This window comes from Mucilaginibacter sp. L3T2-6, from assembly GCF_030519355.1.
GTDB lineage: Bacteria > Bacteroidota > Bacteroidia > Sphingobacteriales > Sphingobacteriaceae > Mucilaginibacter.
The window spans coordinates 1-57671 of sequence record NZ_JAUMKC010000006.1 but is presented as its reverse complement, the minus strand read 5'-3'; the positions used below and the strand labels follow the sequence as shown (position 1 = coordinate 57671).

The window sequence follows — 57671 nt, the reverse complement described above, 5'->3', positions numbered from 1 at the left end:
TGCCGGTTTCGACTGGAAGGGCAAAGATCCTACCCTGGCTGTCGATTTTCCAAATATCGAGGTAACTACAGATTATGGTAAAACTGTAGGCTGGCAATTTAAGGAAGGCCGTGATTTTTCATCCGCCTATCCGTCCGACTCAACAGGCTTTATCATCAACGAAACTGCGGCTAAATTTATGAATTTTAAAAACCCAGTTGGCGAAACCATCAGGTGGGATGGCGTACCTTTCAAGGTCTTAGGTGTGATTAAAGACATGGTGGTCGAATCGCCTTACGAACCGGTCAGACCAATGCTTTATCATATACTAAAAGGTGGCGGAGATTTTGTGATGATAAAAATCAACCCCAAAATAAGCGCCGCCGAAGCTATCGCCAAAATAGGTGATGTTTACAAACGCTATAATCCGGCTCAGCCTTTCGAGTACCATTTTGTGGATGAGGAATATGCCAAAAAGTTCGGCAACGAGGAACGTATAGGTAAACTGGCCAGCGTTTTTGCAGGCCTGGCCATATTCATCAGTTGCCTCGGGTTATTCGGCATGGCATCTTTTATGGCTGAGCAGCGTGTAAAGGAAATCGGCGTCCGCAAAGTATTAGGCGCAACCGTATTTAACCTGTGGCGCATGCTATCGACAGACTTCGTGATAATGGTTGGCATAGCGTTAATTATAGCCACACCGATAGCTTACTATTTTATGCACAACTGGCTGCAAAAGTTTACCTATCGCAGCGGCATCACCTTCTGGATTTTTGTGTTTACAGCAGCCGGAGCGCTAATAATCACCCTGCTAACGGTTAGCTACCAAAGTATAAAAGCAGCATTGATGAACCCGGTGAAGAGCTTGAGAAGCGAGTAGGCGGTTGACAGTAAGCATCCGGCAGTAAAAGCAAAAAGAGTTTACTTCAATAAAGAACTGCTCACGGATAAGTAGTTTTTTAGCCTTGCCAAGGGCGTCCTTAACTTGACTTTTAGGGACGCTTTTTGTTTATCTTTGAAAGTGCCTCACATGTCAAATCTTATATCTAAAATCTAACAACCATGTGGACTTGTCCATTGTGCCGGCAGGAATTCGTAAACAACAACCAGTTACACTCCTGCAATGATAAAGTGCTTGCTGATTTCCTGGCGGGAAAATCGCAGCACACGCTGGAGCTTTTCGATCATTTAGTGAGCGAATACATGCAGATAGGCGACATCAGGCTGCATCCGTCCAAATCTATGATCAGCTTTGCAGCCCGCACCAGGTTTGCCTATATTATCCGTTTAGGCAAAAACTTCATCGATATCGTGTTCCCGTTCAAGCAGCCATATAACGATAATCTTTGTTTTAATAAGATAAAGCCTGTTCCCGGCAGCAATGATTACAACCATCACTTCCGCATGTTCTTAAAGGAGGATATTAATGATGAGGTGCGAACTTATATGCGTATGGCTTATGAAAGCAGAAGCTAAACCCTCTCATATTCAGCCTCTTTAGCATTGGTTATCCAAACATAGCGCGTTTTGGTGCATTTGGCGCAGAAATAGGTTTTGACCGGCAAAAAGAAAAATACATTCTTCAATAACCATCCCCGGGGTATTACAAAATGAAAAACTGAGCCGCATTTATTGCATTTCAGGTATTTTTTTGCCATAACGCACTATAATTACTGTCAAAATTGCGGCTCACGCCCGTTTAAAAAAATACCACCTTATCGGTATATTTCCGGCAGGGCTTTGCCACAATATTCATACGACAATATCAAGTGCCTGGTTGTCTGGCTGCGTAAAATGATCGAAATGGCCTTTTTACCGGGCCCTGTATGATTTCAGCAGATCTTCGGCCAAAATACCATTTATGGTCATGCCCGTTATATTACATTCGCTGACTGATACTCCGCTCAAATCACAATTTGTAATAATTGAGCCATTTAAATCGCAGTTCTCAAATTTAAGCGGGCGTTGTTTGGCGCCGGGGTCGTAGGCAGGGTGCCCTTCTGGCGGCAAACCAATGTCATGAATATAGGCGCCGCCAAGCTGCGCAAATTTTATTTCAATATCGCTTAAGTTGGCATCTGTTATTTTAACACTTTTAGCGCTTACGTCGGTCATGGTAGAATTGTCCATGCAAAATGTCTCGAATGTGGAACCTATGAGCACCGAACGTTTTACGTTCAATACCGTCGTAGTGTCAATAAGGTTTAATTGATTGTTGGCGGGAGGTGATTGATCGTTCATGATTTTTTGATTTTATCAAAAATAAACACAAAAATGCCAGCGGGTTGAGTGTAAAAGAGACTTTGTAGCGGGGGATTTGTGCCATCTTTATATTAAAATCAAACAAGTAAGATCAACCGAAGTAATAACTAAAATGGACCAGCTTAATTTATTTGGAAACGCCGCTCCTGCCCCGTCATTACCGCCTGAGCTGATGGAATATCACCCTGGCATTTTTGATGCGCAGGAGAGTTTAGCATTGATGCAAATATTTATTGATACCATACCCTGGCAGCAGCAGGTGATACCTATGTACGGCCGATATGTGCTCACGCCGCGTTTAACCGCCTGGTTTGGCGACCCAGGCAGCGACTATGAATTCTCGGGTACAAAGTTTAATCCTAATCCATGGACCAGTGAGCTTTTGCATATCAAAACGATAGTGGAAAATCATACAAAAACAACATTTAACAGCGTACTGCTCAATTATTATCGCGATGGTAACGATTCGGTTGCCTGGCACAGCGATGATGAGTATGAGTTGGGTATTAAGCCCGTAATTGCTTCAGTAAGCCTTGGCCAAAAACGCCGCTTTGATGTACGACGAAAAGACGACCACCAAACCAGGTATTCCATCGAACTTGAAAATGGCTCCCTGTTGTTGATGAAAGGCGACTTGCAGCATAATTGGGAACACCGCATACCCAAGTCTGTGCACAAGCTAAAACCGCGGGTGAATTTAACTTTCCGTACTATCAGCCGATAGCGTTAAATTTATATTAAACAACCGGTTGTTAAAGCACTGCCCGGATGATAATACAATTCATGATAGTTGAATTCTGAATGCATCGTCGTAAATTATTGTTAGAAAATCCCCGGGCAATGTCCAATTCAATCAATTTGGTTTGATAAGTGGTTAATAAAATAATCTGATAACCATTAATAATAAGAAGCCATGAGAAAATTAAGCGTATTCAACCACATTTCGCTCGACGGATATTTTGTAAGCGCCAACGGCGATATGAGCTGGGCGCACCAGGGCAGCGATGATGCCGAATACCAGGCATTTGTAGCTGACAATGCCAGCGGCGATTCTGAAATGTTATTCGGCCGGGTAACTTATGAAATGATGGCCGGTTTTTGGCCGACACCTGTGGCCCATCAGCAAATGCCCGTAGTTGCCAATAAAATGAACAACGGCCGTAAAGCAGTTTTCTCGCGCACTTTATCTAAAGCCGGCTGGAATAATACTACGCTGGTAAAAGGAGATTTGGTTGAAGAAGTAAGAAAAATGAAACAAGCTGGCGGACCGGATATGGTTATTCTCGGCAGCGGCAGCATAGTAGCTCACTTAGCTGCCGCAGGCCTGATTGATACTTACCAGGTAGTAGTCAACCCGGTAGCGCTTGGCGCGGGCCGTACGTTGTTTGAAGGCTTGCCGGAGATAATGCGGTTGAAACTAACCGGCAGCCGGGCCTTTAAAAATGGTAAAACGTTTTTAACATTTAAGGCGTAAGAGATTATAACCTATTGAAAGCATTTTCAACTTATTGCCACCGGTTAATTCAAAAGTTTGTATGCTATCTTCGTGTATGAGTAATTCCGCAGAAAATGGCGAAAAATTAATAGCTGTGCAGGCCTTTACATCTACCTGTTCTTACAGATGCTTACCTGGTCAGCGTGATAAATAGCGTGATTGCTCCTTCGAGAGAAGCAGGTAATGGCGAGTTGGCACCTTGTAGCAAGGTACGGGATATGTTAGGTCTTAATTAAGCGTAATTAAGCTGCTTTGTTGTATTCATCACACTCGCATTGCGCAAGTGGGCATTTACCGGCGATACCAATTTATACGGGCGATTAAATGCCTCTTGCCTTACTTTAAAATGGTCTGCCAGTTTCCGGATAACGTCTTTTGACAATCCTTTTTTGTAATTCAGAATATCGGATATGTAGCCTTTGCTTATTCCTAATATTGCAGTCATGTCCTGGGCCTTCAACCGATGATCCTGCATTAGTAATTTTAACAAGGTAATGGGATCCGACTCTTTTAAAGTGCTATGTTCATCGTCGTACTTTTCAATAAGCAGGGTTAACAAGTCGATTTCATCCTGTAAATTATCGTCGCCTTGCATAACAATATTTTCAAGCTGGTCGCAATATTTGTCATATTGGTCCCGGCTTTTGATAAGGGTGTATTTCAGAGAAGTTTGTTCCATGTCTAATATAAGTTAATAGTATACTGCTCGCCCCGGTTGCAAATTTTATCGTACTCGGCATGCGTTCCGAGCCAGCAAACAAATAAGTGCACTTGTTTTGCGCCGAAAAAATATTTACAAATCATCCTGTAATTATTTCCGGCAATATCAAATATCACCCTATTGCTGTTGCCGCCTAATAAGTCGGCAGAATTGTAAGTTCTTTTTATATCTGCCGGTCCTTCCCAATCAGCAAGCTTTAGTTTTTCAATCCAGTCGTCTAATGAAGTCTTGCTTCTAGCATTACGGTTCGAAAAATCATCTAATGTTTGCCTTTTAACCAGGTGAACTCTCATTCTTTACAAACAAATATAAGCATAGTTTACAATTTGTGAACTATGCTATTGTTTAATTCTTCCAAACCAATCTCTATTTTCATTAGTTTTACAATCAAATAAACATCTGCTGCCATGCCCGAACTACCCGACCTGCAAGTTTTCAGCCATAATCTTACCAAACTGTTTAAAGGTAAAATACTGGAAAAAATCGATATAAAAGTCGCCCAAAAACTTAATGTCGCCGAAGCCAAATTGAAAGAAGCCCTGGAAGGCAGCAGGCTTGATAAGGTTATACGTGTGGGTAAAGAACTGCAGTTTGAGTTTGACAATGGTCATGTGCTGGCCACCCATCTGATGCTGCACGGGCAGTTGCACATGTTCGACAAGGACAACGCGCACAAGTTCACCATTGTTGAGATGTTTTTTGAGGGAGGCAAAGGCCTCGCGCTCGCGGATTTTCAAAAAGCTGCTGCGCCAACTCTCGACCCGCAAAAGCTGGATACGCCCGATGCATTAGACTTTGATGAAAAATACCTTGAAGAAAAACTGAACAAAACCAAATCACCGGTAAAAACTGTACTGATGGACCAAAAGGTATTGCGCGGCATTGGCAACGCCTATGCTGACGAGATTTTGTATGATGCCAGGCTATCGCCGTTTTCCGCGTCCAATAAAATACCGGCGGATAAAGTAAAGCAGCTGGCAAAATCGATAAAAAAGGTGTTGGAAGATTCCGAAAAGCAGATATTAAAGAATAACCCGGATATCATCAGTGGCGAGTTTCGCGATTTTATGCTGGTTCATCAGCCTAAAAAGAAACAAACGCCGGCCGGGGAAACCATTCATCAAAAGCCTGTCGGCTCACGAAAAACCTATTATACAGATTCTCAGGAATTGTTCTCGTAATCTGAAATAGCCATGGCTCCAAATCAATCCGTACCGTAGCATCCTGAATTTCGGTCATTGCCTTTTACTATCTCTCAGTCCCCACTCAGCCATAGCATTTAATACAGGGGTCAGATCCTTGCCCGATTCGCTTAAATAATAGGTTACAAAAGGCGGCACCACATGTTCGGCTTTGCGGATAACCAGGTTATCGTCCTGTAGTTGTTTTAAATGCTGTATGAGCATTTTCTCGGTAATAGCAGGGATAGCTCTTTTCAGTTCGCTGTAGCGTTTAGGGCCGCTCATCAATTGGTAAAGAATAATCGGCTTCCAGTGGCCGCCTATTTTGTTGATGGCATAAGTAACCGGGCAAATATCCGCCGATATAATCTTATTCGCATTTCGCGTCGAGCTTTCTTTAATCTGCGTCATACATACTTTGGGGTAAGTACTTGTAAAAAAGTAAGTGCAAATATACCTTTGTTCTCAACAAATAAAAACACAAAATGAAAATTACAATAACAGGTTCATTAGGAAATATCAGCGGCCCTTTGGCCCAAAAATTAGTTAAGGCTGGTCACCGGGTGACCGTAGTAAGCAGCAATGAAAAGAAAAAAGCCGAAATAGAAGCTTTAGGTGCGATCCCCGCTATCGGCTCAGTTGAGGACGTTGATTTTTTAACCGGCGCATTTACAGCAGCCGACGTAGTTTATACTATGGTGCCCCAACAGGCCAACGCGGATGATTACAAAGCGTTCATCCGTAAAACCGCTCAAAACCTGGCTGATGCAATTAAGGCGTCAGGCGTGACCAGGGCGGTAAATTTAAGCAGCATCGGTGCTGACATTCCTTCCGGAACAGGACCAATCGCCGGTATGCACGACGCGGAGGGTATTCTAAACAAACTCGAGGGCGTTATTATTAAGCACTTACGCCCGGCATCGTTTTATTATAATTTTTATGCCAACATCGGCATGATAAAACATGGCGGCATCATAGGCGCAAATTATCCGGCCAGTACTCCTTTAGTTCTGGTGCATCCGAAAGATATTGCCGACGCTGCGTTTGAGGAGCTTACATCACCTTTCACCGGTACAACAATCCGGTACATAGCCAGCGATGAAAAAACCGCCGCCGAAGTAGCAGCTATTATCGGCGCGGCCATAGGCAAGCCCGAATTGCCGTGGGTGGAGTTTACCGATGAGCAATCTATAGGTGGTATGCAACAGGGCGGCTTGTCAGAAGACGTTGCCAAAAACCTGACCGAAATGGGCAACGCAACCAAAAGCGGTATCATATTCGGGGACTACTATAAACATAGGCCGGTACTATCTGGAAGAAAGTTCGGGGATTTTGCGAAAGGTGAGTTTGCAGCGGCCTATAACGCATAACTGACGATTGCGATTGCATGAATAAAAGCGCCTGTTCATTGCCGGGCGCTTTTTGCTTTATACAAAAAGATGGTACGGGATGGTACTGTACACTTAAACAAATAGATTTGTGTATCCCGCTATAACCAATGTATAAACAAACTTTATGCTACCGGCTTTTTATAGCCTTGTTTTTATTGACAGGATTTGATCATATATCCATCGCCCAAACTGTCGCCGAGTTAAAACATGGCTTTTTGAATCCGCCTGCCAGCGCTAAGCCCGGCGTTTACTGGTACTTTATGGACGGCAACATGACCGCCGCCTCCATGACCAAAGATTTGGAGGCTATGAAAAAAGCCGGTATCGGCAACGTTATTTTCCTGGAGGTAAATGTGGGCATTCCGCGCGGTAAAGTTGATTTTTTGAGCAGTGAATGGCAGAACCTGTTTAAGCATGCAGTTAAAGAATCGGAGCGCCTGGGTATTGCTATAACGTTGGGCATTGGTCCGGGGTGGACGGGAAGCGGCGGGCCATGGGTACCGGCAAAACAATCAATGCAACATTTGGTATCGAGCTCGGTGAATATTTCCGGCGGAAACAACAAGAAAATTGAACTGCCGGTACCGCAGCCGATGAAACCATATTTCGGCGAAGGCGCTTTTACTCCTGAACTGAAAAAGCGATGGAATGATTTTTATGAAGATGTAGCTGTATTGGCATACCCGACGCCAGCTATTACCAAAAAAATAGTTGACATAGATGAGAAAGCGCTTTACTACCGTGCGCCCTACTCTTCGGTAGAAGGCGTTAAACAATACCTGCCCTCGCGTGCGGCATATGACCAATTACCCGAAGATGCCATCGTCCCTAAAAATAAGATTATAGATCTTACAGGTAAGCTTAAGGCTGATGGTACACTCGATTGGGTCCCGCCGGCAGGGAACTGGACAATAATGCGATTTGGCGTACGCAATAATGGCGCAGTTACCCGCCCGGCCCCTATACCGGGCGTGGGTTTCGAATCGGACAAGTTTGATACCACCGCGTTATATGCGCACCTGGATAATTATGTAGGTAAGCTCATCCGCAAAACCGGCATGCCGCAGCTTAAAAATACCGGTGGACTAAAGCGGCTGCACATGGATAGCTGGGAAATGGGCTCACAGAACTGGACGGCACATTTCAGGCAGGAATTTATTAAAAGGCGTGGATATGACCCGCTGCCTTTCTACCCGGTTTATGCAGGCGCCATTGTTCAAAGTTTAGAGATCAGTGAACGATTTTTGTGGGATTTGCGGCAAACCTCGCAGGAGCTTATCCTGGAATACCATGCCGCTGCGGTAAAAAGATATGCACATAAGTACAACCTCAAACTTTCTATCGAGCCTTATGATATGAACCCAACGGCGGATTTGGAACTGGGCAATATTGCCGATGTGCCGATGGCTGAATTCTGGAGCAAAGGCTTTGGTTTTAATTCATCGTTCAGCTGTTTCGAAGCCACATCGGTAGCACATGTCAACGGCAAATCACTCGTGCCGACAGAGTCATTTACGGCGCAGGATAACGAAGGCTGGAAACAATACCCCGGCTCGATGAAAAACCAGGGCGACTGGGCGTTTGCCAATGGTATTAATCAGTTTGTATTTCATACTTTTCAGAACCAGGTGCTGCCCGATTCATTGCGCCCCGGCATGACGATGGGGCCGTACGGCGTTCATTGGGACCGCAATCAAACGTGGTGGCCAATGGCAGGCGCTTATCATCAATATATATCGCGATGTTCCTACCTGCTGCAGCAGGGCAATACCGTGGCTGATGTTCTGTATTTAACACCGGAAGGCTCGCCGCACGTGTTCCGGCCGCCTTTTTCGGCCATTGGCGACGATGCGGTTTTACCAGATAGAAAAGGTTATAACTTCGACGGTTGCGCACCGGGCCAATTGTATAAGGCAAGCGTTAAGAGTGGAAAAGTTATATTTCCGGGTGGGACAAGCTACCGTTTGCTGGTGCTGCCCGGTGTGCAAACTATGAGGCCGGCTTTGCTCAGTAAGATAGCGCAATTGGTTCATGACGGCGCTGCGGTTATAGGTCCGCCGCCCGTAAAATCTCCCGGATTATCCGGCTATCCCGCCTGTGATAATAAGGTAAGCGCATTGGCAACGCAGGTCTGGGGCAATATCCATCTGCCTGAAAAACAAACGGCACATGCTTATGGAAAAGGAAAAGTTATCTGGGGCGGAGACCTCAGTAAAAAAATAGATAATTTATATCCAGAATATAACCTGACTGCCGATATCCTGAAATCGATGAATGTAAAAGCTGATTTCGAGTCGGATGGGCCGATAAGATATACTCATCGTGCAGCCGCTGGATGGGATATGTATTTTGTATCAAATACCAGCGATAAAAAAATTACGGCTAATCTTAAATTCAGGACAACCAAGGCGACGCCGCAATTATGGGATCCGATTACCGGCGAAACAAAGTTCCTGCCCGATTTCAGGGTGGATGATTCGCAAACAACCGTGCCGTTACAGTTTGACAAAAACCAGAGCTACTTTATTATCTTCGATCCGCAGATAAAAGTCAGGCTTGTTCCCGGCAAAAATTTCGCAAAAACTAAAGTGCTAAGCACTTTGAATGGCCCCTGGCAAGTTTCGTTCGACCCTAAATGGGGCGGCCCCGCTAACATAACTTTTAACAAATTGCAGGACTGGACTACAAGAGCCGAGGATGGCATTAAGTTTTATTCTGGAACTGCCGTTTATAGTAAAGAGTTTGAACTGCCGGCGAATACCGATCTCAATAAAAATGCTAAAATTTATCTTAACCTTGGCGAGGTACATGACATGGCAAGGGTTAAGTTAAATGGTAAAGATTTGGGCGTAGTTTGGACTGCTCCGTGGCGGGTAGAGATCAGCAGCGCAGTAGTTGCCGGCCAAAATAAGCTGGAAATTGAAGTAATCAACCGTTGGCCGAACCGCCTGATCGGCGACTCGAAATACCCGGATGATGGCGTAGTTGATGAAAAATGGCCCGACTGGCTTTTGCAGGGCGGGCACCGCAATAGTAAAAGATTAACTTTTACCAGCTATAATTTTTACAATGACAAGTCGCCGCTGTTAAAGTCGGGCCTTGTTGGGCCGGTGACTATTGATTACAGTGGCAAATAATCGATACAGATGGAAGAAAATTTTAAACCCGTGTTAAAGGTCGGCCTGTTTGGTATCGGCCTGCAGGCATACTGGGAACAATTTGAAGGATTGGAGCAACGCCTGAAAGGTTATGTTGATGTGGTAGCCGGGCGCCTGCAAACTTACGGTGCTGAAATCGTTAATCTTGGTTTGGTGGATACTCCCGAAAAAGCCTATGCATCAGGCAGCCGTTTTCGTCGCGAGGAAGTTGATTTGATTTTTTTATATGTAACAACCTATGCTTTATCATCAACCGTTTTGCCGGTGGTAAACCGGGCAAAAGTGCCAGTGATTGTGCTTAACCTGGCGCCGGAAGCAGCTATTGACTATACGACATTTAACCGGATGGATAACCGCATTGCCATGACCGGAGAGTGGCTGGCCTATTGCTCCGCTTGCCCGGTACCCGAAATTGCAAGCGTGTTTAACCGTTCCAACATCCCGTTCTATCAGATCACCGGCATGCTGTATAATGATCCCGAGGTATGGAAAGAGGTGCAGGAATGGATTGAAGCTGCAAAAGTTGCGCATACCATGTATTACAACCGCCTTGGCGTAATGGGCAGCTACTATAACGGCATGCTGGATATCTACTCCAACCTTACACTGCATTGCGCAACCTTTGGCGGGCATATCGAAATTTTGGAGGTTGATGAATTATCCGGCTTACGGGAAAATGTTACCGATGCTGAAGTTGAGGCAAAGATAAACGCTTTTAATGAACGTTTTGATGTACAGCAAGATTGTCCGGAATATGAGCTTAAACGGGCTGCCATAACTGCCGTAGCCCTTGATAAATTGGTTGAAAGGCACCGGCTTGGATCGATAGCCTATTTCCATAAAGGCACAGGTAACGCGGAAAATTTGGATACCATGACTTCGGTTATCCTGGGAAATTCTTTATTAACGGCCAGCGGAATCCCTGTAGCCGGAGAATATGAAGTAAAGAATGCGCAGGCCATGAAAATAATGGACAGCTTTGGCGCTGGCGGCTCGTTTACGGAATATTATGCCATGGATTTTAATGAGAATGTAGTACTGATGGGACACGACGGGCCCTGCCACCCTGCTATCGCAGAAGGCAAAATAAAAGTTAAACCCTTACAGGTTTACCATGGCAAGGTAGGCAGCGGATTATCCGTGGAGATGTCGGTAAAACATGGGCCTGTAACTTTACTTTCAGTTGTAGAGACGGTTGATGGTAAATTGCAATTATTGACCGCCGAGGCTGAGTCGGTACCAGGCCCGATATTGGAAATCGGCAATACTAACAGCAGATATAAGTTCCCGATAGGAGCAAAAGGATTTGTTGAGAACTGGAATTCGTACGGACCAGCGCATCATTGTGCGGTAGGCAAAGGACATATCGCATCTAAAATTGAAAAACTGGCCAAATTGTTGGGCATACAATTTATTAAAGTTTGTTAGCTAACCGTTAAGCCTGACCTTAACGGCGAAGCCCTCATGAAATAATCCTCGCCAAAGGAGAGGTCATCATGGTGTTTTTAAATATATTACATGAAAACCATTGCATTTAAAATGAAGCTATACCCCGGCTTTAAGGAAGAATACCGCCGCCGGCATGCTGAAATATGGCCAGACTTAAAACAATTACTAAAGGAGTACGGCATCAGTGAATACAGCATTTTTTTGGACGAAGAAACAGACACCTTGTTCGCTGTTCACAAACTGGAGGAAAAAGATGCCCGAATAGATTTACGCAATCATCCCGTGATGAAACAGTGGTGGGATTACATGGCTGATATTATGGATGTGAATTTGGATAATTCCCCGGCAGTAACGCCGCTGGAACAGATTTTTTATATGGAATAAATTGAGGCGCTAAACTCGCGGCCGCGGATATTAATGCATTCGTCATCCAATCGTAAAACTGAAATTTTATTTTGAAACAATCGTTTCAAAATATCTACATTTGGCGTATCAAATCGAAAAATAAAATAGTAAACATTTTTGAAACGATTATTTCAATAAAATCAAACAATAAAAAAATGATAAACTTAACAAACAAAATCGCAGTAGTTACAGGTGGTAACAGCGGCATAGGTTATGCATCAGCGCAAGAACTGATTGCACAGGGGGCGAAGGTGATCATCACAGGTCGTAATAAAGAGTCGGTTGAGAAAGCCGCAATTGAATTGGGCGCAACGGGCATTGTGGCCGACCAAAATAAACCGGAAGACATTGATAGCCTGGTAGCAGAAGTAAAAAGTAAATTCGGCGGGGTTGATGTATTATTCCTGAATGCAGGCGTGGCTAAATTTTCGCCGGTTGAAACTGCCACCGAATCACATCTCGACAGTATTATCGATTCAAACGTAAAAGGCGTTTATTTCACTGTTCAAAAATTTATCCCGGTATTGAATGAAGGGGCCTCTATCATCTTTAATACCTCGGTAAATGCCGTTTTAGGTATGCCAAACAGCGGTGTGTATTCAGCCAGTAAGGCAGCCATCATATCACTGAACCGGGTATTAGCCGTTGAACTTGCTCCCCGGAAAATACGTGTTAACGCCGTTTCTCCCGGTCCGGTTGCTACGCCATTGTATGGAAAAATCGGCCTGACCGAAGAAGAAGTTAACGGTTTTGGCGCCATACTTGGCGAACGTATTTTATTGAAACGTTTCGGCCAGCCTGAAGAAATTGCAAACGTGGTGAGGTTCCTCGCTTCAGATGATGCTTCATTTATCACCGGCTCAGAAATTACTGTTGATGGTGGCTTAACGGTTAACGCAGTGGTTTATTGATAAAAAAATTTATACCGAATTGAAACGATTGTTTCAATTCGGTATATTTGTATAACATTACGTTACCGTGGGCAGAAATAAAGAATTTGACGAAGATGAATTGCTGGAAAAAGCAGTAAACCTTTTTTGGCAGAAGGGATACAACGCTACCTCTGCGCAGGATCTGGTGGATGCACTGGGCATCAACCGCTCAAGTTTGTACAATACCTATACCGATAAAAAAACGCTTTTTACCAAATCGTTAAAACACTATCAGTTAAAGCAGACTAACGCAATGATAGCGATGCTTGCAAAGGCAGATAATCCTAAAAAGGCATTAAAGCAGGTGTTCAGCGGTTTGATACAAGAAAGTACGGAAGATACCTTGCTGAAAGGCTGTCTGATGGTGAACACCGCTGTTGAGCTGTCAGGAACCGACCCTGTAATAGGCGACATCGTCAATAAAAATAATAAGAGCGTTGAAGATGCGCTGACCAAATTGATTGAAAAGGGCCAGCACGAAGGGCAGTTCTCCAAAAAAGCGGAGGCCCGTGCCCTCGCCCGTTTTATATTTGGAAACATTACCGCTATAAAAGTAGCCGCACGAATGGGTACGCCGAAGAAAGCCCTGGAAGATATTGCGGAAGTGGCATTGGCTGCGTTGAAATAAATATTTTAAAGGATATACGGTTGATGTTTCCTGAATTTTAGAGCCTTCCAAAAAAGCATTGCGTGCCGCAGGTCAATGTCATTAAGTTAAGGGAAATAATATCGAATAATGAATTTCGAATATCCAACGCCGAAGTGTTTTTTCCTTCAGTATCCGATATTCAAAATTCGGTGTTCGATATTTTTTACCCGCAGCACGATTACCCGGGCGGCGATTAAGGACTAATTAAATATTCCCACCCCTACAGTCCATCCAATCCACCTCGTATACTTCGGATTATTAGTTGGGTAATGATTCGGCAGATCAGGTACATAAATATAGCCTGGGATAGCTTTTGGCTGTTGATTGTAATAGAAGTTAAGTGAAGGGCCCGCCATCAGCTTTAATGGGCCGACCTTAATATTTATCGATTCGTCAATCCGCCAAAGCAGGTTAAGGTACCGGCCGCTGCCCTGGTTAAGGTTCCGTGCGGTAATTTCGGTGTTAAATGCCAGGAAATTAAATACCGGCAGCTCATTGCCATAACCAAGGCCGTAGGCGTAAAGCTTTTTGTCTTTCCTTAGGTTTGTTCCGGCCAATAAGACGTTGTAGAAATATCGCGTACCGGTTTTGTAAAGCACATTTAAATCGGTGCTCTCATTGCTGTTTACGATCAATTGCTGATAACCGTGCTGCACCAGGTTGATAAAGCCGAGGCTAAAACCCGAGGAATAATCAGATGCATTGATGAGACCCAATTGAATGCCATGCAAATTTTTGGCGTAATTAAACAAGCCGCCTATCTGAATGCCCCTGAATTCCTGTTCTGCTATATTCATTAGACCGAACTGTATACCCGATGACTTTTTACTGGTGATATTTAAAGCAGCTGACTGGAACCCATTTAATCCCCCGGCATTATTAAACGCGAGCGCAGCCTGTATACCATCAACTTCGCCCTCCGCATTATTGAATGCCCCGCCTATTTGTACCGCTTTAACGTCTGACAGCACCTGGTTAAATGCACCGCCAATTTGCACACCTTTTACCGAGCCGCCGACCGTATTAAACAACACACCTAGCTGAAAGGACTTCACATCGCTTTTATCCAGGTTAAACAATCCTATCTCTGCACCATTAACACCGGCATTATAACCGCCGGCCAAATTTAAGGAGACGGTATTGACCACCTGTCCGCTCAGGGAGCCATGTGTCCCCAAACCCGGTACCAGCGAGGCCTGGAACGGCGCTTCCTTGATCAGGCCGCCAAGATTAAGCGATTGTATCTTTTGTTTTGAAGTAACAAACAGGCGGCCAAGCCGGGTATTTTCCACTTTTGACAAATCGCCGGGCAGATAACTGAAACCGCCACTGTTGCTGCTGGCGCTGCTCTGATTATCGTTGATCACTTTGAGTTCCGAGAGAAAAATCACCGACGTATCTTTATAATTCTCCTTGCTTACCGTAAGCACTACCGGCTGGCTTTCGTTCTTAACCTTCAGTTCAAAGTGCCCGTCGGCACTGGTGAGTGTTGACTCTAATGTCCGCCGGCTAAAAACGCTCGCATTTTCGAGCTTTCTGCCATTCTGTTCATCAGCAACATACCCGCTGATGATGCAAGTTTGCCCTTCAGTCGAAAATTTATCAGTAACCATTTTCAGCTGCATAGGAGCATAGCGCAGTATTACGAAATTTTCAGCTTCGCGGTACTCAAAGCGATTACTAAGCAGCTTATCGAGCGCATCTTTAACGGTCTGATTAGCAACGTGTATATCCACAACGCTATCCTGCTTAATTAGGTTGCTGTTGTAGGAGAATTGGAATTTGCCGCGTTCTTCCATCAGACGCAGAACGCTCCCCAAACGCTGCCCCGTCACGTTCATCGTGATATTGCGGTTTAACACTGATTGGGCATGACAAGGCAATAAGGCAACCACAAAAAATAATAGCAGACCCACCCTGAAGCCTGGCGACAGTTTAAAATGCATCCGTTTTATTTTAAAAGAATTTGGCCGCCCCTGGTTTCCACCTTAATCTTAAAAGTTTGGGCAATAACATTCAATATCTGCTGAAGAGATTGCCCTTTAAAGGTAGTCGTGATGGGTAAGCTGCGCAGTTTGGGTTCAGCTATGCTAATATTGCTGTTGTAAACCTGGTTCAGCTTATCAACCAGTTCAGAGAGCGGCGTGGCATCGCAAACCAGTTCTTTAGTGATATAATAATTATACAAGCTGCCCTTGTTTTTTTGCACCAACAGGCTAGCGCTGTTTTCATCAGCTGTAACCTTTTCGCCGGGGCGAAGCAGTACCTCCCTCCCATGCAAATTTACTTTTACAATTCCGGTTGCAACTATCACTTCAGTTTTACCCTTTACGTTCTTTACATTAAAAGACGTGCCCACCACGCTAACTGTGACAGCATTCACTTTAATTATGAAAGGTTTTGTTTTATCCGGCGTGATTTTGAAGAAGCCTTCACCCTTTAACTGCACCAGGCGTTGCTCTCCCCTAAAATGCGCCGGATATATGATTTCTGAGCCGCTGTTTAACGTTACGGATGAGCCGTCGGGCAGGCTCTGGGTTAATGTTTCCTGCCCGGCGCTTTTGCTGACAGAACTCGTACTCCAGAATTGATTATAGGCAAAATATCCTATAGTGCTGATCAATATTACCGATGCCGCGATTTTTAGCCAGATAAACTTGCCGGCAGGTTTCACGTTCCTGACAGGCAGCTCATCCGTCTTTCCGGTATTTATCCTTTTTTGCAGGCGATGCCATGCGCCATCCTCATCTGGGTCGTTGGTAGCAGCGATGCGCTCACTTTCCTGCCAGATCAGCTTAATGCCCTCGTAATATTTTTTGTTGGCGTCGCCGGCGTTTATCCATAGCTCCGCCTCGCGGCTTTCGGTAGCATCGGTTTCGCCAAGCAGGTATTTCACCAGCAGGTCGTCATTAATATGGTTATCTTTTTTGCTCATTTATATAACCTCGCTAACAGGACTAAAATCACCGGCATAAACTCGGCTAATTTCGTTCTCAATATTTTTAATGCTTTGCCCATCTGGTTTTCAACCGTTTTGATTGAAAGGTTAAGCTGGCCGGCAATCTCTTTGTATTTTAAATTCTCAAAACGACTTAATTGAAAAATAACCCTGCATTGCTGCGGCAGTTCGTTCAGTGCTTGCCGGATATGCCCGTCAAGCTCAGCTGCCAATATCTTTTCGGATGCTTCGGCCCCAACCGGCTCCTCAACCTTGCCCTGATGTATGGTGAAAGCAGCGCGTGTTTTCTGATGCTTTAAATAGTTGAGGCTTTCGTTATGTACTGCGCGGTACAGGTAGGCTTTTAATGAGCCCTCGGGTTTTAACTGTTCCCGCTTTTCCCAAATGCGGCAGAACACATTCTGTACAATTTCTTCGGCCTGTTCATTGTCCTTTATAAACGTATAAGCATACGCATGCAGGCTTTTAAAATACTCCCTGAATATTTTTTCGAATGCCTGCCCGCTTCCCTCCCTTATTAAATTTATAACAGTGCTATCGCTGTACTCCACTTTAAAAGGTTGTTTATACCTTTCAAAGATAATCGCTTTCATCATATTTGGCGCCTATATGCTGTTGCCGGGCGCCCGCTAAGGGCATATCAGCTTGCATTGCCCCATCGCGGACGCCCGGATTTTACATCATGCTGCTCGTCAATAACGGGTTATTTATTACTCTTCACATCTTCACGACCGGTTTCAAATTACTTTTTATGATCATATCCTTAATAAATCCCGGTAAAATGGTGTTCAGCAATACCATGAGCTTATTTACGCCGCCCGGGATAATTTCTTTTTTTCCTAAAAACATGCCATGTATGGCCTCATAGGCCACGCGGTCAGGTTCAGTAATGGTTGCTTTGGCGATTCCCTTCAGATTATGGTTCATCACCAGCAGTTCAGGCTTCGTATTTATTCCACCCGGGCTTAGCAAACTGATGCTTACGTTTTGACTATCCATCTCTAATTGCAGGCAGCGGGTAAAATAGCTGATGAATGATTTTGTAGCCCCATAGACCTGCTTTTTCGGCACTACGAACCTGCCGGCCAGGCTGCCTACGTTTAATATGTAAGCTGTACGCTCATCGTCAACTTGCGCTAAAAACAGGTGCGTTAACAGCACCGGGGCAATCACATTCAGCTCGATTTGTTTTTTATAGAATCCGGTGTTCATATCCCCGAACCAGGCCCAATTACCCAACCCCGCATTATTGATGAGTATGTTGGCTGTAACTTTACGCCGTTTTAGCACATCAAAAAGGTCAGTACAATTCTCAGCAGACGTCAGATCGGCCTCAAAAACGGTCACTTTAACACCAAGATTTTTGCGAATATATTCTGCCAGTTCGGGCAGGCCGGATGATGGCAGCGACACCAGCACCAGGTCGATCTGCCTCGACGCCAGTTCCAGCGCTATCGATTTACCTAAGCCCTCGCTGGCCCCGGTAACTATGGCAGTTAACGGCTTCATAAATTTTTAATATGATTGATGGTTTTAGCCATACCCTCGGCAAAAGGGGTGATATGATAATTTAGTTTCGCTATTGCTTTTTGACTGCTATACTTTTGGTCTCTGCGTAAACGCGCGGCAAATTCCGGTAAAAACACAGGCGGCAAACCGGTCAGGCTGGTTTTCAGCTTTTCAAAGTGGCTATAGGCTTCTATAATTCGCTGGGGAAGCCTGATCATATTGTGGCTTTTGCCGCTAATATTTTGCAGGGTGTCGAAGAAAGTATTAAAGCTGATATCCTCTCCGCCCAAAATATACCTGTTGCCCGGCTCACCTTGTTCCATAGCTGCAATGTGGCCGTTTACCACATCGTCCAGGTAAGCATAGTTGGAAACCTGCGTGCCCTTGCCGGGGATGATGCGCCATTTGCCTTTTAAATAACCATAGATCATTTTGCCGACGGTATTGCTGTCAGTAATCGGGCCTTCACCATAAACGCGCGACGGGTTCACCGTCACCACGTTTAATCCTTTATTGGCGTAAATGCGTGTTTCAATCTCTGCCAGGTATTTGGTGCGCTCATAATCAATTGCAAAACCATCAATGCGCGGGTCGTTTTCGGTCATGGGGTGTTTGATAGTTGGTCCCCAAACACCGCAGGTGGAGGTATATACAATTTTGCTGATGTATAGATCCATAGCCAACTCCAACACATTACGGGTGCCAGCTACATTAATGTTATAATAATCGTTTTTATCGCGGCGCCACATTTTGGCTAACGCCGCAGTATGATAAACCTGTTGGCAGTCTTTCATGGCAGATATCAGGCTCGGCCTGTCTAAAATATCGCCTTTTACTGCTGTAATATTTTTGTGGGGGATGAGGTATGGATGATTAACATTGCGGCATAGGGCGACTACATTATAGCCCTGCTCCGCCAGTTTGAAAGATAAATACCGGCCTATAAATCCTGTAGCGCCTGTTACCAGTATTCTCATGATTACGCCAGCTGAATTTGAATATTGTATAACGAATGATGGATATCAACCTTGCTGCAAATGCCGTTGGTGTAGGTATAAAAGTTATAGTTACCGTCAGGCAGATCAATCCGGTAGGTGTGACTGTCTACAGGCCGCACCCGTACAAACTGCTGAAAATTGTCTGAATAAACCTGAGATAAACCTACCGGTTCTTGTAGGTACATCAGCGTAAGGTTGTTATTAATCTGCTTTTGTTCTATTGACTTTATCTTACCGTCATCAGTAACCTGGTAGCATCCATTACAGGCTTTGGTAATCTTACTGGCTTTTTGTTTGCCGTTTACTATGCGCGAAACATGTGAACTGATCAGCATACCGTTCCGGTAATGTGCATCCTCGCGAATGTTTACCTGTATGCTGAAGACAAAACGGATTTTAACATCCGAAGCAACTTTTAAAAAAGTATCATCACCTTCCACTGTTTTTTGCAGTTTCATGTGGCCGACGGTTTTGTCGCCATGCATCACGTTATAATTGAGGATTTGTTCCTGCGCAAAAGCCTGCGTGCCCAGGGCAAGAAAAATGATAGTTATCGATAGTCTTTTAACCGGCGCAAATGCAAACCGGATGTGGTGTTTATTTAAAAGTGGCTTTCCGTATTTTTTGAAGATCCATATAAGTAATGCGGTTATCATATCTGCTGTATTGTATTTTGTGTCTGATACTGATAGTACATTTCAATTTTAGTTTACCCCTATGCGGATGATTGTTTTTTTTCTGACGGTGGTACAAATCAACCCTAAAAACGTTCCGATATGTCTTTATCCGACCAGCTATAAATCTGCGCTATCAAAAATTTGAAGGCCGCTTCTGGTCGTGCAACGAGGTGGTTTTGCCGGATGATTTGCCGTCAAAGCAATAGCAGGGAAATATGATTTTCCCGTCTGCCAATACGTGATTTAAGAATTAATAATCTTCGATTAGATCTCATGAAGATATCCGGCATCTTTTTGCACAGGCCTTGCGTGTTCAAAACCTGTCAACGGCTGTCGTTTCGCTGACGGTTTGGCGCTCTTTCAGGGCTTGGGACGCCTGAATACATTTCATTTTAATTTCCTGTAAGGATAAACATGTCTGCGAAGGGCATCGCCCTGCGTCTGCCATGGTAAATGCCAATCCCCATTTCATCAAGTATTCCCCGCGGTTCGCGTAAAGTTTTATAGCAGGTGAGGCGTAATGTTTTCCTTCGTACCATAAACCAAAAAATAACATTATGCATAAGCACATTGAACACGCAGAAAATAATGCCCCCGATAAAAATGGAGACGGCATCGACCGCAGGGGCTTTTTAGAATGTATGGCCTGGGCTGGCACCGGCGTACTCTGGATGATGAGCGGCGGTATATTGAAATCATACGGGATGAGCCAGATGATTGATAAAACCACCGGCGGATTGAAAAGCGGGCTGGTTGTCCCTAAATCCGACTTTAGTTTTGTACAGATAAGCGACAGCCATATTGGCTTTAACAAGGCGGCCAATCCGGATGTTGTAGGAACTTTAAAGGCAGCCATCGACAAAATAAATGCAATGCCCAAGGCGCCATCATTCGTTTTGCACACAGGCGACCTTACCCATTTGGCCCAGGCAGATGAGTTCGACACGCTGGAACAATCGCTAAAAAGTGTAAAAACTGAAAAGATATTTTACGTACCCGGCGAGCACGATGTAACCGATAATGGCAAGTTATACCTGGAACGTTTTGGGAAAGGCACACAAGGCGATGGCTGGTACAGCTATGATTATAATGGTGTGCATTTTATAGGTTTGGCCAACGTAACTAACCATGTGGACGGTGGCCTCGGCTATCTTGGCGCCGCACAATTGAAATGGCTGGAGAACGACCTGAAGCCTTTGAGCAGCAGCACACCAATTGTGGTTTTTGCACACATTCCGCTTTGGGCCATTTACCCTCAATGGGGCTGGGGAACGCAGGACAGCGAGGTAGCATTGTCTTACCTTAAGCGTTTTGGCTCGGTATCTGTGCTGAACGGGCATATCCATCAAACCATACAAAAAATTGAAGGTAATATTACTTTCCACACGGCATGTTCAACAGCTTTTCCGCAGCCTGCTCCGGGCAGTGCGCCTGCTCCGGGCCCGATGAAGGTGCCGGCTGAAAAATTGCGCAGTATGCTGGGGTTAACTTCTGTAAACTACCAGGAGCATGACCACACACTCGCCGTAACAGATAGTCCACTGACATAAAGATAAACCATGAGGAAAGTAATTATAATGCTGATGCTTGCGACGGGTTGTAACCTCGCTTTTGCTCAATATAAACCTGTTGATAAAGGTTCTACGCTGCAGTTTAATATCAAAAACCTGGGCTTCGGAGTAAGCGGAAAGTTCAGCGGATTTAAGGGTGTCATCAACTTTGATGCACAGTCGCCGGTTAGCAGCAGCTTTGACGTAACTATCGATGCAAACACGGTGAATACCGATAACTCGTTGCGAGACAGCCACCTGCGTGATGTCAGCTATTTTAATGTGCAGAAGTACCCGGTTATTCGCTTTGTGTCATCAAGAATTAGCTCAGCGGGCAAAACCGGAATCTATAACGTTTCGGGGAAACTCACTATTAAAGATGTTACCCGCAACATAGCCTTTCCGTTTACAGCAACCGCTTCGGGCGATGGTTACATTTTTAAGGGGTCGTTTAAAATAAACCGTAAGGACTTTGGTATAGGCGGAACCAGCACTATATCAAATGAATTGGAGGTGCTGCTGGATGTGATGGCAGTTAAGGGGTAATACATAGCCGGCTCCGTACCGGCGCAATGCCCCGAGTGTGTGCATTGGTCCTAATATAATTGAGAAAATGAACAAAAAAACAATCGTCATATCATCCTTAACGCTCGTGGTTACCATCTGCGCAGCGGCATCATCCAAAAAATCCAATCCGGGCTACACTAACCTGAAAGTACTCCCAAAAGATATCAGCTCGAAGGATCTGCAAGGCCTGATGGTGGATGATTTCCAGGATGGCCTGGGCGTAACTTGCGGGTTTTGCCATGCCAATGCCAAAGACGGCCACGGCCTTGATTTTGCCAGCGATGAGAAGCCGGAAAAGGAAATTGCGCGGCAGATGATGCGCATTACACTGGGCATCAACAAGAAATATTTTAAGGTTAAACACCCGGTGTTGGGTAGCCAGTCGCTGGTTGTCAATTGCGAGACGTGCCACAGGGGAGTGCCGTTTCCGGAGGGTTCGAATTTTGGGGAGAAGTGAAAAAGCAGCGGCCGGTGCAATTTCCCCTCTTGCGAGGGGTGCAGGGGTGGGTTAGCCCGTATATACAACTATCAGACAGGTTGATATTAAAGCACGACGAGACCCCCCTGCCCCTCTCCAGAAGGGAACCCTGTGCTTGTCGTCTTAAAACGTTATCTTTAACTCGTTAATTCCCTGGTTTGAAACTCACTAAAACATATTACCACATCGCATTTTGGCTGCTGGCTTATTTTTTCTGGGTGTATATCTTCAGAAATAATACGCTGGTGCTTACCCATGCCATAACCATCCAGTTTTGCTACCTGGTATTCATTGCAGGTAATTATTACTTCAATACGCTCTACACCGTTCCGCAGCTGCTGAATAAAAAAAGGTACCTGTTGTTTGGGGTGGCGCTTATTGGCGGCGTAGTGGCCGGCGCGTTGCTGCGGGTGCCGGTATCTATGCTGGTAAACAAATATTTATTTAAGGTTAACCAGGTTAGGTTCAATAGCCTTTCGGTTTTTTTTGATTCGTTTGTAAATATCCTGTTTTGGGTGGTACTTATCCTCACAGCAAAACTAATTGCCGACCGCATAAAATCGCAGCGCTATATCGAACAGATAGAAATGGAAAAAGCTGCCAACGAGCTCGATTTTCTCCGGGCCCAGTTTAATCCCCATTTCCTGTTCAATTCTATTAACTCTATTTATGCACATATCGATAAGTCCAATAAAAATGCGAGGGATATGCTGCTGGTGTTTTCCGAAATGCTGCGCTACCAGCTATATGAATGCAATGTTGAACAGATTGAGTTGGAGCGCGAGCTTAATTACATCCGCAATTACATCTCGCTGCAAAAAAGCCGCATCGATGAGCGTATACGGGTTTCTTTTTGCGGCGACGGCGTTAGCGGCAACATTAAGGTAGCCCCCCTGCTGCTGATCACTTTTATTGAAAATGCTTTTAAATACGTGGGTTTTAATGAGGGTAAAGAAAATTGTATCGAAATCAGGCTGGCTTACCGTGAGGATAGCCTGGAATTTTCCTGTTTCAACACAAAGGATTCTTACATGTCAACCGGGGTTGCAAATGCCTCCGGTCTTGGAATTGCTAATGCCAAACGGCGGCTGGAATTACTATATCCGGGCAGGCACCGGCTGGATATTGCCAATAACGACCACCATTACCACGTAACGTTAACCCTGCAAAACGTATGACTTTAAATTGCCTGATAGTTGATGATGAGCCGGCCGCACGCAAGCTGCTGCAGGAGTACATTGAGGAAATTGATTTTTTGAAACTGGCAGGTGTTGCCGAAAACCCGCTTAAGGCTGCCGGTTTGCTCAATACCGAACAAGTAGACTTGATTTTTCTGGATGTAAATATGCCCAAGATGAACGGAATTGAGTTTCTGCGTTCGTCGGCAAATTTGCCCATGGTTATCATGACGACTGCCTATGGCCAATATGCGCTTGACGGTTTCGAGATGGCGGTGGTTGATTACCTGGTTAAGCCGTTTTCGCTGGAACGCTTTTTAAAGGCTGCTCAAAAAGCCTATGACTTGAAACAACTGAAGCAAAAAGGCGGAACGACAGCCGCCGAACCCGGCTACTTCTATGTAAAAAGCAATGGACGCATAGAGCGTGTAAATTATAATGACCTGTTGTATATTGAAGCATTAAGCAATTATATTACACTGTATACTATAACTGCGAAGCTGGTTGTTTACCATACCATAAAAGGTATTCTGGAACAATTGCCTGCCGAAAAATTTATACAGGTACATAAAAGCGCCATTGTAAACCTGGATAAAATAAACGCCATAGAAGGCAACATGCTGCGCATTGGTGATGCCAAAATAACCATAGGCCAAAATTTCCACGATGAGGCCATGAGAAACATTCTGAAGGATAAGTTTTTAAAGCGATAAGTTATCCTTAAATCAAGCAGGGTTCTCCCCATAAACTGCATAGCTGCCTCATTCCGGCTTCCCAAAAGCAAAGAGTTCTGAAATGTTTGAGCGTTTAACCATAAAGCTTTTTTTGATTAATGAACTTGCTAAAAAGACTCTTTAAGTATTGGGACGGCAGTAGAAGCCACCGGCATTTCCTGACCTGAAAATAATGCTGTATATTTATTGAAAACTATCGGTGAACTTGCCGGTTATAGGTTTGCTCCGGCCTTACCGGAAATGTATTTAGAATCGCCCGTGCTATGAAGAAAAGCTTTACCCTGCTGCTGTATATTTTATCGATAACATCCCTAAGTATGGCGCAACAGGTAAAGAACGACAGCATCCGAATCGCGATTGAGCCGGAATACAATAAAGTTAGTAAAACCCACCGTTTCTTTCTTGGTGAAAATTACCGGGCCTTGTGGGCAGCGCCCGTGAAGCTGAAAGTATTCCGGTTGGAAGACGAAAAAGGCGGTCTTAAAATACTCAAAAAAGGTGGTGGCTTGCAAACCATGTCGCTGCGTTTGCAGGATTCAACCGGGCAGCAATGGGTGTTGCGCACCATACAGAAATATCCTGAGCGTGGCCTGCCACCCCGCTTGCGGCCAACCGTAGCGAAAGATATTTTGCAGGACCAGGTATCCGCCGCACATCCGTTTTCAGCTCTTACGGTTCCACCGTTGGCTGAGGCTTTAGGTATTCCTCATTCAAATCCGCAGATTGTTTACGTAAAGGATGATCCTGCTCTTGGTGAATATGCTAAGGACTTTGCCAATAAAGTTTTCCTTTTTGAGGAACGTGAGCCGCTTGATGCGGAAAAGACAGACAACACCGAAAAAACGCAGCGCAAGCTACAGGAAGACAACGATAACCGGGTAGATCAGAAAACTGTGCTGCGTGCCCGTTTGCTGGATATGCTTTTGGGCGATTGGGACAGGCACGAAGACCAGTGGCGATGGGAAAAACAAGATGACGGCAAGGGACACGTTTATGAGCCCGTTCCGCGCGACCGCGACCAGGTGTACTATAAGACCTCCGGGGTGTTCCCCTGGATTATTGCCCATCAATGGTTGAAATCAAAATTCCAGGGGTATAGCGATGAGATCAGGGATATTGACGGCTGGAACTTCAACGCCCGTTATTTTGACCGGTACTTTTTAAACCAGTTAAGCGAGGACGACTGGCGCGAACAAATCATCCTGGTGCAAAAAACGCTGACCGACAGCGTGATCACCGCCGCAGTAAAGCGGATGCCTGATACTATTTTTAAACTTTCGGGCCCGGCCATAATCGCTAATATGGAAGGTAGGCGCAATAAGCTGATGCAACAGGCGCTGGAATACTACAGGTTTATCTCTATTTATGTAGACGTGCCCGCCAGCGACAAGCGCGATAACTTTGTAATTAACGAACAGACCGGCGGTGATCTGGAAGTCACTATCAACAAAATAAAAAAGAGCGGGGAAGTTGATAAAATTACCTATCACCGGGTGTTTAAGCCTGGTGTTACCAAAGAGGTACGACTGTATGGCTTTGCCGGTAACGACGTATTTTCGGTAACAGGCAATTCGGGATCGCCTATCAAGGTAAGAATGATGGGAGGTGATGGTGCCGACAGTTTTTATGTAGATAAAAAACTGCACAACCGCGGGCATATTTATGTATACGACCGGTCAGATTCAACCAATATTATTCCGCCTTCCGCACAAGCCAGATTGCGCACCAGCACTGACACGGCTGTAAATAGCTTTAATAAAACGGCCTTTAAATATGACAGGTTTGAACCTATCATCCTGGCAAACTACAATACAGATATCGGGATTTTGCTGATTGGCGGCTTCTCAACAGAGAAACACGGTTTTCGCGGCGAGCCTTATTCATTCAGACAGGAGTTTCTGACCAATTATTCCCTGTCCCGCCAATCGTTGTTGTTTACTTATGTGGCAGATTTTAAAAATGCCATCGGTAAAAATGATATCCGGATCAACGCCTTGTCCCGCGGCCCCAACAACGTGAGCAATTTCTTCGGTATTGGCAATGGAACTCCCTTCGTGAACAGGGGTGATAAGGAAATCAGCTATTACCGCAACAGGTATGATTTTGTTACCGCTGACGTTGGGCTATATCATACCTATGGCAACTGGCGTATAAATGCAGGTGTCGGCGGGCAGTTTTATAACAGCAGGGCCGGTAATAACACTACACGCTTTTTAAGAGACTATGACGCCGCACATCCCGATGAAAACGTATTTTCAACCAAATGGTCTTTCGGATTGGTTGGCGGCGCGGCTTACGACACGCGGAATAAAGGCACGTTAACCACCAGCGGTGTTTACTGGAACACCACGGTGACTTCCATGAAAGCCGTAAATGGCTCGCACAATGCGTATACCCAACTGCTTTCTGAATTCAGCTTTTACCTGAACCCCGACAGGGATTCGGTGCTTATTATTGCTAACCGCACCGGCGGCGGTACCTATTTTGGTGATGCAGATTATTTTCAGCAGATAAAGCTGGGTGGCCCGCAAACTTTAAGGGGATACCATACCTGGCGCTTTACCGGCCGGAGTATGCTGTACAATAACCTGGAGTTGCGTTTGAAGGTGCTGGATTTTACATCCTACCTTTTGCCGGGTAGTATTGGAATCCTCGGGTTTAATGATATTGGGAGGGTTTGGTCAGCTACAGACAGCTCCAATGCATGGCATGACGGTTATGGTGGTGGCATTTATGTTATACCGGCGCAATTGGTGCTGATACAAGCGGCAGTAGGGTTTTCTAAAGAAGGGTCGCTGCCCTATATATCTGTTGGGTTTAGATTTTGAACCATGTACCGGGTGCTGTGCTGTGTTTCCGCGGCATGCCTCGGACGATCAATGTGTATGCTTATCTCTCAAAAATCTTGCAGATTTGCTATTTTGCATCGACCAATATCCCGATGAAACTTAAACTCACGCTTTTTCTCCTGCTTTTCGCCCACACAATTTTTGCGCAGGATTCGCTTTATGCCCGCCGTATTGTTGATACGTTAACCTCACCCTATTTCTGGGGGCGGGGTTATACAAAAGATGGCGTTCATAAAGCTGCGGATTATATTACGGGCCAATTTAAAACTTTTGGCCTTAAGCCGCTGGACGGAAAAGACTTCATGCAGTCTTTTGCCTATAATGTAAATACCTTTCCCGGAGCCATGAAGGTTTCTATCAACGGCGCAGAGTTGAAACCCGGCCAGGATTTTATTGTGAGTCCGGAAAGCCGCGGCGTAAAAGGCGATGGTCGCTTAATTAAAAAAGACAGCGTTACATTCATTAATCCTGAAAACCGCATCATCGTGCTTTTAGAGGATAAACTCACCTGGTCGGTTGAGCAGCAGGCGGCGGACTATGCCGCAATAATTGTCCGCAAAAAAGCGCTTAAGTCCGGGCCTGAGACTGTAAATGCTGATATAGAAAATAAGCTGATTACCGGCTTTAAAACCGGAAATATCTGCGCAATGGTAAGAGGTACGGTAAAGCCTGATTCGTTTTTGGTTTATACAGCCCATTACGACCATTTAGGCGGTATGGGAGCCGATACCTATTTTCCCGGCGCCAATGATAATGCCAGCGGGGTAAGCCAGGTGTTAAGTCTTGCCAAATATTACGCAAAACATCCGCAAAAGTATTCCATGGCTTTTATTTGCTTTTCGGGTGAGGAAGCCGGTTTATTAGGCTCGGGTTATTTCGCCGAACATCCATTAATCCCGTTAAGCAACATCAGGTTTTTGATCAACCTTGACCTTGAAGGCACCGGCGAAGAAGGTATTACCGTAGTGAACGCTACAATCCACTCCAAAGAGTTTGAAATGCTGAAAACCTGCAACGCCAACGGCCATTACCTGGTAAAAGTGTATTCCCGCGGCAAAGCCCCCAACAGCGATCATTATCCTTTCACCGAAAAGGGCGTTCCGGCGTTTTATATGTACACCATGGGTGGCATAAAAGCCTATCATGATGTTTATGACATCAGCAAAACGCTGCCGCTAAATGAATATAACCACTTGTTCAAGTTGCTGGTTGATTTTAATGGGGAGTTGATGAAGTAAGGGTTACACTCATATATTTACGCCGCATCCGCATAACCGTTTGCCGAAATATGAGAAAACCTATCTGCTTGTTCGTTCAATTTTCTAATTGGGAACAAACGAGTATTCAACGCACTGCATAGTAAACAAGCAGGGGCTGATTGCCAGGGTGGTCAATAATGCGAACGAGCTGAAGACGGCGCTAAAACCGAGGCGGCTAAATAAGGGGCGCAAGGTTATTTTTTCAAGGTATCCGTCATCTCCACCCGGTCAACCTCGCGCTTTACCGATGGAAGCTCATTAAATGCGGAGTATTGCACATACTTCTTATCCTTATCAATTCCCGGCATAACAGTGCCGATTATTTTTCTGATCTGCGCATTCTCTTTTCTTATCGCCGCCTCATCCTTTAGTTTTATGATTGATAAATAGTCCACCGTCGGGAACCAGCCCTCGTCATTGTCCTGGTTAAAAACCCTGAAGATTTTCGGTTTGGTGGGGATTTGGTCCAGGACGAATGGGAATCTATATTTTTCATTGGCCAGCGCAATTAAGCGCCCGCTAAAATCTGCTAAACTGTCGGCATCGGGATATTGCCATTCTGGCATGGGGTTCATGCAGGTACCGGCGAGCTGAGCCTTTAAAAGTGCATCGATAAGATCACCTTTATTATAAGCGTCTTTGGCCAGGTTATACAGCTCCGGGCCGGTATACCCGTTTTTAGTATAAGGCTCGGCGGAAAGCCCCGTCACACGCCAGCCGTAATCCAGTTTTGACCAGATAATGCTGATGAGATAGCTGTTTTGTTTTTTCCCGGGCAAAAAGAAGGTAATATACATTTCATGTGGAGGCTGACTAAACACCATGTTATACTTATTAATGCCTGTGACGCCAGACTTCACTGTGTCGGCATCTATGAATTTGCTTACGAGATAATACTCTTCCCAAAGCCGGTAGTTGTCGTCTTTAAACCTGTTGCTCAGGTGTTCAACCAGGGGCTCAGTGTAATTATCGCTGTTTAATTCCCGGGACAGCACCCCCTTTACCCGCTTAATCTGGTTGTATTTTATATAAGTTATAAGTTCATCTGTGCGGGCATGAAAATCCGCACGCACATTTCCGTTTATTTCTTCGTTTTTCCAGACGCCCGGGCTGCGATAGCACCCCTGCGAAGTAATGCATACTATAAGAAAAGTAAGCAACTTGAATCGTGAAAAAGTGCAGGGCGACATATTGACTACGAATATAAATATGTTGCATTGATATACAATCAAAGATTGTTTTATTGACTTTTGTCAACCGCGAAAGCGTTCAAAACGCCTTAATTTGATGAACTATGAAAAATAAAATAGCTGAATTATTTGATATTCCGCATGATGTAGTGTATTTGAACTGCGCCAGCCTTTCTCCTCAATTAAAATCTGTTACCGTGGCAGGCAGCCTGGCGGTGCATCAAAAAGTTCATCCCTGGCAAATTCAAACAGATGACTGGTTTGCAAATCCTGAAGGACTGCGCGGTCTTGCAGCTCAGGTTATTAATGCCGATACAGACGGTATGGCAATCATTCCCTCGGTAAGCTATGGCATTAGCATAGCTGCAGCAAATGTGCGGGTTGCAAAAGGACAGCAGATTTTGGTGATGGATAAAGAATATCCATCCAACTATTACTCATGGAATGAGCTGGCAAAAACCAACGGAGCGGAAATATTAACCGTAAAAAAAGAATCCACCTGGACTGAAAGTATCCTGAATGCCCTTACAGACAGGGTAGCTGTGGTTGCAGTTTCCAATTGCCACTGGACGAACGGTGCGCTGGTGGATTTGGTGAAGATAGGTGAAAAAGCAAGGTTGGTGGGAGCAGCCCTGGTTGTTGATGCCAGTCAGGCGATGGGCGCTTATCCCATCGACATTCAAGCAGTGCAGCCTGATTTTTTGGTATCGGTGGGTTATAAGTGGCTGTTAGGACCTTATGGCTTGGGTTATTTGTATGCTGCCCCAAAATACCGCGAAACAGGCAGGCCGATAGAACATTCATGGCTCACTAAAAACAACAGCGAGGATTTTGCCGGCCTTGTAAACTACCGGGACGACTTCCGGCCAGGCGCCCGGCGTTTCGATATGGGCGAATTCTCCGGGTTTATTAATGTGCCGATGGCTATTGCCGCATTAACGCAGGTGTTGGATTGGGGCGTAGGAAATATTCAGTCGCGCTTAAGTATGATTATCGCCGAAATTGACCGGCGGGCAGTTGAATTGGACTTTGGTTTTCCGGATGCAGATGAACGGGTTGGCCACATGATCGGCATCGATTTACCGGGCGGGGTAAGCGATAAATTAAAAGCAGCGTTGAAAAATGAAAATATTTTTGTGGGGTACAGGGGAGAAAGCATCCGCATCTCACCATACCTGTATACAACTACACAGGATATTGAAAGGCTGTTTAATATCCTTAAAAATCTCCGCTAAATACGCTGCCCTGTTGCAAAAATAATAGCTGCTCTCTCTTTGGGGGGCATTTGAACAATTGTCAAGCCTTTCAACACTTCAGCCGGCAACGGGTATGCCCAGTTTAGTACTGTAACGCGCGGGCTTACCTCAACCGATTAGCTTTTATCAAATATTAAAATAAAACTTCAGCCAAATAATTCTTCCGGGAATTACATAGGTACTGCTGCTGAATGTATTTGCTGCCAATAAAAGTTCGTTGTATTTCCGGGTATTAAACAGGTTGTTGGCATTTAGCTCTACATCCATTTTTGGTTTGGCAAACGTGTACTTTACTGACGCATCGGCGAAGACATATTTCTGGTAATTGCTCGCGCCGGTATGGGCATAATAATCATCCCCCGATAATTTGAACGACAAGCGCTCCAACGGGTTGTATCCAAGGGTTGCTTGTTGAAAAAAGCTTCTGACCGCTGCCGGGGACGCCGCAGCGGCCGACTTACTGCTCAATTGGCTGTACACCGCTTTATAGCTAAAATCAATTTTGCCGCTCACCTTAGTTTCCACGCTCGCATTTGCGGTTGTGATTATGGTGCTGAATGGCAGCAGGACATTGTTTTGCACTCGGTTCGTGCTGCTTGACCGCCAGCTTAACCCGCCGCTTAACGTAGTGCGCAACGGGAAAAGGTATTTGCTTATATAACCGCTCAGCAGCCATGAATTGGTGCTGTTGGCAAATGGCAACACTATGTTTTGCTCAAAGCTGTTATTGATGATGTCTGATGAAATACTATTTGCCGAAATATGATCGTACCGTGCAGACAAGCTGAAGAAAAAAAGTGTAATGGCTTTGCGATAGTTAAAACCTACGGCAGCCGATTGGTCCTTTTGCTCGGTAAGGCTGGCACTATTGGCAAATAAAGTGCGGTAATCTTTCAATATATACCCGTTGTAGACATCAGCAATGCTTCCAATCTGGTTCCTGAAGTTATAAAGCAGGGTAAAGTAGTTCTCAGCGCTTACCTGGTACTTTACATATAGCCTCGGGTTAAAATAAAGATGAGTGGTTTGTTTATCTAGGGCGAAGTTGGCATCACTGTAGCTGATTTGCTGCAAATACAGCGGCAGGGTTACGTTCACTTTTAATTTGTCGCCGGGATAATCATAAATTGCTTCTGTGTATAGCCGCTGCCTGCGCCAGCTTAAGTCGTTATGGGCGCTGTCTACAGCAGCATAATTCACGTTGTCAAGTTGTGTCGCCAGCAAATCCGACCTTAGCTTTTGCTGCTGCCAGCTAAAGCCCATGTGATACGTCTGGGTAATGCCGTTGGATGGTATTTTATACCCTAAATAGTTATTGGTGAACCAGGTGGGCAAATTCACCTTCTGGGTGAGCACGTTGTATGGGTTTCCGTTGTTAAATATCTGCGGATTTAAACCGGGTGCTATCTGCAAATTTTCCGGCTCGGCAATATGGTTGATGTATGAATACACTTCGAGGATATTATTTGTGCCGAAGGTTTGCATTAGGTTAAGTTCGTTCGAGAAATCGGCAATGTTATCCTTAAAAACCTGGTTAACAGGTGTGCCATTGGTATTAAGCGCTGAATAGCTTGTATTGTGATTGTAATCGCCAGTTAAATTATCATTCAGGTAATATTTATCCTTATTGATATTTAGGGTAAACTGCCCGTGTAATATATTGGGTCTGCGGCGGTTCTGCTGCGTTTCGTCATACTTTATTGTATCATTCGGCAGGTAAACAGTAGCGAATTTTTCATAATCCTGCAACCGGGCATCATGCAGATAATATAGATTAGTCCGCAGTAATACATCCTTTTTTAAATGCACCAGGTTATTCAGGTTGATTAATCCCGATTGGTTAAACAGATAACGGTTACGTGGCAGATCCGGGTCGTTAGCTGTCCCGGTTGAAAGAAGTGTTGTGGGCTTGTTATTATCTATACGCTGCAAATAATCCGGCAAATTGTGCGACACCAGATCATTTTCCACATCAACGCCGATGTTATTCCCTTTTATGTAATTGATAGCCTTGTAGTTATCTTTAAACATCATGGCATTGAGGTTTACATCATATTTTCCAGGGATGCCCGCGCCTATGGCTTCCTGCCCAACCATCTGTAATTTGGCGTCTTTTTTAAAAGTGAGGTTCATCGCCACATCTTCGCTTACAGTTTTATCGCGCAGCATCTTTACAGGCTGATTATTTTCCAATACCTGCACCTTGTCTACTGCGCCCTGAGGGATAGTATTTGTGGCGATGTTGTATTTGTCATCCAGCAAATTATCTCCGCCGATGTAAAGATTTGATATAGCCTTACCGTTGTAGGTTATCTTCCCGTCGGACGCCACCTGCACCCCTGGCAGCTTTTTAATCACATCACCGATGACCCGATCCTGTTTATTGGCATAATCCGATACCTTATAGCTTGTTGTATCGCCATTTACACCAATAAATGGCCTCGTATCCTTAACAATAACTTCTTTCAGCTGGTTGGCTGCGGCATTCAAGACAAAATTGTACGGCGCCGAAGCATCCCCTATTGTCTTGTTTTGTTTTAGAAAACCTATGCAGGTAACCTCTATTATTAAACCGGTTTGCGTTGTCCCGGCAGGAATTGCGAGGCTAAATTCGCCTTTAGCATTGCATACGGCATATTCCAAAATAGCAGCGGAAGGCCCTTTTAAGTTTACGTTCGCGTAAGGAACCGCCTTGCCTGAAGTATCTTTTACAGTACCTTTCAGCACCTGCGCCCAACCGGTAAGTGCAAGCAGCATCCCCAAAAGGAATGTGCCTGCATATTTCAAGAAAAAGCTCATTTCTTTTCAGGCAGCTCAATAGGATTATTGATCACCGCACCGGGAGCAACTTTTATATTCATCTTCATTTGCGGCCCATTGCCGCCGGGTCCGCCCGGAGCACCGCCGCCGGCAGCGCCTATTGCAGCCTTTGCAAATGCATTAGGGTCTTTTAGCATGGCTGCACGTAACTCAGTATATTCCTTATCGGTAGTTTTAATGGCATCGGCAGGGAGTTGTATCAGGTTTGGATCTCCAGGATCTTCCCCACCCATCATAGGCAGGGCTGGCAGTTGCGGACGGTTACTGGCGGTTGCTTCAGGCACCGGCGCCTGCCCGGCGGTAGCAGTAACCTTCTCAACGCCGTCAAACTTAAACACCACCTCATTTCTTGTATCATGGGCATCAACAATAACACCCGGCAAGCCATTTAATTTCCATGGCCCGCTATGAAAAGGCAAATCAGGGCAAAACCATGCGATGTAATCGCGCCCCCTAAAATGCGTGGTTGCTTTCTGGCAATGCAATCCGCCAAAGCTTGCCGTGTCATTTGCTATCTTCCAGTTCATAGCCGGCATTGGTTCTTCAATCAAATAGCTGTTGATCAGGCGTTCCCGTCGCACTAGTTTACCTTCAGCAGCAAACTGATAGTATTCCGTATTCGAACCTGAATTTTTACCCCTCATTACCCGTACATTACCGCCGGGATTAGCTGCCATCTGCTCCTGTATTTGCTTTCGTACCACAGCGTCAGCCATTTTTTTGTCGTAACTTTTATAGGCGCTGGAGTGACTGCCCAAAAAAAGGATCATGTTTTCTTTGTAAGGTTCCTGCCTGTTGGTTGTGTCCCTTACATGCGAGAATTTATAATGGATTATTGCCTGCGCCATTTCTGGCTTGCCCTGAGCCATCCCCCTTAACGCTCCCATAGAAAAGGTGAATATCAAAAAGATAATTGTGCGTGAACTTTTCATAATTTAAAATTTTAAGCAATGGTAATCAGGCTATATCGCTCTGTAAAAACTTAGGTGCGAACCCGTGATTTAGAAGGATGAAACAGGCATATTTGGTATTTGGGAATCCTTTAAAAGCGCCACTTAGAATGAAAATCCCATCCCTTAATTATTGACCTTGACCACAACTGTAGTTTTCCTTATGCAACATGAAGATAAGTTACAATCATCGCCTGCTACCGTCAATCTCAAAAACCTTTGATTCACCCACCTAAACACTCATTAACCACCACATATTTCCGGCCTGCCGTATTTAATACTACCTTAGTTTTAATATGAATCGAATCAAACGGAATCACCTGGTTGAAATACTGCTCCACATTTTATTTTGGGCAGCCATATTTTACACTACCGGCAATTCCAATAAAAAATTCGACGTAGTAAGGTTTAACATTAAGGGCGACATAAAACAGCGGGTGATGGTTGAAACCATCTACTCTCAATCGTTTTTAACCCTTTTTCTGCTGATGCTGCTTTTCTACAGCACCGCCTTTTGGCTGCTAAAAAAAGTAATGACATTTAAAAGCAACACCGCACGGGTTGCGGTTGTATTGAGTTGGACGGTGTGTATTTTTGAGTTGAATTCGCTTCTTGCGCCGTTGGTTACGTCGCCGCCACCGCCGCCCTTTTTAAATCCATTCGGCTTTTTCCACTTTACAAATGCCATTATATTCCTGGCTATGCTCGGTATTGCCATAGCCTACTTTTTTTCAAAGGAATGGATAAAAAGCGACCTGCTCCGCAAGCAGATAGAGGCTCACCAGCTTAGCACCGAAATAAAATTCCTTAAATCGCAAATCAACCCCCATTTCCTGTTTAATACGCTGAATAATCTTTTTTCAATGGCGCAGGCTAAAGGCAACGACGAGCTGGCCGACGGCATCTCAAAACTTTCAGGCATGATGCGTTACATGATCTACGAAAGCAATGCAGAAACCGTCCCCCTGAAAAAGGAAATTGAGTATATAAATAATTGCATCGCCTTAAATAAGCTGCGTTATGCCGACCATGAAGCTGTAGTTGATTTCCGTTATAATGAATTCATATCCGACCTTACCATAGCACCGATGATATTTATCCCTTTTGTGGAAAATGCATTTAAACATGGGGTGACCATCAACAGCACATCATTTATCGATATTTCGATTACCGTACAGGATAAGGAATTGTTGTTTACCTGCAGCAACAAGAACCATAGCCTGATAAAGAAGATGGAGGATGAAAAAAGCGGGATCGGGCTGGAAAATGTAAAACGGCGGCTTGACCTGCTTTATCCGGGAAAACATAACTTAGAAATAAAAATAGACCAGGATAAATTCCGCGTTATATTAAAGATAGAGCTTAGCTAATGAACTGTATTGCCATCGATGATGAACCCAAAGCCCTCGAGGTAATTGAGCGCTACTGCACCAAAAGCGGCATTGTAAATTTACTGACGTCTTTCCGCGAACCGGTAAAGGCCCTTGAGTTTTTAAGCCGTAACCCCGTCGACCTTGTTTTCCTGGACATCAATATGCCGGGCATAAGCGGAATAGAACTGTTCTCCGCGCTGGCGGTAAAGCCGATGGTTATTTTCACTACCGCGTACAGTGACTATGCGGTCGAAAGCTATAACCTTAACGCCACTGACTACCTGCTTAAACCCATAACTTTTGAGCGTTTCCTGGCGTCAGTAAACAAAGCTTTAAACCTGCAAACGCTTAAGGGTAACAGCAAGCCCAAAGAACTTGAATCTGAGTACGCTTTCATAAAAAGCGGCCCGCAAACCTACCAGGTAAAAATCGGCGACATATTGTACCTCGAGAAGGATGGCAATTATATATCAGTAATTTTAAAAGATAAAACCATCCTTATCCGGCAGAACATGGCCGACATATTCGAGGTGATACCGGAGCAGAATTTTGTACGGGTGCATAAATCGTTTGTAGTGGCTATCAGGCATATCAGCATGGTGGAAAATCACCAGGTAATAGTTGCCGGACATAAAATACCGATCGGCAGTACCTACAGGGATGAGATGAGGGGTAGATTAGGATTAGCATAACCCCTGTCACAGCAGCGACTCAATAATATCTGTTTCCGGCCGCACCGGATCCTCGTCACAAAACAAGCTCTTTACTGCGAATCTTGTCTTACTAAATTATATCAAAATAATTTTATAACTAAATGAATATTCATTTATATTTGTGCCGGAAAAGATAAATATGCGCACAAGAGACGTTGATAAAGAAAAGCTGGTAAAGCAAAAAGCCATCGAAAGCATTGTTAAATATGGCATGGAAGGCTTTAGCATGAACAAGCTGGCCAAGGAATGCAAAATTTCGGTTGCGACATTATATATCTATTACAAAGACCGCGACGACCTGATCCTAAAGATTGCTGAAGAAGAAGGCCTGCGGATGGCCAAAACAATGGTAGATGGGTTTGACCCTGAAATGCCCTTTGTTGATGGCCTGCGGGTGCAATGGAAAAACCGGTACCGCCACATGATGGATAATCCGTTTATTGGCGTTTTTTTTGACCAGTTGCGAACGTCGAGCTATCACGCCAAGTTTATGGAATCATTTAAAGGAAATTTTGAGCCCATCGTAACAAAGTTTATGCAAAATGCTCTAAAACGCGGCGAAATAAACGAAATGCCCTTCGAAGCGTATTGGTCGGTTGCTTTTGCGCCTTTATATTCTTTGATACGGTTTCATAACGAAGGCCATAGCGTAGGCGGGATGCCATTTACGATGTCGGATAAGATATTGTGGGCCACTTTTGATTTAGTTGTTAAAGCCCTGAAAAATTAAGTTTCGGAGATCCCCTAATCAGGAATAAATGAAAATAATTTACGCATTTAACTAAATGAACATTTATTTATTAATGAAAAACTTTAACCACATATTGCTTTTTAAAACCAATTGCTTTAAAAAACGGGACAAGACTGTTGTTGAAAAACTACTTGGACAGCTTGATGGTGTAGAGGATTGGAATATAGACATGGACGACGATGACCGCGTGCTGCGGATAATATCGCATACGCTTAAACACCAGCGTATAATTAACTTACTTAACCAACACGGCTATCATTGCTGTGAATTAACTTAGATAACAATGAATGCACAAAAAGAAATTATACCATTTACCGGTTATCAAAAGCTGGTAATACTAATTTTAACGTTAACCCAGTTTACCGTAATCCTCGATTTCATGATCATGTCGCCACTCGGTGATATGCTGATGAAATCAATGAACCTAAAGCCTTCTGCGTTTGGCGTGGCTGTTTCTGCCTACGCATTCAGCGCTGGAATTTCGGGTTTGCTCACCGCAGGCTTTGCCGATAAATTCGACCGTAAAAAGCTGCTGTTGTTCTTTTACATTGGTTTTACGGCCGGTACTGTGTTATGCGGGCTTGCTCATAATTATGTAATCCTCGTTGTCGCGCGTATCATCACCGGTCTGTTTGGCGGGGTTATCAGCTCGATAGCCATGGCCATTATAACGGACTTATTTGCCCTGCAGCAACGCGGCCGGGTTATGGGCTTTACACAAATGGGCTTTGGCGCAAGCCAGGTATTGGGCATTCCACTCGGTTTATACCTTGCCAACCACTGGGGCTGGGAAATACCTTTCTTTTTAACCGCAGGTCTTGCAGGCCTTATTGTGCTGACAATTGTGCTCAAGCTTAAACCGGTTACGGCGCACCTGGCAGTACAGCATGATAAGTCGGCATTTGTTCACTTGTGGCATACGGTTTCCAGGCAGGATTACCGTGTCGGCTTTGCAGCTACCGCCTTAATGTCTATCGGCGGGTTCATGATGATGCCTTTCGGAAGCGCTTTCGCTATTAACAACCTGGGGGTAACTAATCAGCAGTTGCCCGTGTTGTTTATGATATCGGGGGTCAGTTCGCTGGTAATCATGCCGCTGGTTGGCCGCCTCAGCGATAAGATCAGCAAGCTTAAACTATTTGCAATGGCATCAGTATGGACCATGATAATGTGCATATTGTACACAAACTTATCAGTAACTCCGTTTTACCTCGTAGTTATCCTTAACATATTGCTGATGATGGGCGTTTTAAGCCGGATGGTACCCCAGCAGGCCTTAATCAGTGCTGTGCCTGATATGGAAGACCGGGGGGCATTTATGAGCATCAACGCTTCGCTGCAGCAGATCGCCGGCGGTATTGCAGCTGCCGCAGCCGGTATGATCGTAATTCAGAAAACAAAGTTCAGTCCGCTTGAGCATTACAACACAGTAGGATATGTCATTGTCGTGATTTCCGTTTGCAGCATCCTGTTACTGGGCCAGGTAAACCGGCTTATCGGCAGAAAAATGAAAGGCAGGGCTCCTATTGCAACAAAAGATGAAGTGGTGATCAGCGAAGGAATATAACACTTGTCGCAATAGTCACAATATGGAAATACCCCCTAAAGGGGTATTTTTCGTTTATAGCCAAAAGGTACTTTTGATAGCAACTTGCGAATTAACTATTAACTGACCAAAGAGCTCGCCCGGCTGATACAGGTACACTTATCTGCAGCAGTCTATTGTGTATATTTATATCCTGATGACAGATTTAAGAGCAAGCAGACGAACAATTAGGATAACCGTCGCAGTTTTCCTCGCGGTTTTATTTTCGTCATTAGGCGTACTGTCTCAAAAGTACAATTTTCAGCATTACGATATCGATAAAGGCCTGCTTCAATCGCAGGTTACATCCATCCGAAAAGACAGGTTTAATCAAATATGGCTTACTAACCTCGGGGGCGTAAATTGTTTTGATGGGAAACAGTTTATTTCATTTACCACAGGAAACGACTCAAATAGCTACGATAACTACTCCGTTACAGCCGACAATACCGGCATGATCTGGTGTGGCAATGCTAAAGGGGTGGTATGCTTTAGTTCAACCGGCCCCAATTATTACCCATTTGCCGATAAACAATATACCAGGCCCGTAAAGCAACTGGTATGCGACAATCAAAATAATATATGGGCACTGGCCGGGGCAAATGTATTCAGGATTCAAAACGGTAAATTGGTGCTGCAAATAATTTCTGCTAACGACGAGATGATCTCTTACCTCACCCGCGATGAGTTTGGGAACGTTTACGCCGCTGTTTTCCTCGACGGGATTTACACCGCCCGCAATTTAAAATGGAAACCGTTTTTAGTAACCAAACAAACCCAAAGCCTTGGCTTTATCGGGCAGTTCGCCTTTTCACCCAATCATTCGGGCGATATATACCTAACAGCAAGGGATGGCTTATTTCAGTGCAGAAATAACAATATCACCCGAATTGATAAAAACCTGACAGACGGTATTTCCACTATTAACGATTTTGCAATAGACCACAACCTGGGCATATGGCTAGCCAGCGATAAAGGTGCATATTTGCTGGCTAACCACACGCTGAAACACTTTGACGACGGAAATGGATTTACAGGCGGCCGCGTTTTCAGTGTGTTTGTTGACAATGATAACCAGGTATGGCTGGGAACCGACGGCATGGGTTTATATAAATACCGTCCCGACGACTATTTGGTATATGACAGAACCCAGGGCTTAACCAACGACCTGGCCATGGGCCTGGCTAAAACAAACAGCGATATTTATTTCGGTACATATGGCGACGGCATTAAACGACTGGTAAATAACAAAGTGATCAGCGTGACGCCGCTTCCACCGGATATCAGGGACGACGTAAGGGTGAATTGTTTGTTTACAGATCCAAATGAAGACTTGTGGATAGGTACTGATATGCTTGGCATATGGAAAAAAACAAAAACAAAAACCTATAAAGTATCTTCAGTGCATTACTGTACGTCACTTATGGAAGCCAGCGACCATGTGATGTGGGTAACCACCGATTTCGGCTGCTATTACCTGGAGAACGAAAGGACAAGGCATATACCCGGCCTCGATTTTCAATCTTCGGCTATCATTGAGCTCGATAGTAATAAAATGCTTGCCGGCACTGCGTACGGCCTGTTCTATATAAAAGATAAAAAAAGGGCGGAGCAGCTCCCGATCCTGAAAGGGACCAACATCGTATCCCTTCTTCGGTATGGCGTAAACATCATTATTGGCACCACCGGAAAAGGGCTATTTATCTGGAACACTAAATCAAACCGGCTGCAAAACATCGGCATACCAAACGGGCTTGGTTCGAATATGATATCAGGCATGCTGATTGTCGATAAAAATCTTTGGGTAGGTACTGCACGTGGCGTAAGCCGGTTTACAATATCCGGCAACGACATTTTGGTGCTTAAAAGCCGGCCGGTAACTTCAGATATTTACGAGTGCAACCAAAACGCTATGCTATATTACAATAGCAAGGTGTGGGTAGCAACCTCGCATGGTGTATTGGCTTTTAATACAAACAATACAGCGCCATCTTTTTACTCCCTTCACCTGGCCCTTCAAAAGGTAATTATAACCCATCCGGATGTAAAGTATAATACAATATTTAAAAATGGATACAACATACCTGTAAAGCCCGAACTGCCTTCAAATAAAAGCGGCATTTCCTTGAAATTTCACACCATTGAATTTGGCAATAGCGGCAATGCCATGTACCAGTATAAGCTGGAAGGCCTCGACAGGGATTTTGGCGCACCGGTACAAAACAACGTTGTTGAATACCCGCAGTTGCCGCCGGGAACGTATACCTTTAAAGCGCGTGCCGTGCTAAACGGGGTGATGAGCAATACCATATCCTACGATTTTACGGTTACCCCTGCCATTTACCAAATGCTGTCTTTCAGACTTCTTGTATTGGCGTTGGCGCTTTTTTTAATTTATGGGCTATACCGTTATAAAATATACAGCCACAGACGGGAGCTAAACTACATTAACAGGTTAAAACAAAACGAACAGGAGCATGTGCGCAGGCAAACAGCAGAAGACTTTCACGACGATTTTGGCAATAAGCTTACGCGAATAAATATGCTGTCGGAAATACTGGCTAAAAACATACCGCAGCATAACGAAAAAGAACGTAAAATAATCCAGCAGATACAGCAAAGTGCGTCAGAAATGTATGCGGGTACAAAGGACATTTTATGGGCATTGAATCCCGATAACGACAATCTTGGCGAGGTGGTGTCGGCTATCCAATTGTTTGCAGAAAACCTTTTTATGAGTACTGGCTTCACGCTTCATTTTAACGTCAGAGATCAATTGCCCGGCTTTAGCAGCATAAAGCTACCCCTTGGCAACAGCAGGAACATCACACTGATATTTAAAGAGTTATTTAATAACATACTCCGGCATTCGCAGGGCGATACTGTAACGTTTACAGCCGAAATTACGTCTGATAAACAGATCAGTTTTAAAGTTACCGACAATGGCAACGGATTTGACACCGGGCACGTATTTGCAGGGAACGGCATCCGGAATATGAAAAACCGGGCAAAAAAGCTGAACGCAACTTTATCCATTCATTCAGAAGAAAAACACGGAACTACCAGCATATTGTTGATACCAATACCTTAAAAGCCGATGCAAAAAACAGTAAGGATAGTAATTATTGAAGACGATGAGATTTTGCAGCATGCCTATAAACAGCTGATTGAAGACGAACCCGGCTTTTATGTGGTTAACTGCTATAACTCATTTGAGGCGGCCGAAAAAAAGCTGGTTGCAGAGGACCCGTCCATCGTATTGCTTGATATCGAGCTACCGGGCATCAGCGGGGTAAACGCCATCCCACTGGTAAAAAAAATGCTGCCAAAAGCACATGTAATTGTGCTGACGGTATATGAACTGGAAGATCAGATCTTCAGCGCACTGGCTAACGGCGCTGCTGGATACCTCACCAAGGATACCTCGTCCGCAAAAATTATCGAGGCTATTTATGACGCCCGCGGTGGTGGCGGACCAATGTCGAAAAAAATCGCGTCCATCGTTATCAAATCATTTCAAAAAAATAGCGACTCCCCTCTGTCAAAGCGGGAAACGGAAATAATGCGCATGGTAAGTGAAGGCAAAAAGCGCAACGAGATTGCCGAGGAATTATTTATTGAACTGGAAACCGTTAAAACGCATATCAAAAACATCTATGCCAAGCTCAATGTAAACTCCCGCAGTGATGCGCTGAAAGTACTCAAACAACACAGGGTTATCTAACCGGTAGTTCCACACTTCGCTAATTAATGCCTGCACAACAAATACCTTTTAGCAAGGAAAATCCTGACAATTAATGCATGACTTCGCAGGCTTAAAATTTTCTAATCTTATGGGTAGCAGTGCAATTAAAACTGTGAAGACACAGCTTCCGTTTGGAAACTATAGCCACCGGGTACAGGGTCAGGCAGCCCCGGAAAACCATTAAAACGCCGCCTGTGTATGAGAGGCGGCGTTTTAAAATAGAGTACAAAGAGTTTATCTCGGCCCTTTATACGTATAGGTTTCATCAAAATGGCAGCGGTCAATACCGTCACTTTCCATTATGTATTTAACTTTAATTGTTTTTGAGCCCGGGTCGTACTCGTTCACACCGGTTGGGTCGAGCCTGGCCGATCTGTGATGACTGCCTGAGCCCTGTCCGTATGCGTTTACCACAGAAATAATTTTATTTGTGGCCGGGTCAAACGTAAACTCCGGAGAGAAGCTTCCATAAGCGCTTTGTGTGCCGTCGCCTACGTTAAACAAAAATCCATAATCGCCGAGTGTATTATTAAACACATCATTAGCGGCGGCGGAAATTGTCTCAAAATTTACGTTATAAGGATAAACGCCCGTTGCAGCCGGAAGATTAACGTCTGTATAGCTGCCGGTTACATCATAGTTGCCATCGAATTTATTTTTTATAGCGATGGTTGTCAAAATGGTATCCTGACTAACGCCCCCGGCAGTATGCTGTTTAGAGAATCCTCCAAAATTAGTGATTACATATCCCATAGCATATTGCTTCGAAAGGTCAACCTTGCTGCCGTCAATATTGAAGATGATGTTTTTTGCAAAGTCGCCTGCTGCAAAGCTTAAGGTTAAATCTCCGTTGCCTGCCAATGATACGCCCGGCTGAGGGTTGAGGGTAAATAAGGTTGCCGGCATAACTGTATAATTGGCGCCCACAAAAGCCTGGTCTTGCGCTTTTAGCGTTACTGTTACGGCTTTCTGCAGGTCAGCTTTATTCGCAGCATCGCGGCGAACGGTAAACATTAATACGGGTTTCACATCATTAAAAACATCAAAGAACTGGTTACGTTGCTGTGCCTGCTCAATATAAACAAAAGTCTTGCCCGCCCCCTTTGTTTCCTTCCCATTGAAGGCATCCTTACGGCATGCGCTGAAGAGAAACATCAGCGAACAGCCCAGGAGCATATATTGTAAAAATCTATTTTTCATTTCTGTAATTTTTTAAGTTTTCAGGAAGCGGCAGCTATGCTTTGAAACAGCCGCTGCCGCTTTAAATTTCTATTAACCAATGTCTAAATATTCAGGATTGATATACCATACGAGGGCTACCAATTCCAGAGTAAAGACTCCGGGCTGATCACGGCGTCTGACCTATTACATCCCACCAAACCGCATTGTCCTGAGAATCGGTACCAGCAGTAGGTATTTCTCTTGCAATAGCCGCATTTACATTTTTGCCATTGGTTTGTTGTTCTGATGTGGCATATATAAATCTTCTTACGATCTTTTTAGATGTGTTTGAGGCTGCCGGCGCCGGTGTAAGCACAGGGAAGCCGGTTTTACGCCAGATATCCCAACCCATGTGGCCGTCAGGATAAGAGCTTACCCACCGCTGAACGGATATATTTTTTGTATTGGCGTCGCCCGGGGTCGGGCTTATAGCAACGTTTGCGTTTGCCAGGTAAGCCGGTGAAGGTGCGTCAACACCCCATTGCTCATGCGACAGCCTGATACCATTTTGATAAGTGGCCACCAGGTCGCCTGTCACCCAGCCGATATTGATAGCTTCGGCTGTTGCCAATGCCACCTCAGCAGCTGTTATTACAGGCACCGGTGAATCCTCTGCACGTTTATCTGCCCGCAATACAAGCGCCCAATCCGCATTCGCGGCGATATAATTATTTGCCGTGGTGCGGTCAACCCCGTATGGAACACCATTGCTGGATGACACTGTCCCGCCTGTAGTAAGCCCGGGATCGCTGAACGAACCGCCAAAAACCTGCTGCCTTGCGTCATTGGTCGACTTAGTAAAGTCGGTCATTGTCTTGCTTTCGGCCCAGTCGGTCCTGCCGTTGTACAAAAACCACCATGGGCTTTTATAAGTGCCGCCCGGATAGTTAAGTGTAAAGTTTTGAGCGTTAGTAGCTATTGGCCCCGAAGCGAGGGCGGCTTTAAAAGCTGTAGCGGCAAAATCATTTGCGCCCGGCACCTTTTTTGACGCTTGTAGCGCAACAAGCATTATCAGCGAGTTACCCGCCCTTTTCCATGACGCAGCGTCGCCGTTGTAATATAGGTCGCCGGGTACGGTGCCGCCATCCATAGAGGCAACAGCTGCGGCAACTTTTGTAAGTATGCCTTTATAAATATCCTCCTGCTTGTCATACGCCGGAGTGATCGATTTAAGGCCCTGCAACGCCTGGCTGTAGGGTATATCACCAAAATTGTCGGTAAGTACCCAAAAAAGGTATTGCTGCAGGATGGTTGCCACCGCAACCGAATTCTTGCTTTGATTAAGGTTGATAACGGTTTGGCAATCGCCAAGGTCAGTTACATAGTTCCCGGTAAAGTTTTGAACCGGGGCCGTGTATAATGAAACGCCCGGATATTGTGTCTCCGAAAAATACTGGGCAAAAGATCCGCCGCTCAATCCATAGTTAAGCGTTGTGGAATAAAAAGGCACATTGTTTTCAACTGTAGCCAGCAGTGCTGGCACTATTGGGTTATTAACCGCATCCGGGTTAACATTCGTCGTCCCAAAGTCGTTGGGTTTTTTACAGCTTACCCCGCCCAGCAAAAACAGGCCGGCGAGTCCGCAGATATATATTCTTTTCATGTTTTCTATATTTAGTTTTTCTTGTCAGCTATCAAAATCCTACTCTCAGGTTAAAACCAAATCCCCTTGTACCGGGCAACTGGGCCTGCTCACCTTGCACAGCACTGATCTGTGATGGATCATAGTCCTTGCTTTTTGCATAGATCAGCCAAAGGTCATGGGCCTGTATCTGGAAAGTAGCGTTTTTAATAACATTGCCTAAGCCCAGTTTTTTAACCGGAATACGGTAAGAGATACCTGCCTCACGGAGTTTAATGAAGGTTAAATCATAAACAAATTCGTCCTCAGTACCATTGTTAAAGTTGTTGTGGTAATAGTCATAAGCGCTTACGTAAGTGCTCACCGGCTTACCATTTGCGTCAACGCCTGTTACGTGTATACCACCACCATCAGAAACAGCGTCACGAACCGGGTTACCCTTGTCGTTCAGGGCTGCAGTGCGGGCCGTAGTTCCTGAGAATGAACCGAAGGCGTTGCTCAACGAAGCGAATTTGCCGCCAAACTGGTAGTCGATATTGAAGTTAATGGCAAAGTCTTTAAACAGGGTGAAGGTATTTTGCATACCGCCGGTATGTTTTGGCAGTGCGCTGCCATAATATACGGCGGGGTTACGCTGGTAAAAGCCGTTTGCATCCAGGATGGGCACGCCCGCAGCATTGCGCAATATACCCGAGCCAAATATCTGGCCCCAGGCATAACCTGCCTTTTGTACCAGGTAAGGCACCTGCGTAAATGCGTTTGTAGCAACTACAATCTGCTGAACATTATACTTGTTGCTGATCTCGACCACCTTATCCTCTAACAGGTTGGAATAAGTTAAAGAGAAGTTCCATGAGAAGTTTGGCACCCTTATTGGGTAGGCGTTAATGTTCAGGTCGAAACCTTTCTTTTCAACATCGCCGAAATTGGTCAGGATAGAGTTTACGCCTGATGCACCATTAACACCGATTGCCGAAGGGATGTCGGTTTCCGAGCCGGTCCAGTAGGTACCTGAAATGCCGATTCTGTCATTAAAGAACCTCAGGTCCAAACCTAACTCTCTTTGTGTTACTGTAGAACCGTGAATTTGCGGGTCGACGCTTTGAGTAGGATTGGCCTGCAACAGCTGCCCGTTAAATTTGTTAGGACTAACGCCGTACGAAGCCCCCGGGTAACGGTAGGCGCCAAAGGTTTCGTTTGTAGCGCCCAAAGCCTTTGGAATCTGACCGTAGGTAGCCCTCAATTTACCATAGCTCAGCCAACTTTGCTGGCTCTTCAATAAATCGCTAAAAATAAACGACAAGCCAAAGGATTTTGACAACACATCGTTTTTGGTTTGCGGGAAAGTAGAAAACCAATCGTTACGTAATGAACCATCAAGGAATATCAGGTCTTTCCAGCTGATTGATGCATGGCCCAGCACCGCATTGTATTTCTCGCTGATTCTTGTATTAGTGATAGTCGGCGGGTCGACGCTGTTGCCGATGTTATACAGATAGGGTATAGCTAAGCCGTTATTTGTTGAAGCAAATACATCTTTATATGTCCAGTTAAATTTATCCGTACCAAAATTCGCGTCGATCTTGAAATCCTTTATTTTTTTACTGTAGGTGGCTAAAAACTCCAGGTTTTCGCGGTTCGAATAGGTGTTGGTGGTGGCATACAATCCTTTCTGACCTGTTTGCGTTGCGCTTAGCTCCAGCTCTGTGGGCGTGATATGATATTGCCAGCTATCAGCCTGCTGCTTTCTGTACGTTACCTTAAAGCTTAAATCGTTATTAACCTTATAAGTTAAAGCTACATCACCAAACAGTCGGTCCCTGTTCAGCTTGTCTACAATCAGGTCCTGGTAAGTATAATAGTTGTACCAGTAATTGCCTGCGTAAAATGCCGAAGGGTTGGCAGGGTTCCAGGCATTCGGATCGTTATGGTTCCAGCTTGCATACTGGCCGGGGCCATATTGCAGCCCGCGCAATTCTTTCAACACGTTTATATCCAGGTCGCGGTGAAACCATTGGGTAAGGCCACCCGTACCAAGTGCAGCATAGTTATCGTTTACGGCGCCATTTTGCTTTTGGTTGGTATAATTGATGCTGGTGCTGAATGACAGGTGTTTATTCAGGTCGTAGTTATAGTTGATGTTTAAGGTGTTCCTCTTTAAATCCTGGTTGGGTATAATACCTTTCTGGTAAAGGTTGCCGTAGCCTATCTTTATGCTATAATCATCGCCGCCCTTGTTAAACACTACGCTGTTATCAAGCAAAGGGGCGGTCTGATAAAAATTGATCGCGTTATCAGGGTGGGCTGTCCACGAAGCTGTCTTACCGGTATATTTTGTACCTGCATACCATGCATACCATGGAATATACTCTTGCCCGGAAAGTTTAGGGCCCCAGCTGCTATCATCAGAATAATCCGGATAGTATTTGCCGCTTAATGATTTCCAATGCTCAGGGTCGCCCTGTTTCCAAACGTACTCCGTAAACAGCGGGTTATTGCCGCCGCCATAAGTATTCTGGTAATTTGGCAATATATAGGCTTTGTCCCAGGTAGCTCCCAGGCGCAGGTCGATGCCTAAACCGCCGTTCTTTTTAGCTTTCGAGGTTGTAATAACGATCGCTCCGTTTGCACCCTGCGAGCCTAATAAGGCGGCTGCAGCCGCGCCTTGTAACACCGTTACACTTTCAACATCATCAAGGTTCAGGTCGTCTGCGTTAGGCAGTATCGTGCCGTCAACCACATACAAAGCACCCTGGCCGGCGCCAAAACCCGATGCACCGCGAAGCCTTACCTCGGTGTTGCGACCCAGCGCCGCTGCCGACTGGCTGCGCACCTGTATGCCTGCCACTTTGCCTGCAAGGGCGTTGTTAATATTTGGCTCCCGCACAGTGTTCAAATCCGTAGCGGAAACTACTTGTGCCGAGTTGGAGTTTGACCGTGCGGTTTGCTTGATGCCATATCCGCTGGTTACTACAACTTCTTTCAGCTGGCTGGCATTAGTTTCAAGGGCAATATTTATAACATCGCCCGAGCCGATTTCAACTGTAGCGCTTTTATAGCCTACAAATGAGAATGCCAGGGATTTTGCAGAAGCGGGCACTTTAATGGTAAACTTACCATAGTCGTTAGTTTGCGTACCCACCTGTGTACCCGGAACGGTAACACTTGCTCCCGGGATTGGAAGATTGTCGTCTTTGCCGGTAACCGTACCGGTAAGGGTGCGGTTTTGCGCAAAGGCTTGTATAAACGTGGTCAGGCTTATACATAAAATAAAAAGTAATTTTCGTTTCATAGTCATTTAAATAGTTAAATCTTTTGTGCTGTTTCTTGGTAAATGAGCTTGCAATCACGAACGCAGCTCATGGCGGAGGCGGGAGTTTCTTCATTTTGTCAGTTAATATTAGATTGTAATTTTAGAGATAAGCCCTCCAACCGGATATGCTTTTATAGCCTTTTTGAGTTAATCAGGGCGGTTTGGCACATCGTGAAAGAAAAATACCCCTCGCGGGGGTATCAGGCAGATTACCACCGCCGGTAGTTTTGTGGAGTATTAAAAAGCACTACCTGACTATGGTGACAGAAGAGTTGACTTATGCAGATGTATATGTTAAGGAGCCCCAAAAAGCCTTGTTATTTATGACGCAATACCTCGGCTTTTTTAACTACGGGACATTAAGTGAGATGGACAAACCCGGCAGGCACGGATTCCTGGTAAAAAATAAATGGGGGAATAATTTTTTTATCGCACTGCTGCAAAGGGGTGATTCACCGCAGCAGGCACTTACGATAAACACCGATGATTGTTTAAGAGACTATTACCGATTGGGCCAGGCCGGCGTAAAATGCGAAGGCATGCCACGGTACACCAGCTGTGGATTGGAATTTACCGTTGCCGACCAAAATGGTAACAAATATATTTTATTAGAGCAACGGGATTATTCGGACGAGGAATGAAAAAGGTACAGATTTTAACCAACCAGAATAAGATATACAGCGAGGTTACTACCAGCGCCAGCTATGCGAATGAATGCGGCGAGTTTTCTATACGGATGGTAATTGATGGGCATGAGCAATATAAGCTGGGAAACAAAAATCTGAAGGTTTTTCCCGGCAATTTTTTGGTAATCAACGAGGGAACTGTCTTTGCCAGGGAAATTTATTCCGAAATTCCAGTGAATACTATTTCTATATCTTATAACCGGCAATTTTTAAACTCCTTTCATCATAGCGCAACGTCCTCAGATTCTGCTTTGCTTGAAGACCCTTTTTATACACCACAGGGTTTAGTCCCGGTATTTCTTGAAACATTATATCCGCTGAAGGGAGATATGCGCTTCAATTTAATGCACTTGCATAACCTGGTAAACAGCGAAAGCCAGGAGGACATGCTCGTTAACCAGTACCTAATCCACTCACTGATCAACTTTTACCGCATCTACAATAAGGAAATTCTTGCTAAATGCGACACTTTAAAGGCCATGAGCTATAAAACGCGTACTGAACTCTTCAAACGCCTTAATATTGCCAAAGATTATATGATCAGCAATTATAACCAACCCGTAAGCTTAAGCGATATATGTGGGAACGCGTGCTTATCACAAACACATTTTTGTCGCACCTTTAAACAAACATTCCATTGCTCGCCTTATCAATATTTAATACAAGTGCGGTTGTCGCGGGCTAAGCACATGCTGAAACACACCCGCTATGAAGTTAACGAGATCGTCAGCATGATCGGCATCGATAATGTAAGTTCATTTATTCGCTTCTTTAAGGGCCGGTATGGTATTACACCGGGAGCATACAGGGCAAGTGTGGCGGCGTGAGTTATTGTTTATTAAATTCTGTTTTCACTTTTGTTTAAAGAACAGAGAAACCGCCCCAGACCATGCCTTGCTTTTACTGGTACGAGGCTGCTCAATTATTGCGGAAACATCGACCTGTCGACCTTCGGGAATAGCTTTAAGGCGTTTTTATAATAGATCTTTTTCAACACGTCGTCCGGCAGCCCAAGTCCGTACATACCCCAAAAAGCATGATATTTACGCAGTGCAGGAAAATATTCGTCATCAGTCTCCAGCATCCTGAAATAAAAGCCATACTCCGGCACCGACCATGTATCTTTTCCGAACAATATTCTGTCCTGGTATTTTATAAAAAAGGCACGTGCATTTTTAGGCTGGCGGCCAATTTCCTCCATTACAGCAGCAAATTCGGTATAAACATTCGGCATGGAGTCCAGCATCTTAGCCAATGCATCTAAGTTATTACCCAGCCAGCCAAAATGCGCGGCAATAAACAGGGTGTGCGGATGCTTCTGAAAAATGTGGTGCTGCTCGCTCATTACCTGCTGCCAGCTGGGATAACGTGACCTTGGCCGTGCCCTGTCGGGATGGGTTTTAAGTTCCAGCCAACGCTCGTTGGTGGCGTCCATCTTATCAAAAAAGGCAATCGGCTCGCCGGTATGTATTAAGACAGGAATATGGAGCTCGCCGCATTTCTCCCATACCGGATCAAGCCGCGGATCATCAACCTGCACGCGTTTGCCGTTTTTGCCGAGCACTTCCAAACCAAGTTCCTTATAAATTTTAAGACCGCTTGCGCCATTTTTCACATCTTTTTCCAATTGTGCTACGGTGTTTCTAGTCCAGTCCGGGTTATCTATATCCAAAAAATCAAGGTTCGTAAATACCAGCAGCCGGCCATTGCCATTTTTGCGCACATTATCAAGCGAGCGGTTTAAATAATCGGGGCCGTTTACGCTGAAAAATTCGTGGCCATGGTAGTTATTGATAATTTTATACCCGCGCCCGCTAAGGTTTACCATCACCTTCATGTTGAGGCCATCCATATCACTCAGCAGCGCTTTCAGGTCCTGATCCGGCATATTCCACTGATGATTATGTACATCGATAAAGGGATATTTGGCGCGTTTTATAAGATGCTGTTTGACGACGAGGGTCGATTTTGGGTTATACTTTTCTACATCCATTTTATCCTGCGCTGTAGTATCACATACCGGAATAATTAAAATGGAAAGAAACAGCAGTTTAAGATATTTCATTTAAGAGGCTTGGGGTTTATGTTACAATAGGATGAATCTCGTTGCCAATAAATATTCAATTTATATAATCCGTTTACTGCGGCATGATTGCCGGTTTACAAAAATAAGGCAGCAGGCACTTTTAAATGCCCACTGCCCGGCTCGCGTTAGTTATATAGTTTGTCCCTTATTTTCTGCGGATATATGTTAGGTCGTACGAGACCTGGTAGGTCTTGCCTCCATCGGTTGACAGTTCGAGATATTGCCGGACGGTATTCTTGTCTATATTGTAAAATATAAAATTGCCCAGTGTCTTATTACCCTTTGCGTCGGTAGTTTCGCTGGTAAAATGCATGGCGCCGTCGCGGTATTCGCCGTTATAATAGCGGGTCCTGTCCCCGGCGCCGCCGCTGCCAACCCAATCCTGCTCCCATTTGCCTTTGGCAGGGTCGTAATAATTAAAGCTCTTGCCGGTATACGCCTGCACCGAGATAAAATTTTCTAATATAGCACATCCGCCGGCCATTACCTCCACGTGACTACGGCCGGTTAAAAATTTGCTGCCGGTTGGATAAGTATCCCAGTCACCCACCCAAAAATCAAAATCATGGTTATGCGGTTCCCTGGAACACGGGTAAAGTATCTCGTATAATTGTTTCCGTATGCCGGCGTACTTTTGCGATTCCCGCATATTCTTATAATCGGCAAGGCTATCCAGATCAGGGAGACTGTTGTAACCCGCCATAGTTGCCTTGGTGAGCCATTCCGCCGATTCATCAATTTTATTAATCGCCGCATATACCCTCGACATCCGCGACATGGCCATATTCCGTACAGGCGGCTTCGGCTTATTTGCCAGGGTTTTATTAAAGTCGGTAATAGCGTCCTGGTAAAATCCAAGATTGTAATTGCAATAGCCCAGCTTATTCCATGCAACGGCGTTTTTAGCGGCTAATGTATCGGCAAGATAACCTGCATATTTCTCCCTGGCGCCTTTCCAGTCGTTACCGGCAAAAAGCGAGTCGGCAGCCTGCAGCAATGCGTTATTTTGCGCCTTTGCCGGCTTGATGATCATCAGCAGGCAAATCAATAAGGATGAAAAAAAATAAATACAACTTCTCATCACCGCGCCTTTAATTAAGTGATTAAATCAATGCCAATATATGATTCCGGCCAATACAATTTATCCCCCTTTACGGGGTATTTTCATAGCTTTTAAACCTTTTTTTTATCAACGGCGGCCAGTAAATTGGCAGTAATAGCATATCCGTAGGCTTATCAGCGCTTCTATATTTGAAAAGCTAATTTTTCATTGATGATAAGGTTAGTTAATAGTTAATTAAAGGAATCTTTACGCGAGGTATGGATTCCTTTTTTGTTTATTCCCATCCGGTAAAAGCCTTTACAAACAGTTTACCAAAATATTGCTATCTTTAATCTTCAATAACAACCATGAAAGTCCTCAAACTATCAATACTTATATTGCTATTCGGCACGGCTGCGGCCCATGCCCAATTCACTAAAGCTGAGTTAAAAATCAACGGCCTTAACTGCGGCCTATGTGCCAAAACGACTCAATCCTCGTTAAAAAAAATGTCTTTTGTTGAGGATGTTAAAACCGACCCAATGCGCAACGCTTACCTCATTACCTTCAAAAACGGCGCACATGTAAACTTCGACGAGATAAGCAAGGTGATACATGATGCCAACTTTTTTGTAAGCAGCCTTAAAGCCACTTTTGATTTCGCCAGTGTAAAGGTTAATAATAAGCAATTTACTTTCAGCGGCGATACTTTCCAGCTGATGAATGCCGATAAATCGCCCAACGGACGGGTTGACCTGATGATTGTGGATAAAGGCTTTGTGCCAAAGGTGGTTACAAAAAAATACCTGGGGAAAGCTGATATTGGCGATACGGCTGGTAATGGAAGGTTGTATCATGTGGTTATTTAATTTTGCATTATGATACTTTTCTATAACGATTAAGTATGGATGCAATAAAAAGATTTGGCCAGAGGGTACCGACGGGGCAATAATTGTTGAAACTAAAAACTTCGCAAGAAAACATTACATCGCCTATTTCAGGAAGAAATCACATGCTTTTGATAGCTTATATATGATTACAAAAAGCGATACCGCTTTCCAATATATTATTAACGACAAAGTAAAAATAAAAAGTTATGAGGGCGATTTGGCTACAATTGACGACGCGCTTTTTCTTTCCCTAGACATTTTAACGGCTGACGACCTAAAAAAGAAGTATAATATTAACGACAGGTCGATAGGTATATTGATTAGCGCTCGTCGCCCGCAAGATGTTTTTAATTGGGAAAGTAAATTTTAGGGCAGTCATTTTACAACTCAAACAGCTTTTATGAAACTCCGCGCTATCAACATTGCCGAATCCATACTGCTTATTTTATTTATTGTCTCCACCGTTTTGCATGCTTTTCATGTTCCCTTTGTAAATTGGGGAATAATGATTTTGGGCTCTTTCCTGGCATGTTTGTATTGGCCCCTTGGGTTTTATACCCTGGCACTACCCAACCTAAGCAAAGGTTACTCAATGGCGGCCGGGCTTTTATTCTGTTTATCATTAACACAGGTAATGTTTTTCTTGTTAAGGTGGCCTGCAAACACGATTATACTATATGCAATAAATTGCATCTATCTGATTTTAGTATTTCTTGCACTTTGCTTTTATTTTTTTGATAAGCAAAATGGCAAACCCATACAATTTAACAGAGCCTTACTGATACGGTTTGCCATCTACTTCGTGTTTGCTTTATATGCCTTACTTTCTTCACAATCCGTCCGATAGTCATGACTGATTCCACGCATCGAACCGAAAAAACAGCGGCTCCAAAAGCTATACTATGGCTCAGCATATTGATGATACTCTTGTTTTTGTACCAGATGTACACTCAATTTGGGTTACTGAAATACATGCTGATAAACAGTTCTGCTAAATGGGACCTGCCGATGGTTATGTATTTTTTACGGCCGTTGTTAGTAATGCCCGCAGGGGCAATTCTATTCGCCCTGCATAAAAAATCCGGGTGGGTGCTTTCATCCGGTTATTTTAACTACCTGGCAATTAATACTATTATGTTGTCTTACTTTGCTTACAGGCATCCGGCAAACACAGACAATAAAATTGGGTTGTCTCTTCCGGCAACTCCGGTCAATTCCTTATTCAGCTGGACAATATTTATAGCCGGCTGCCTGTATTTTATTTATAAAAAAGAGGTCAGGGATGTTTACGCAGTTAACAAACTGAATATAGCAGCGGCTGCAACTTTAGGAATAGCGTTATGTATCTCGGCGATACTGTAACGGTACGTTACCACCTCTTTAAAATGTTCAGCCATTAGCAGCCCATTCCGATATTTTCAAGGCGGCGTATTTTAATTCAAGCTCAGTGTCAAGTTCATCGCATATCCGCTTCGGAAACGCAGCAAACTTTTCGGGGTCACACAGCACCTCATTTATCCGGCCGATCCACTCACCAATGTTTGTTCTGTCAGAAATGTATAAGGCATTTATAAATCCCGTGGCTTCACGCATACCCTGGCAATCAGTTACTACGGAGATTACGCCGTGCCTTGCAGCCTCTGCAATCACCCGGCAATACGATTCATTTACCGAGGGCGCTAACAACACCTTTGTCATGCCATAAACTTCGTCGATACACGTAGTATATGGCAACTGTTTCAGGTTTTCCGGTAGCTTCCCGCTATTCTCATTATCTCCAACCAGCAAAAATCCTTGCTCCGGCATTGCGGCGGCAATCGCCAAAAAAATATCATTCCCCTTGCCCGGCGTATTGCCTATCAGTGTAATGTATTCCCGGTTCCCGGCAGCTTTTTCGTCTACAGGCAGTATTACCGGGTGCACAACTATACCTTCTATTCCGGGATATTCTTTTTTAACCGAAAAATATTCATGTGATGAGCAGAAAATCAGAAAATCCGGCTTAACGTTTTCCGTTTTTGAGAAATTATATTGGCCCGGCCCATGAATATACTGTATCAGCGGAATATTTAGCCTGTCGGCAGTTGCACGGCCGGTTTTTACGGCCCACTGCTGGCTAATCAACACGTCTGGGTTCCATTCTTCAAGCACGTTGCCGTGGGGATAGGTGTATCCCAGCCACACCGGCCAGTCACCCTGTCTGAAATGATCTATCAAATATTTCAGGGATATACCAGAACCTCCTGCATGGGCCAGGTCGAAAGATATCGCTGCAATGCGCTTTTTTGGGGCGGCTTCGTGTTCTTCGACAAACTTTTTAAGGCTGAAATGTTTGTTTGCCATAGCCTGCCTGGCAATATGCAGAGGTGCAGCCGGGTGGCCGATCACCATATCATTTGCCCTGATCGCGTTTTCGGTTTCGCCTGCATAATGTGCACAAATAGCATATTCAAAAAGCGCCAGGTAGTCGTAAACCGATTTTTCAATGAACAGTATATCCTGTGGGTAGGGCATTTTTACAGCCTTTTCGATATACAGCATTGCAAGGGAATACCGCTGTTTGCCGCGCAGCATTTTTGCCAGGTGATAAAGCGGTTCTGCGCGAGAGGGCCGGTATTCATATGCTTGCAGGTAAGCGCTCATCACCATTTCTGTTGCTGCTCCTGACTTTTCCAGCATAATAGCCAGCTGATACATGGAATACCAGCGTTCCTCGTCCCAACCGTGAGCTGCTATGCGCTTCCGGTACCAGTTCATCGCCTGCGCATAACCGCCTGAATTTGCATAGCTCTGCGCCAGGTAAAACATATAACGGGTGTTTCCAGGCTCAGTTGCTAAAGCCGCTTCAAGCAGTCTGATATCCCTGGCAAACTTTTCTGCACGCTCTCCCCCATCTGCAAAATGAGTGAGGCTGATGGCATCCAGCTTTTCACCACGACTGCCCAGGCGGCTGTGAATATATTCATGGGTAGGTCCCTCATATTCCCAGTTAAACCTTGCGTCAACCAACATGGTTTGCCAATAGTCAAGCGAACCGGTGTACCTAAGCAGGTAAGCATTTGCGTTGAGCGCCGCTTTAAATTGGCGGTGAACATTCAGCACCATATCAGCATCTATCAGCAATATGTAATCGGCCTTTTTTTCAGCGATTTTCATTGCCATCGTGCGATTGACACCGAAGTTAACCCAGGCATGATGATGCAGTTCACCGGGAACTGCGGCAAGCGCTTCAGTTATAACGTCAGGCGTGCCATCTGTTGAACCGGTATCACAAATCACCCAGTAGTCAATTACCGGAAGTACCGAAGCCAGGCATCGCCCGATTACTGCAGCCTCGTTGCGCACAATCATATTCAGACAGATGGTTTTCTCGTTTGTCATCTGTCTAAGATATCAAATTGTCATCTGTCATAAGATCAGCTGTTATCTTTCCGGGTGCAGGAACCGGGAAAGAAGATACCCGCTGATGTTGTTCAAAACGCATCTGTGGCAGTGGTATTATTTTATTGTACTTTAAACGCGACAATGCATTCTTCATTCCAGCTCCCGCCGCCAAACGTTAACAATGTTTGTGTGTTATTGGTTACAACTACTTCTCCGGCCGCATAATAGTACGTTTTATTTCCTCCTGAAGAATTATTGATAATGAGCGTGCCGTTCAGGGTTGCATAGGTGGCCGGCCCTACCAGGCAGCCGCTGATCAGGTACGGACCAACTATGTCGCTGCTTGGGTTACCGCCGCTTGCATCATCGCCAAATGTGCTTCTTAGCCAGAATGCCGAATTGTAAGGCGCCTGCTGATTGCTTGACATCAGCATCGTAACAGACACTGCATAAATTCCGGGAGGCAGCACGATCCATGAACCGGTGCGCTCATAGCTGTATGAATAAGGAGAAACTGAAATTGAACCATTCAAAACTCCTCTGATCCCTAAAATCCCGTCTGCTCCTGTTGGGCCGGTTGGGCCGGTTCCGCCGGGATTACCATCATTGCCGGTTGGGCCGGTTGGACCGGTTCCGCCGGGATTACCATCATTGCCGGTTGGGCCGGTTGGACCGGTTCCGCCGGGATTACCATCATTGCCGGT

51 protein-coding genes (1 of these 51 running past the window's edge) are annotated in these 57671 nt (G+C 44.8%); 31 read left to right on the top strand and 20 right to left on the bottom strand.

Features of this window, described 5'->3' with window-relative positions; translation table 11 throughout:
• Positions 1 to 859, top strand: partial view of an ABC transporter permease gene (locus Q3W13_RS08780; protein WP_302862994.1) — the end only. Its footprint begins 1523 nt before the window's first position; the window shows 859 of its 2382 coding nt (coding positions 1524–2382); its start codon lies off the left edge, out of view; its stop codon occupies positions 857 to 859.
• A 182-nt stretch (positions 860 to 1041) separates the two neighbouring features.
• Entirely contained in the window at positions 1042 to 1455 is a 414-nt protein-coding gene (locus Q3W13_RS08775) for a DUF5655 domain-containing protein (RefSeq protein WP_302862991.1), read from the top strand.
• A 336-nt stretch (positions 1456 to 1791) separates the two neighbouring features.
• Here the strand turns inward: Q3W13_RS08775 and Q3W13_RS08770 are convergent, their stop codons facing one another.
• Positions 1792 to 2220, bottom strand: coding sequence for a pentapeptide repeat-containing protein (locus Q3W13_RS08770; protein ID WP_302862990.1), 429 nt, complete (start codon positions 2218 to 2220; stop codon positions 1792 to 1794).
• A 133-nt stretch (positions 2221 to 2353) separates the two neighbouring features.
• Between Q3W13_RS08770 and Q3W13_RS08765 the strand changes: the two genes are divergently transcribed.
• Together Q3W13_RS08765 and Q3W13_RS08760 are read left to right on the top strand one after the other, a co-directional pair.
• Entirely contained in the window at positions 2354 to 2965 is a 612-nt protein-coding gene (locus tag Q3W13_RS08765) for an alpha-ketoglutarate-dependent dioxygenase AlkB (protein WP_302862989.1), read from the top strand.
• A gap of 189 nt (positions 2966 to 3154) precedes the next feature.
• Positions 3155 to 3715: a dihydrofolate reductase family protein gene (locus Q3W13_RS08760; protein ID WP_302862987.1), complete on the top strand. Its 561-nt coding sequence runs from the start codon at positions 3155 to 3157 to the stop codon at positions 3713 to 3715.
• A 253-nt stretch (positions 3716 to 3968) separates the two neighbouring features.
• Here the strand turns inward: Q3W13_RS08760 and Q3W13_RS08755 are convergent, their stop codons facing one another.
• Together Q3W13_RS08755 and Q3W13_RS08750 are read right to left on the bottom strand one after the other, a co-directional pair.
• On the bottom strand, positions 3969 to 4415 hold the full coding sequence (locus tag Q3W13_RS08755; protein WP_302862986.1) for a type II toxin-antitoxin system HigA family antitoxin: 447 nt from the start codon (positions 4413 to 4415) through the stop codon (positions 3969 to 3971).
• A 2-nt stretch (positions 4416 to 4417) separates the two neighbouring features.
• Positions 4418 to 4750 (bottom strand): type II toxin-antitoxin system HigB family toxin, encoded by a 333-nt coding sequence (locus tag Q3W13_RS08750; protein ID WP_302862985.1) that lies wholly within the window; start codon positions 4748 to 4750, stop codon positions 4418 to 4420.
• A 114-nt stretch (positions 4751 to 4864) separates the two neighbouring features.
• Here Q3W13_RS08750 and Q3W13_RS08745 point away from each other — a divergent pair, with 114 nt between their 5' ends.
• Positions 4865 to 5638, top strand: a complete 774-nt coding sequence (locus tag Q3W13_RS08745; RefSeq protein WP_302862984.1) for an Fpg/Nei family DNA glycosylase — start codon at positions 4865 to 4867, stop codon at positions 5636 to 5638.
• 54 nt (positions 5639 to 5692) lie between these two features.
• Here Q3W13_RS08745 and Q3W13_RS08740 read toward each other — a convergent pair whose 3' ends face one another.
• Positions 5693 to 6049, bottom strand: a complete 357-nt coding sequence (locus tag Q3W13_RS08740; protein WP_302862983.1) for a helix-turn-helix domain-containing protein — start codon at positions 6047 to 6049, stop codon at positions 5693 to 5695.
• A 74-nt stretch (positions 6050 to 6123) separates the two neighbouring features.
• Between Q3W13_RS08740 and Q3W13_RS08735 the strand changes: the two genes are divergently transcribed.
• The 6 genes from Q3W13_RS08735 (at position 6124) to Q3W13_RS08710 (ending at position 13601) form a co-directional block, all read left to right on the top strand.
• The gene (locus Q3W13_RS08735; protein WP_302862981.1) at positions 6124 to 7008 is read left to right on the top strand and encodes an NAD(P)H-binding protein; all 885 of its coding nucleotides are present in this window, start codon (positions 6124 to 6126) and stop codon (positions 7006 to 7008) included.
• A gap of 128 nt (positions 7009 to 7136) precedes the next feature.
• A complete protein-coding gene (locus Q3W13_RS08730) occupies positions 7137 to 10166 on the top strand; it encodes a glycosyl hydrolase (RefSeq protein ID WP_302862979.1) in 3030 nt (1009 codons plus the stop codon).
• A gap of 9 nt (positions 10167 to 10175) precedes the next feature.
• Complete coding sequence (locus Q3W13_RS08725; RefSeq protein ID WP_302862977.1) at positions 10176 to 11615, top strand: arabinose isomerase; 1440 nt, start codon at positions 10176 to 10178, stop codon at positions 11613 to 11615.
• A gap of 90 nt (positions 11616 to 11705) precedes the next feature.
• Positions 11706 to 12020, top strand: a complete 315-nt coding sequence (gene rhaM / locus Q3W13_RS08720) for an L-rhamnose mutarotase (protein ID WP_302862975.1) — start codon at positions 11706 to 11708, stop codon at positions 12018 to 12020.
• A gap of 176 nt (positions 12021 to 12196) precedes the next feature.
• On the top strand, positions 12197 to 12952 hold the full coding sequence (locus Q3W13_RS08715; RefSeq protein WP_302862974.1) for an SDR family oxidoreductase: 756 nt from the start codon (positions 12197 to 12199) through the stop codon (positions 12950 to 12952).
• 67 nt (positions 12953 to 13019) lie between these two features.
• Positions 13020 to 13601 carry a TetR/AcrR family transcriptional regulator gene (locus tag Q3W13_RS08710; protein WP_302862973.1) on the top strand — a complete coding sequence of 194 codons (582 nt, stop codon included), beginning with the start codon at positions 13020 to 13022 and terminating at the stop codon, positions 13599 to 13601.
• 221 nt (positions 13602 to 13822) lie between these two features.
• On the opposite strand, the gene Q3W13_RS08705 is transcribed toward Q3W13_RS08710, so the two are convergent.
• The 6 genes from Q3W13_RS08705 to Q3W13_RS08680 all read right to left on the bottom strand — a co-directional run bounded on the left by Q3W13_RS08705 (position 13823) and on the right by Q3W13_RS08680 (position 19744).
• Entirely contained in the window at positions 13823 to 15568 is a 1746-nt protein-coding gene (locus Q3W13_RS08705; protein WP_302862972.1) for an STN and carboxypeptidase regulatory-like domain-containing protein, read from the bottom strand.
• A gap of 5 nt (positions 15569 to 15573) precedes the next feature.
• Positions 15574 to 16557 (bottom strand): FecR family protein, encoded by a 984-nt coding sequence (locus Q3W13_RS08700; RefSeq protein WP_302862971.1) that lies wholly within the window; start codon positions 16555 to 16557, stop codon positions 15574 to 15576.
• Positions 16554 to 17177, bottom strand: coding sequence for an RNA polymerase sigma-70 factor (locus tag Q3W13_RS08695; RefSeq protein ID WP_302862970.1), 624 nt, complete (start codon positions 17175 to 17177; stop codon positions 16554 to 16556). Before Q3W13_RS08695 ends, Q3W13_RS08700 begins: the two co-directional genes overlap by 4 nt.
• 121 nt (positions 17178 to 17298) lie before the next feature.
• The gene (locus Q3W13_RS08690) at positions 17299 to 18090 is read right to left on the bottom strand and encodes an SDR family oxidoreductase (protein ID WP_302862969.1); all 792 of its coding nucleotides are present in this window, start codon (positions 18088 to 18090) and stop codon (positions 17299 to 17301) included.
• Complete coding sequence (locus Q3W13_RS08685; RefSeq protein ID WP_302862968.1) at positions 18087 to 19067, bottom strand: NAD-dependent epimerase/dehydratase family protein; 981 nt, start codon at positions 19065 to 19067, stop codon at positions 18087 to 18089. The genes Q3W13_RS08690 and Q3W13_RS08685 overlap by 4 nt, the downstream gene beginning before the upstream one ends.
• A gap of 2 nt (positions 19068 to 19069) precedes the next feature.
• A complete protein-coding gene (locus tag Q3W13_RS08680) occupies positions 19070 to 19744 on the bottom strand; it encodes a DUF6134 family protein (protein WP_302862967.1) in 675 nt (224 codons plus the stop codon).
• Between the two features lie 578 nt (positions 19745 to 20322).
• Between Q3W13_RS08680 and Q3W13_RS08675 the strand changes: the two genes are divergently transcribed.
• The 7 genes from Q3W13_RS08675 (at position 20323) to Q3W13_RS08645 (ending at position 28359) form a co-directional block, all read left to right on the top strand.
• On the top strand, positions 20323 to 21315 hold the full coding sequence (locus tag Q3W13_RS08675; protein ID WP_302862966.1) for a metallophosphoesterase: 993 nt from the start codon (positions 20323 to 20325) through the stop codon (positions 21313 to 21315).
• Between the two features lie 9 nt (positions 21316 to 21324).
• On the top strand, positions 21325 to 21861 hold the full coding sequence (locus Q3W13_RS08670) for a YceI family protein (RefSeq protein ID WP_302862965.1): 537 nt from the start codon (positions 21325 to 21327) through the stop codon (positions 21859 to 21861).
• A 67-nt stretch (positions 21862 to 21928) separates the two neighbouring features.
• Positions 21929 to 22339: a c-type cytochrome gene (locus Q3W13_RS08665; protein WP_302862964.1), complete on the top strand. Its 411-nt coding sequence runs from the start codon at positions 21929 to 21931 to the stop codon at positions 22337 to 22339.
• Positions 22340 to 22518: 179 nt separating this feature from the next.
• Positions 22519 to 23538, top strand: coding sequence for a sensor histidine kinase (locus Q3W13_RS08660; RefSeq protein ID WP_302862963.1), 1020 nt, complete (start codon positions 22519 to 22521; stop codon positions 23536 to 23538).
• Positions 23535 to 24251: a LytTR family DNA-binding domain-containing protein gene (locus Q3W13_RS08655; protein ID WP_302862962.1), complete on the top strand. Its 717-nt coding sequence runs from the start codon at positions 23535 to 23537 to the stop codon at positions 24249 to 24251. The genes Q3W13_RS08660 and Q3W13_RS08655 overlap by 4 nt, the downstream gene beginning before the upstream one ends.
• Before the next feature lie 284 nt (positions 24252 to 24535).
• Entirely contained in the window at positions 24536 to 27100 is a 2565-nt protein-coding gene (locus Q3W13_RS08650; RefSeq protein WP_302862961.1) for a BamA/TamA family outer membrane protein, read from the top strand.
• 113 nt (positions 27101 to 27213) lie between these two features.
• A complete protein-coding gene (locus Q3W13_RS08645) occupies positions 27214 to 28359 on the top strand; it encodes a M28 family metallopeptidase (protein WP_302862960.1) in 1146 nt (381 codons plus the stop codon).
• Between the two features lie 215 nt (positions 28360 to 28574).
• Here the strand turns inward: Q3W13_RS08645 and Q3W13_RS08640 are convergent, their stop codons facing one another.
• The gene (locus tag Q3W13_RS08640; RefSeq protein WP_302862959.1) at positions 28575 to 29540 is read right to left on the bottom strand and encodes a hypothetical protein; all 966 of its coding nucleotides are present in this window, start codon (positions 29538 to 29540) and stop codon (positions 28575 to 28577) included.
• Positions 29541 to 29674: 134 nt separating this feature from the next.
• Between Q3W13_RS08640 and Q3W13_RS08635 the strand changes: the two genes are divergently transcribed.
• On the top strand, positions 29675 to 30805 hold the full coding sequence (locus Q3W13_RS08635) for an aminotransferase class V-fold PLP-dependent enzyme (RefSeq protein WP_302862958.1): 1131 nt from the start codon (positions 29675 to 29677) through the stop codon (positions 30803 to 30805).
• A 147-nt stretch (positions 30806 to 30952) separates the two neighbouring features.
• On the opposite strand, the gene Q3W13_RS08630 is transcribed toward Q3W13_RS08635, so the two are convergent.
• Both Q3W13_RS08630 and Q3W13_RS08625 read right to left on the bottom strand, forming a co-directional pair.
• On the bottom strand, positions 30953 to 33625 hold the full coding sequence (locus Q3W13_RS08630; protein WP_302862957.1) for a carboxypeptidase-like regulatory domain-containing protein: 2673 nt from the start codon (positions 33623 to 33625) through the stop codon (positions 30953 to 30955).
• Positions 33622 to 34578, bottom strand: a complete 957-nt coding sequence (locus Q3W13_RS08625) for a GLPGLI family protein (RefSeq protein WP_302862956.1) — start codon at positions 34576 to 34578, stop codon at positions 33622 to 33624. The genes Q3W13_RS08630 and Q3W13_RS08625 overlap by 4 nt, the downstream gene beginning before the upstream one ends.
• A gap of 314 nt (positions 34579 to 34892) precedes the next feature.
• On the opposite strand from Q3W13_RS08625, the gene Q3W13_RS08620 reads away from it, so the two are divergent.
• From Q3W13_RS08620 to Q3W13_RS08590, 7 genes are all read left to right on the top strand, one after another.
• Positions 34893 to 35966: a sensor histidine kinase gene (locus Q3W13_RS08620; protein ID WP_302862955.1), complete on the top strand. Its 1074-nt coding sequence runs from the start codon at positions 34893 to 34895 to the stop codon at positions 35964 to 35966.
• Positions 35966 to 36661, top strand: coding sequence for a LytTR family DNA-binding domain-containing protein (locus tag Q3W13_RS08615; protein WP_302862954.1), 696 nt, complete (start codon positions 35966 to 35968; stop codon positions 36659 to 36661). The genes Q3W13_RS08620 and Q3W13_RS08615 overlap by 1 nt, the downstream gene beginning before the upstream one ends.
• A gap of 160 nt (positions 36662 to 36821) precedes the next feature.
• Complete coding sequence (locus tag Q3W13_RS08610) at positions 36822 to 37412, top strand: TetR/AcrR family transcriptional regulator (RefSeq protein WP_302862953.1); 591 nt, start codon at positions 36822 to 36824, stop codon at positions 37410 to 37412.
• Positions 37413 to 37467: 55 nt separating this feature from the next.
• Complete coding sequence (locus Q3W13_RS08605) at positions 37468 to 37710, top strand: hypothetical protein (protein WP_302862952.1); 243 nt, start codon at positions 37468 to 37470, stop codon at positions 37708 to 37710.
• A 6-nt stretch (positions 37711 to 37716) separates the two neighbouring features.
• Positions 37717 to 39000 (top strand): MFS transporter, encoded by a 1284-nt coding sequence (locus Q3W13_RS08600; RefSeq protein WP_302862951.1) that lies wholly within the window; start codon positions 37717 to 37719, stop codon positions 38998 to 39000.
• A gap of 175 nt (positions 39001 to 39175) precedes the next feature.
• Positions 39176 to 42109, top strand: coding sequence for a two-component regulator propeller domain-containing protein (locus tag Q3W13_RS08595; protein ID WP_302862950.1), 2934 nt, complete (start codon positions 39176 to 39178; stop codon positions 42107 to 42109).
• A 6-nt stretch (positions 42110 to 42115) separates the two neighbouring features.
• On the top strand, positions 42116 to 42742 hold the full coding sequence (locus tag Q3W13_RS08590) for a response regulator transcription factor (protein WP_302862948.1): 627 nt from the start codon (positions 42116 to 42118) through the stop codon (positions 42740 to 42742).
• A 255-nt stretch (positions 42743 to 42997) separates the two neighbouring features.
• Here the strand turns inward: Q3W13_RS08590 and Q3W13_RS08585 are convergent, their stop codons facing one another.
• From Q3W13_RS08585 to Q3W13_RS08575, 3 genes are all read right to left on the bottom strand, one after another.
• Entirely contained in the window at positions 42998 to 43963 is a 966-nt protein-coding gene (locus Q3W13_RS08585) for a hypothetical protein (protein WP_302862947.1), read from the bottom strand.
• A gap of 148 nt (positions 43964 to 44111) precedes the next feature.
• Entirely contained in the window at positions 44112 to 45587 is a 1476-nt protein-coding gene (locus tag Q3W13_RS08580; protein WP_302862946.1) for a SusD/RagB family nutrient-binding outer membrane lipoprotein, read from the bottom strand.
• A gap of 31 nt (positions 45588 to 45618) precedes the next feature.
• On the bottom strand, positions 45619 to 48858 hold the full coding sequence (locus Q3W13_RS08575) for a SusC/RagA family TonB-linked outer membrane protein (protein ID WP_302862945.1): 3240 nt from the start codon (positions 48856 to 48858) through the stop codon (positions 45619 to 45621).
• A 278-nt stretch (positions 48859 to 49136) separates the two neighbouring features.
• On the opposite strand from Q3W13_RS08575, the gene Q3W13_RS08570 reads away from it, so the two are divergent.
• Positions 49137 to 49520: a VOC family protein gene (locus Q3W13_RS08570; RefSeq protein ID WP_302862944.1), complete on the top strand. Its 384-nt coding sequence runs from the start codon at positions 49137 to 49139 to the stop codon at positions 49518 to 49520.
• A complete protein-coding gene (locus Q3W13_RS08565) occupies positions 49517 to 50392 on the top strand; it encodes an AraC family transcriptional regulator (RefSeq protein WP_302862943.1) in 876 nt (291 codons plus the stop codon). The genes Q3W13_RS08570 and Q3W13_RS08565 overlap by 4 nt, the downstream gene beginning before the upstream one ends.
• Positions 50393 to 50487: 95 nt before the next feature.
• Here the strand turns inward: Q3W13_RS08565 and Q3W13_RS08560 are convergent, their stop codons facing one another.
• Positions 50488 to 51630, bottom strand: a complete 1143-nt coding sequence (locus Q3W13_RS08560) for an amidohydrolase family protein (protein WP_302862942.1) — start codon at positions 51628 to 51630, stop codon at positions 50488 to 50490.
• Positions 51631 to 51796: 166 nt separating this feature from the next.
• Entirely contained in the window at positions 51797 to 52732 is a 936-nt protein-coding gene (locus tag Q3W13_RS08555) for a tetratricopeptide repeat protein (protein WP_302862941.1), read from the bottom strand.
• Between the two features lie 329 nt (positions 52733 to 53061).
• Here Q3W13_RS08555 and Q3W13_RS08550 point away from each other — a divergent pair, with 329 nt between their 5' ends.
• The 3 genes from Q3W13_RS08550 to Q3W13_RS08540 all read left to right on the top strand — a co-directional run bounded on the left by Q3W13_RS08550 (position 53062) and on the right by Q3W13_RS08540 (position 54945).
• The gene (locus Q3W13_RS08550; RefSeq protein ID WP_302862940.1) at positions 53062 to 53562 is read left to right on the top strand and encodes a heavy-metal-associated domain-containing protein; all 501 of its coding nucleotides are present in this window, start codon (positions 53062 to 53064) and stop codon (positions 53560 to 53562) included.
• Between the two features lie 163 nt (positions 53563 to 53725).
• Entirely contained in the window at positions 53726 to 53953 is a 228-nt protein-coding gene (locus tag Q3W13_RS08545; protein ID WP_302862939.1) for a hypothetical protein, read from the top strand.
• Between the two features lie 479 nt (positions 53954 to 54432).
• Positions 54433 to 54945 (top strand): hypothetical protein, encoded by a 513-nt coding sequence (locus tag Q3W13_RS08540; protein WP_302862938.1) that lies wholly within the window; start codon positions 54433 to 54435, stop codon positions 54943 to 54945.
• A 27-nt stretch (positions 54946 to 54972) separates the two neighbouring features.
• Here Q3W13_RS08540 and Q3W13_RS08535 read toward each other — a convergent pair whose 3' ends face one another.
• Both Q3W13_RS08535 and Q3W13_RS08530 read right to left on the bottom strand, forming a co-directional pair.
• Positions 54973 to 56964, bottom strand: coding sequence for a glycosyltransferase (locus tag Q3W13_RS08535; protein WP_302862937.1), 1992 nt, complete (start codon positions 56962 to 56964; stop codon positions 54973 to 54975).
• A gap of 122 nt (positions 56965 to 57086) precedes the next feature.
• Positions 57087 to 57671: hypothetical protein (locus Q3W13_RS08530; protein ID WP_302862936.1), on the bottom strand; the 585-nt coding region annotated here is incomplete at its 5' end.

Bases quoted from the DNA above. Each gene is read 5' to 3' on its own strand.
- Q3W13_RS08775 (WP_302862991.1), top strand. From the start codon at position 1,042: ATGTGGACTTGTCCATTGTGCCGGCAGGAATTCGTAAACAACAACCAG.
- Q3W13_RS08770 (WP_302862990.1), bottom strand. From the start codon at position 2,220: ATGAACGATCAATCACCTCCCGCCAACAATCAATTAAACCTTATTGAC.
- Q3W13_RS08765 (WP_302862989.1), top strand. From the start codon at position 2,354: ATGGACCAGCTTAATTTATTTGGAAACGCCGCTCCTGCCCCGTCATTA.
- Q3W13_RS08760 (WP_302862987.1), top strand. From the start codon at position 3,155: ATGAGAAAATTAAGCGTATTCAACCACATTTCGCTCGACGGATATTTT.
- Q3W13_RS08755 (WP_302862986.1), bottom strand. From the start codon at position 4,415: ATGGAACAAACTTCTCTGAAATACACCCTTATCAAAAGCCGGGACCAA.
- Q3W13_RS08750 (WP_302862985.1), bottom strand. From the start codon at position 4,750: ATGAGAGTTCACCTGGTTAAAAGGCAAACATTAGATGATTTTTCGAAC.
- Q3W13_RS08745 (WP_302862984.1), top strand. From the start codon at position 4,865: ATGCCCGAACTACCCGACCTGCAAGTTTTCAGCCATAATCTTACCAAA.
- Q3W13_RS08740 (WP_302862983.1), bottom strand. From the start codon at position 6,049: ATGACGCAGATTAAAGAAAGCTCGACGCGAAATGCGAATAAGATTATA.
- Q3W13_RS08735 (WP_302862981.1), top strand. From the start codon at position 6,124: ATGAAAATTACAATAACAGGTTCATTAGGAAATATCAGCGGCCCTTTG.
- Q3W13_RS08730 (WP_302862979.1), top strand. From the start codon at position 7,137: ATGTATAAACAAACTTTATGCTACCGGCTTTTTATAGCCTTGTTTTTA.
- Q3W13_RS08725 (WP_302862977.1), top strand. From the start codon at position 10,176: ATGGAAGAAAATTTTAAACCCGTGTTAAAGGTCGGCCTGTTTGGTATC.
- rhaM (WP_302862975.1), top strand. From the start codon at position 11,706: ATGAAAACCATTGCATTTAAAATGAAGCTATACCCCGGCTTTAAGGAA.
- Q3W13_RS08715 (WP_302862974.1), top strand. From the start codon at position 12,197: ATGATAAACTTAACAAACAAAATCGCAGTAGTTACAGGTGGTAACAGC.
- Q3W13_RS08705 (WP_302862972.1), bottom strand. From the start codon at position 15,568: ATGCATTTTAAACTGTCGCCAGGCTTCAGGGTGGGTCTGCTATTATTT.
- Q3W13_RS08700 (WP_302862971.1), bottom strand. From the start codon at position 16,557: ATGAGCAAAAAAGATAACCATATTAATGACGACCTGCTGGTGAAATAC.
- Q3W13_RS08695 (WP_302862970.1), bottom strand. From the start codon at position 17,177: ATGATGAAAGCGATTATCTTTGAAAGGTATAAACAACCTTTTAAAGTG.
- Q3W13_RS08690 (WP_302862969.1), bottom strand. From the start codon at position 18,090: ATGAAGCCGTTAACTGCCATAGTTACCGGGGCCAGCGAGGGCTTAGGT.
- Q3W13_RS08685 (WP_302862968.1), bottom strand. From the start codon at position 19,067: ATGAGAATACTGGTAACAGGCGCTACAGGATTTATAGGCCGGTATTTA.
- Q3W13_RS08680 (WP_302862967.1), bottom strand. From the start codon at position 19,744: ATGATAACCGCATTACTTATATGGATCTTCAAAAAATACGGAAAGCCA.
- Q3W13_RS08675 (WP_302862966.1), top strand. From the start codon at position 20,323: ATGCATAAGCACATTGAACACGCAGAAAATAATGCCCCCGATAAAAAT.
- Q3W13_RS08670 (WP_302862965.1), top strand. From the start codon at position 21,325: ATGAGGAAAGTAATTATAATGCTGATGCTTGCGACGGGTTGTAACCTC.
- Q3W13_RS08665 (WP_302862964.1), top strand. From the start codon at position 21,929: ATGAACAAAAAAACAATCGTCATATCATCCTTAACGCTCGTGGTTACC.
- Q3W13_RS08655 (WP_302862962.1), top strand. From the start codon at position 23,535: ATGACTTTAAATTGCCTGATAGTTGATGATGAGCCGGCCGCACGCAAG.
- Q3W13_RS08650 (WP_302862961.1), top strand. From the start codon at position 24,536: ATGAAGAAAAGCTTTACCCTGCTGCTGTATATTTTATCGATAACATCC.
- Q3W13_RS08645 (WP_302862960.1), top strand. From the start codon at position 27,214: ATGAAACTTAAACTCACGCTTTTTCTCCTGCTTTTCGCCCACACAATT.
- Q3W13_RS08635 (WP_302862958.1), top strand. From the start codon at position 29,675: ATGAAAAATAAAATAGCTGAATTATTTGATATTCCGCATGATGTAGTG.
- Q3W13_RS08630 (WP_302862957.1), bottom strand. From the start codon at position 33,625: ATGAGCTTTTTCTTGAAATATGCAGGCACATTCCTTTTGGGGATGCTG.
- Q3W13_RS08625 (WP_302862956.1), bottom strand. From the start codon at position 34,578: ATGAAAAGTTCACGCACAATTATCTTTTTGATATTCACCTTTTCTATG.
- Q3W13_RS08620 (WP_302862955.1), top strand. From the start codon at position 34,893: ATGAATCGAATCAAACGGAATCACCTGGTTGAAATACTGCTCCACATT.
- Q3W13_RS08615 (WP_302862954.1), top strand. From the start codon at position 35,966: ATGAACTGTATTGCCATCGATGATGAACCCAAAGCCCTCGAGGTAATT.
- Q3W13_RS08610 (WP_302862953.1), top strand. From the start codon at position 36,822: ATGCGCACAAGAGACGTTGATAAAGAAAAGCTGGTAAAGCAAAAAGCC.
- Q3W13_RS08605 (WP_302862952.1), top strand. From the start codon at position 37,468: ATGAACATTTATTTATTAATGAAAAACTTTAACCACATATTGCTTTTT.
- Q3W13_RS08600 (WP_302862951.1), top strand. From the start codon at position 37,717: ATGAATGCACAAAAAGAAATTATACCATTTACCGGTTATCAAAAGCTG.
- Q3W13_RS08595 (WP_302862950.1), top strand. From the start codon at position 39,176: ATGACAGATTTAAGAGCAAGCAGACGAACAATTAGGATAACCGTCGCA.
- Q3W13_RS08590 (WP_302862948.1), top strand. From the start codon at position 42,116: ATGCAAAAAACAGTAAGGATAGTAATTATTGAAGACGATGAGATTTTG.
- Q3W13_RS08585 (WP_302862947.1), bottom strand. From the start codon at position 43,963: ATGAAAAATAGATTTTTACAATATATGCTCCTGGGCTGTTCGCTGATG.
- Q3W13_RS08580 (WP_302862946.1), bottom strand. From the start codon at position 45,587: ATGAAAAGAATATATATCTGCGGACTCGCCGGCCTGTTTTTGCTGGGC.
- Q3W13_RS08575 (WP_302862945.1), bottom strand. From the start codon at position 48,858: ATGAAACGAAAATTACTTTTTATTTTATGTATAAGCCTGACCACGTTT.
- Q3W13_RS08570 (WP_302862944.1), top strand. From the start codon at position 49,137: ATGGTGACAGAAGAGTTGACTTATGCAGATGTATATGTTAAGGAGCCC.
- Q3W13_RS08565 (WP_302862943.1), top strand. From the start codon at position 49,517: ATGAAAAAGGTACAGATTTTAACCAACCAGAATAAGATATACAGCGAG.
- Q3W13_RS08560 (WP_302862942.1), bottom strand. From the start codon at position 51,630: ATGAAATATCTTAAACTGCTGTTTCTTTCCATTTTAATTATTCCGGTA.
- Q3W13_RS08555 (WP_302862941.1), bottom strand. From the start codon at position 52,732: ATGAGAAGTTGTATTTATTTTTTTTCATCCTTATTGATTTGCCTGCTG.
- Q3W13_RS08550 (WP_302862940.1), top strand. From the start codon at position 53,062: ATGAAAGTCCTCAAACTATCAATACTTATATTGCTATTCGGCACGGCT.
- Q3W13_RS08545 (WP_302862939.1), top strand. From the start codon at position 53,726: ATGATTACAAAAAGCGATACCGCTTTCCAATATATTATTAACGACAAA.
- Q3W13_RS08540 (WP_302862938.1), top strand. From the start codon at position 54,433: ATGACTGATTCCACGCATCGAACCGAAAAAACAGCGGCTCCAAAAGCT.
- Q3W13_RS08535 (WP_302862937.1), bottom strand. From the start codon at position 56,964: ATGACAAACGAGAAAACCATCTGTCTGAATATGATTGTGCGCAACGAG.